Below are 57,671 nucleotides of genomic sequence, written 5' to 3'. Positions count from 1 at the left end.
CAGCGGGCCGGGACCGGCCGGGTCCCGGGAGAGGACACATGCCCCAGAGCACCCCGCCTGGTGGGGACACCGACCCCGAACCGGGTCTGGCGCGCCTGAACGCGCTCACCGCCGAGGACCTGCGCACCGAACTCGCGCAATGCCTCGACATCGGCCGTTGGGTGGAGGAAGTCGCCTCCGAGGCGCCCTTCCCCGACCGCGAGACCCTCTTGATCCGCGCGGACACCCACGCGCGCGCTATCACCGGCGAGGAAGTGGCAGGCGCGCTGGCCCGCCACCCGCGCATCGGCGAGAAGGCCGAAGGCAAGGGCACCGAGGCCAACTGGTCGCGGGGCGAACAGTCCGCCTTCGCCTCCGGCGCCGACGACGCCACCGCCAAGGTGCAGCGGGTCTTCGCCTTCGCGCAGAAGGAGTACGAGGACCGCTTCGGACAGATCTACCTCGTGTGCGCCAGCGGCCGCGGCCCCCGCGACCTGCTGGCCGACCTGGTCGAGCGCCTGTACAACGATCACGGCACCGAACTGGCGGTCGTCGGCGACGAGCTGCGCAAGATCGCCGGCCTGCGTCTGGTCAAACTCCTGGAGTCCGTATGAGCCACGTGACCACACACATCCTCGACGCCTCACTGGGCCGCCCCGCACGTGAGGTCCCCGTGCGGCTGGAGGCCGCCGCCGACCGGGAACGCACCTCCTGGAAGCCGGTCGCCGAGGGGCGCACCAACGACGACGGGCGCGTGCCCGACCTGGGCCCCGACCAGCTCACGGCCGGTTACTACCGGATCGTCTTCGACACCGGCGCCTACTTCGACGCGCTCGGCCAGCGCGCCTTCTACCCCGAGGTCACCGTCGTCTTCGACCTCGCCGAGGAGGACCGCCACTACCACGTGCCGATCCTGCTCAACCGCTACAGCTACACGACCTACCGGGGCTCCTAGGGGCTGCGCAGCGGACACCGCATCCCGGTCCCCCGCTCGGCTCCTGATCGCCCGGAGCCCCGGTACCACCCGTCCCACCAAGACGAAGGAACGATGCCCCGGCCCTGATCCCCCCGGACGAACCACCTGCCAACTTCGAGTGCGTGACAGGTCCTTCCGCACGACCACAGCGGTCCTCCCTCATACGCACGACGCATCGGCGCACGCGATGAAACGTATGCATACGGATGGAGACACCCTGATGGGCATCCGACTCGGAGACAACCAGTACGGCAAGGCCGAGGTCCACCTCGTCCACGTCAACCGCGACACCGACATCCACCACCTCAAGGACATCAACGTCACCTCGCAGCTGCGCGGCGACCTGGAGGATGTCCACATCGATGGTGACAACGCCAGGTGCCTGCCGACCGACACCCAGAAGAACACCGTCTACGCCAAGGCCCGCGAATGGGGCGGTGTCGGCGCGATCGAGGACTTCGCCCTGCGCCTGGCCCGGCACTTCGTGGACGAGCACGAGTACGTGTCCGGGGCCCGCGAAGAGGTCCAGGAGTACTCCTGGAGCCGCATCCAGACCTCCGGCGGACCGCACGACCACGCTTTCTCGCAGGACGGTTCCGAGACCCGCACCACCGTCGTCAACAAGGACGGCGACCGGGAGTGGGTGGTCTCCGGCTTCGAGGGGCTGACCGTGCTCAAGTCCACGGGCTCGGAGTTCCACGGCTACCCGAAGACCAAGTACACCACCCTGCCCGAGACCAACGACCGCATCCTGGCCACGGACGTGACCGCGCGCTGGCGCTACGTCGGGGTCGACCACGACTACGACAAGGCCTACACCGCCATCCGCGATCTGTGTTTGGAGACCTTCGCCGAAACCCACAGCCTGGCCCTGCAGCAGACGCTGTACGAGATGGGCAAGGCGGTGCTGGAGGCGCGCCCCGAGGTCGCCGAGATCCGCTTCTCGATGCCGAACAACCACCACTTCCTCGTGGACCTGGGCCCGTTCGGACTCGACAACCCCAACGAGGTGTTCTTCGCCGCCGACCGTCCCTACGGCAAGATCGAGGCCACGGTCGAGCGCGACGACGCCCCCGAAGCCGGCGATGCATGGAAGAACGTCCCCGGCTTCGTCTAGGGCCTGTGAGGCATCCACCGAACAGACCCTGGGTCACCGCTCGTAGAGGCCCCGGCCGGCTTCTGCGTCATCGCGTGTGAGGACGGGGCCCGCGCCCTCACGCGGCCCCGCTCCTCCCCCTGTCCCGGGAAACAGGGAGCTGCGCCCAGCCCGTCCCGTACGGCGGGCTTCCGGCCCACGGCGTGCCCGAGAGCGGCACGTCCCGGGCCGACGCGTCACAGCACGGGCCCCAGTGCCCGAAACCCGGTCGCCGCGCCGGCGGCCCCTCCACCGCAAAGGCTGGTATCTGGCCATGTCGAAAAGTCCGTCCGCGAAGGACCCGGCCACACCGAACGCCTCCCCCGAACGCCCCGAGGACGAGAAGCTGCCGCCTCGGCTGCTGTTCGTCTACGGGCTCCAACACATCCTGACCATGTACGCCGGTGCGGTCGCGCCGGCTCTCGTCATCGGCGCCGCCGCTGGGATCGCGAACGACCCTGCCGCCATGGGCATCCTCGTCAGCGGCGCGCTCCTGGTGGCGGGGATCGCCACACTCATGCAGTCCGTGGGACACCGCCGGATCGGCGCGCAGATGCCGATCGTGGTGGCCTGTTCCTTCGTCCCGGTCAGTGCGATCACGTCGCTGGCCGCGGGTGAGAACGGCGAGAACCTCCCGACGGCCTTCGGCGCCTCGATGGCCGCGGGGCTCTTCGCCCTGTGCCTGACTCCGTTCTTCGGCCAGCTCATCCGTTTCTTCCCGCCGGTGGTGACCGGAACGATCATCACCGTCATCGGGGTCAGCCTGATGCCGGTGGCCGCCGACTGGATCCTGGAGGACGACTCCGTCGAACCCTCCGCTCCGCTGAGCAACATGGCCCTGGCCGGGGTCACACTGGCGATCATCCTGCTGGGTTCGCGTGTGCTCCCGGGCATCTGGGGCCGCCTGTCGATCCTGTTCGGTCTGATCCTGGGCACCCTGCTGGCCCTCCCGTTCGGGATGGCCGACTTCTCCCGGGTCGGTGAGGCCGACACGGTCTTCGACCCGACGTCGCTGTTCTACTTCGGTGCCCCTCAGTTCGAGGTCACCGCGATCGCGACGATGTGCATCATCATGCTGGTGGTGCTGACCGAGGGCGCCTCGCACATCATCGCGGTCGGTGAGATCACCGGGTCGAAGGTGGACGCCAAGCGCATCTCGGCCGGTCTGCGGGCCGACGTGAGCGGGTCGATCCTGGGCCCGATCTTCGGCGCCACCCCCACGAGCTCCTTCGCGCAGAACATCGGCCTGTTGGCACTGACCGGCATCCGCAGCCGCTACGTGGTGGCCACGGGCGCGGGGATCCTGCTGGTGCTGGGCCTGTTCCCGGTACTGGGCGGGGTCATGGCCGCCATCCCCGGACCGGTGCTGGGCGGGGCCGGCCTGGTGCTGTTCGGCAGCGTGGCGGCCAGCGGCATCAAGACGCTGGCCAAGGTCGACCTCAACGACAACCTCAACCTGGTGCTGGTCTCCTCGGCCATCGGTGTGGCGATCGTGCCGCTGGCCTACCCCACCTTCTACGAGCAGCTGCCCGAGACGGTGGAGATGATCGCCCACTCCGGCATCATCGGTGCCGCACTGGTCGCGGTCGTGCTCAACATCTGCTTCAACGTGATCGGACGCCGCCCGCAACCGGGGGCGCCTGCCGAGATCGAGCAGGACGACATCGGCAGCGCCGGCCCGGGCGAGGCCAAGTACACCGACCATGCGGGGGCCGCCTACCACGATGGGGAGAGCGGCGAACACCCCAGCGGCCACCGGTAGACGTGGCCTGAGCGAGAACGGCGGACCGGGAGGGGCAGCGACCCCTCCCGGTTCCGTGTCGGCGCTCGGAACTGGTACTTCTGTGCGGGTGACCGACTGGGATCTTCGGAAGTTGCGGGTACTGCGGGCGCTGTCGGAACTGGGGACGGTGCGGGCCACCGCGGAGGCGCTGTGCATGACGCCCTCCGCGGTCTCCCAACAGCTCTCCTCCCTGTCTCACGAGGTGGGCACCCCTCTGTTGGAGTCGCAGGGCCGCGGGGTGCGCCTGACCGAGGCCGCCCGTGTGCTGCTGCGCCACACCGACACGGTGCTCGCCCAGCTGGAACGGGCCGAGGCCGAGCTGGAGGGGTTCACCCGCGGCGAGGCCGGGGGCGTGCGTGTGGGTGCTTTCGCCACCGCGATCCCGCGGCTGGTGGTTCCGGCCCTCAACACCCTGGCCGGGGAGCGCCCGGGGTTGTCCACACGGGTACATCAGGCCGACGCGGCCGAGGTCTACGAGCTGCTGGCCGCCGGGGAGATCGACATCGGACTGTCCTTGGCCGCCCAGGCCCCCGCCGGGCCGGACGGGCGCTACGACCGTTCCGAGCTCCTCGCCGACCCCTTGGACCTGGCTCTGCCCGCCGACCACCCTCGCGCGCGTTCGGAGCGGGCCCCGCGGCTGGCCGACCTGTCCGGGCAGGGCTGGATCTACGGGGCTTCGGGGCCCTGGCGCGAGATCACCCTGGCCGCGTGCGCACAGGCGGGGTTCGTGCCCGAGCATGCGCACGTGGCCTCGGACTGGCGGGCGATCCTGGACATGGTGGCCGCCGGAATGGGGTTGGCGTTGGTGCCGCGTCTGGCGGCGGCCGGCCACACACCCGGGGCGGTGCTGCGGGTGCCGGCCGGCGACCGGCCGCGGCGGCACGTCATCGCTGTGGTGCGGGCCGGGGCGGGCGAGCATCCGAGGATCGCGGCGGCGTTGGACGCACTGCGGCGGACGGCCGTGGGGCTCGACCAGGATAATGTTCAGTTTTCCTGAACATACTGATCAGAAACTATCGCTGGTGCTTATCGGTTTCCGTTGAGACTCTGGATGTGTCCCACCCACCGACACAACAGGAGCACCGTGAGCCCCACCCCCGGTTTCGATCCCCTCGCCTACAACGCCCAGCCCTACCCCGGCGGCGACCCCTTCGCCGACTACAAGGAGAGCAAGCTCGACCTGGACGGCCTGGTCGACCTGGCCGACCGCCGGCTCGGCGGCGCCGTCGTGGACGCCAACGACGAGTTCTTCGCCCACCGCGAGAACCTGCTCCGGACCGAAGCGGCCGTGTTCGATCCCCAGGCCTTCGGCCACAAGGGCAAGGTCATGGACGGCTGGGAGACCCGGCGCCGCCGTGGCACGGGCCCCGACCGGCCCCACCCCCTCCATCAGGACCACGACTGGGCACTGGTCCGCCTGGCCCTGCCCGGGATCGTGCGTGGCGTGAACGTGGACACCGCCCACTTCCGCGGCAACCACCCCACCGAGGTCGCCGTCGAGGCCGCCGTCGTGCCGGGCACGCCCACCACCGAGGAACTGCTGGCCGCCGAATGGACCGAGCTCGTGCCGCGCACCCCCGTGTACGGGCACGCCGCCAACGGTTTCGAGGTCACCTCCACCCGGCGCTGGACCCACCTGCGCCTCAAGCAGTTCCCCGACGGCGGTGTGGCCCGCCTGCGCGTGTACGGCGAGCCGGTCGCCGACCCGAAGTGGCTGGCCGCCCAGGGCTCCTTCGACGTGGCCGCCCTGCTCAACGGCGGCGCGGTCGAGGACGCCTCCGACCGCTTCTACTCCGCGCCGGAGAACATCATCGCCCCCGGCCGCTCGCACAAGATGGACGACGGCTGGGAGAACCGCCGGCGCCGCGACACCGGCCACGACTGGGTGCGGTTCCGGCTGACCGCCCAGACCGAAGTGCGGGCCCTGGAGATCGACACCGCCTACCTCAAGGGCAACGCCGCCGGATGGATCACCGTCCTGGCCCGCGACGCCCACGGCTCCGCCCCGGAGACATGGACCGAGATCCTGCCCCGCACCCGGCTCCAGCCCGACAGTGAACACCGTTTCGTCCTGGACGCCCCGGTCACCGCGACCCACGTGCGCACCGACGTCTTCCCCGACGGCGGGATCGCACGCCTGCACGTGTTCGGTTCTCCGACCGAGACCGGCTCCCGGCAGCTGCAGGAGCGCTGGGACCGGGCCCAGGGCTGAGCCCTGCCCCCGCACGGACGGAGGGGACGGGCGCCGGGTGTCCGTCCCCTCCCCCGCTCCGTCCGGGCCGGGATCAGGCGGGCCCGTCCTGGCGTTCGATCATGCGCCCGTCGGTGCTGCGCTCGTCCACCTCCACCCCGCGCAGGAAGGTCCGGCGCACCCGCCCGACCAGCTCGGCGCCCTCGTAGGCGCTCACCGGGTTGCGGTGGCCCAGGTCGGCGGCGCGCACGGGGAAGGCCTCGTCCGGGGCGAAGACGGCCAGGTCGGCGTCGGCGCCCTCCACCAGCGAGCCCTTGCCGTGCAGCCCGGCCACCCGGGCCGGACCGGAGGACATCCACGCCACGGCCTCCTCCAGAGTCACACCCCGGCTCCGGGCCTCGGTCCAGGTCGCCGACAGGCCCACCTGGAGACCGGAGACGCCGCCCCAGGCGGTACCGAAGTCACCGGTGTCCAGGTCCTTCAGCTCGGGGGTGCTGGGCGAGTGGTCGCTGACCACACAGTCGATGAGCCCCTCGCGCAGGGCCCGCCACAGCAGATCGCGATTGGCCTCGTCGCGGATGGGCGGGCAGCACTTGTACTGGGTGGCCCCCTCCGGGATGGCCTCGGCCGCCAGGGTGAGGTAGTGCGGGCAGGTCTCCACCGTCAGGGACACACCCTCGGCCCGGGCCTGGGCGATGAGCGGCAGGGCGGCGGCGCTGGACAGGTGCAGCACGTGGGCGCGCACCCCGGTACGGCGGGCCACGTCGATGACCCGTGCAATGGCCTCGTTCTCGGCGGTCTCGGGCCGGGAGGCCAGGAAATCGGCGTAGTCGCGGCCGGCGCAGTCGGGGGCGCGGTCGAGCACGTCGGGGTCCTCGGCGTGCACGATGAGGCGCCCGCCGAAGGCCGCGATGGCGTGCGCGGCGGTCTCCAGTTCACCGGGTGAGAGGTTGCCGAACTCCTCCACACCGGAGGGCGACAGGAAGGCCTTGAACCCGAAGACACCGCGTTCGTGCAGGCCCTCGAGTTCCCCGGTGAGACCGGGGGCGCTGTTCTCGGGCACGGCACCGCCCCAGAACCCCACGTCGATCGCGAGCTTGCCCCCGGCGGCGGTGCGCTTGGCGTCCAGCCCTTCCACGGTGGTGGTGGGCGGAACGCTGTTGAGGGGCATGTCGATCAGGGTCGTGACCCCGCCCCGGGCGGCGGCGCGGGTGGCGGTGGCGAAGCCCTCCCACTCGGTACGTCCGGGTTCGTTGACGTGCACGTGGCTGTCGACGAGGCCGGGGAGGAGCACCTCGTCCTCGGAGAGGGTGATCTCGTGGTCCACCGCGGCTGCGGGTGCGGCGCCGCGGGGCAGGATCTGCTGCACGGCGCCGCCGGCGACCACGACGGTGTGCGGGGCGATGCCCTGCGGGGTCAGGACCCGGTCGGCGTGGACGGCGAAGGTGGGGCTGGTCATGTGCGTGTGTGGGCGCCCGGCGAGTGGGGCGCCCGTCTCCTTCCTCGGTGCGGCCTGTGGGCAGGGGCGGCTCGGTCCCTACTGGCCCACGCGGCGTCGGGCCATGGACACCAGTGTGGCGGTGTCGGCTCCGGTGGCCGCCACGACCTCGGTCTCCTCCAGGGCACCGCAGCCCAGACCTGCCACGAGCACGGCGGCCAGGGCCTGGGCGGTGGCGGGTTCGTCGACGACGTTGCCCGAGGCCTGCCCCAGGTAGGCGCGCAGGCGCTCGGCCGCCGGGGCGAAGGCCTCCCGGTAGAAGACGCACGTGGCCAAGTGGCGGGTGAGGAGCTGGTGGGGATGCAGGTCCCAGCCCTGGTAGTAACCGCGTTCCAGGGAGCGGCGTACCAGGCCGGCGTGCAGGCCCCAGGCGGAGCGGACCTCGTCGGTGGTGCCGGTGGGCATGACGTTGCTGCCGCCGTCGGAGAGCCACACCCCGGTCCCGGCCGCCGCCACCTGCATGACGGCCTTGGCATGGTCGGCCGCAGGATGGGCCAGGCTCTGGTGCGCGGCGGGCACACCCATCGAGGCGCTGTAGTCGTAGGTGCCGTAGTGCAGGGCGGTGACCCGGCCGGCGCCGGCGCGGATCATGGGCGCCACCGCGGCGGTGCCGTCGTTGAGCATGACCGACTGGGGCGTCTCGATCTGCAGTTCGAAGCCCAGGCGCCCCTCGGGCAGGCCCAGGCGGCGTTCGAGCTGCTCGGTCAGCCAGACCATCGCCTCCACGTGCTCGACGGAGGTGATCTTGGGCAGCGTGATGATCAATCCGTCGGGCAGGGATCCGTGCCCTTCCAGCAAGGTCTGCAGGAACAGGGTGAGGCTGCGGACCCCCCGGTGCCGCCCTGCGGCCTCCATACCCTTCATCCGGGTCCCGAAGTAGGCGGGCGCCTGCCCCTTCGCCAGGTCGGTGACCAAGGCGTCGGCCGCCGCCAGGACGTGGGTGTCCTCGGTCTCGTCGCCGCGGTCGCCGTAGCCGTCCTCGAGGTCGACCCGCAGGTCCTCCACGGGGTCCTCGGCGAGTTTGGCGCGCACGCGGGGCAGCGCGTCGGCGACGGCGGCCTCGCTCAGCCCGGTGGCGGCGGCCAGGTCGGCCGGTTCGGGGGCGTGCTCGTCGAGCGCCGCCAGGGCCTGCCGGCCCCAGTCGGCGGCCAGGCCCGCGTGGAACCGGTCGGCGGGGACATAGACGCTGTGCACGGGTTGGCGGCCGGTTCGGGCGCCGGGGTAGTCGCTGTCCAGCCGGGTGTCGGCCTCGCTGAGTCGGGCATCGAGCCCGGCCGCGAGTGCGGCCACGCCCTCCAGGTCGTCCCTCGCCACGTGGCTGTCCTCCTGCGTCGGTGGGGGTACCCGGTCCTCGGTCGAGAACCGGCCACGTTTTCTACATGCGGATAATAACTTCTGCCATCCGGAACAACAAGGGCGATCGTGGGCCCATCCGGGCTACTGAATGCCCCTGCACCGCTTCCCGTGAGAAGCTGGTTTCATATAGCAGAATGATGACTGTGACCACCGCGGCCGACAGCACGGGAGCACGATCCTTGGCACCCTCACAGACCCCCCGGACGGACGTGTCCTCCGCCGTGGAGGACGCTCCCCGGCGCGCAGGCGGCGTGCAGTCCCTGGACCGCGCCTTCGCCCTGCTGGAGATCATGGCCGACGCGGGCGGCGAGGCCTCCCTCAGCCAGCTCGCCGACTCCTCCAGCCTGCCCCTGCCGACGATTCACCGCATCATCCGCACCCTCGTCGGCAACGGATACGTACGTCAACTGCCCTCGCGCCGGTACGCCCTGGGCCCCCGCCTCATCGGCCTGGGCGACAAGGCCTCCCGCATGCTCGGCACCTGGGCCCGCCCCCATCTGGCCCACCTGGTCGAGGAGCTCGGCGAGACCGCCAACCTGGCCATGCTCGACGGAGACAAGGTCATCTACGTCGCCCAGGTGCCCTCACCCCACGCCATGCGCATGTTCACCGAGGTGGGACGCCGGGTCCTGCCGCACTCCGCCGGTGTCGGCAAGGCCCTCCTGGCCCAGCTCACCGACGAGGAAGCCCTGGCCGCCATCACCCGCACCGGCATGCCCGCCGCCACCGACCGCACCATCACCGCCCCCGAGGACTTCGTCACCGAACTCGGCCGCATCCGTGACCGGGGCTTCGCCATCGACGACGGCGAACAGGAGATCGGCGTACGCTGCGTGGCCGTACCCGTCGAGGGCGCCCCCTCAGGCATGGCCGTCTCCGTGTCCGGCCCGGAGGCCCGCGTGAGCTGGGACTTCGTCGACCACGCCGCGCCCATCGTGCAGCGGTGCGCCGCCTCCCTGGCCACCGACCTCAACAACCAGAATTGACCCGCTCACCCAGCGGACCCGCACACAAGAGGACCCGGCCGGAGAGCACTCTCCCGCCGGGTCCTCTTCGCACACAGGGCCAACGCCTCAGGTCTGCTGGTCGAAACCGAGCCTGCGCAGCAGCTTCGGGTCGCGCTGCCAGTCCTTGGCCACCCGGACCCGCAGGTCCAGGAACGCCCGGCGCCCCAACAGACCCTCGATCTGCTTGCGTGCCCGCGAACCCACGTCGCGCAGGCGGGCCCCCTTCGTACCGATCACGATCGCCTTCTGGCTGGAGCGCTCCACGTACAACGACGCGTAGATGTCCACGAGCTCCTTGTCCTCACGCTCGCTCATCTCGTCCACCACCACGGCGATCGAGTGCGGCAGTTCGTCGCGCACCCCCTCCAGGGCGGCCTCCCGCACCAGCTCCGCCACGAGCATCTCCTCGGGCTCGTCGGTGAGGTCGCCGTCCGGGTACAGGGGCGGCCCCTCGGGAAGGTGCGTGCACATGACCTCGGCGACGGTGTCCAACTGGAACTCGCCTTCGGCCGAGACCGGGACGATGTCGGCCCAGTCCCCCAGCTCGCTGACGGCCAGCAGCTGCCTGCCCACCGCGTCCCGGTCCACCAAGTCGGTCTTGGTCACCACCGCCACCACAGGCGTGGAGGTCTGCTCCGCCAGCTCCTTGGCGATGTAGGTGTCGCCCCGCCCGATGGGCTCGTCCGCCGGGATGCAGAACACGATCACGTCCACCTCGACCAGGGTGGAACGCACCAGCGAGTCCAACCGCTCCCCCAACAGGGTGCGCGGCTTGTGCAGCCCGGGGGTGTCGACGACGATGAGCTGCGCCTCGGGCCGGTGCACGATACCGCGCACCGTACGCCGCGTGGTCTGCGGCCGGTTGCTGGTGATCGCCACCTTCTGCCCGACCAGCGCGTTCATCAGCGTCGACTTGCCCACGTTCGGGCGGCCGACGAAGCACGCGAACCCACTGCGGAACCCCTCCGGGTAGGAGGGCGTCTCCAGCGGCAGACGCAGCTTCTCGAGGTCGAGGTCGTTCATCAAAGCCTTCTCAGCGCTTGGCGATGGACGACGGCACCCCGTCCGGGGCGGCCACCACCGTCACCTGGGTCTTCAGGTCGTCCGCGACCGCGCGGTCGTCCTCGGTCAACTCCTCGGCGTCGGTCACCACGACCGCCGCCTCCAACGCGGAGGCCTCGCTGGAGACCGCCGCGGCCACCGCGGCCTGGAGCGCGCTCAGACGCAGCGAGCGCAGCTCCACCGTCGTGGCCACATAGGTGCGCCCCGTCTCGTCGCGCACGGCGGCGCCCTCGGGTGCAGCGTTACGGGCGCGGGAGGCCCGCGCCAGGGTGATGAGCTTGCCGTCCTCGGCGCCCAGCTCCGTCGTGTCCGTCACTGCTCCGTACTCCTCATGTCCGTCTCCTGTGGATGCTGTTCGGGCAGGCGCTCCACCATCACCGTCGTCATCCGGTTGCGGCGGCTGCTCTTGCCCTCCAGGGTCAACCTCAGACCAGCGTATTCGGCGCGGGCCCCACCGGCCGGGACACGCCCCAGCACGAACGCGACGAGCCCGCCGACCGTCTCCACATCGTCCACGTCCAGGTCGATGTCGGGGTAGAGCTCGGCCAACTCGCCCAACGGCAGCCGGGCCGTCACACGCACGCGGTCACTGTCCAGGCGCACCACCGGAGGGATCTCGTGGTCGTACTCGTCGGTGATCTCGCCGACGATCTCCTCCACGATGTCCTCCAGCGTCACCAGGCCCGCCGTACCGCCGTACTCGTCGATGGCAACCGCGAGATGGTTGCGCTGCCCCTGCATCTGGCGCAGCAGCTCGTCGATGGGTTTGGTGTCGGGCACGTAATGGGCCGGCCGCAGCACGTCGGCGGCCGTCAGCGGCGACGCGTCCGCCGCGCCCGCCCGCCAACGGTCGCTTATGCGCTCGATCAGGTCCTTGAGGTAGACGATGCCGACCACGTCGTCCTCGTCCGCACCCGTCACCGGGATGCGCGAGTAACCACTGGTCAGGGCGGTGGTGAGCACCTCGTCGACGGGGGTGTCGTGTCCGGTGAAGACGATGTCGGGGCGCGGCACCATGACCTCGCGCACCGACGTGTCGTCGAGCTTGAAGACCGAGTGGATCATCTCGCGTTCCTCGGGGTCGATCACCTCCCCCTTCTCCGCGAGGTCCACCAGCCGGCGCAGCTCCACCTCCGTGCTGAAGGGCCCGTCCCGGTCACCCTTGCCGCGCGGGGTCAACGCACGGCCGGCGCCCACCAGCAGCTGCGCGAGCGGGCCCAACACGACCTGTGCCGGATGCACCACGGCGGCGCTGACCCGGGCGATCGGACCGGCGAACTGACGGCCCAGGATGCGCGGGGCGATCGCGATGAGCACCGACTCGAACACGATCATCGCCACGGCCGTCAGCACGATCGCCGGCCAGCCCAGGCCCAGCAGGAACACCATGCCGACCACGGTGGCCAGCACAGCGCACACCTCGCACACCACGCGCAGGAACAGCAGCACGTTGAGGTGACGGGTCGGGTCCTCGGCCACCCGTGACCAGGAACGGGAGGTCGGGGTGGTGCGCACGGTGTTGGCGGCCCCGGGCGCGCCCATCGACAGAACACGGGTCACGGCGGCCTCGGCCGAGACCAGGAACCCGGCCACGGCGGTGAGAACGAGGGCGGCGGCGAAGGCCGAGACCCACTCGACCGGTTCGCCCGTCGTCAGCGGGGCGAGGTCGCTCCAGGAATCCGGGTTCACCGCGACCTCTCATCCCCGGTGGGACCCGCAGCCTCGCTCTCGGCCCAGGACTGCAGGATCTCGGCCTGCAGACCGAACATCTCCTTGTGTTCCTCGGGCTCGGCATGGTCGAACCCGAGCAGGTGCAGAATACCGTGCGTGCACAGCAGGTCGATCTCGGCGCGAGTACCGTGCCCGGCGGTCTCGCCCTGGCGTTGGGCCACCTGGGGGCAGATGATGACGTCGCCCAGGACACCGGGCTCACTGGTGCGGCCCGGGCCGCCGGGACGCAGCTCGTCCATGGGGAAGGACAGCACGTCGGTGGGGCCGGGCTCATCCATCCACCGCACGTGCAGATCGGTCATGGGCCCTTCGTCGACCAGGACGACGGACAGCTCGGCGAGCGGGTGCACCCGCATCGCGTCGAGCACGTGGCGGGTCAGACGGGAGAGACGCTCCTCGTCGACGCCGGCGACGCCGGATTCGTTGGCGACCTCGATGGTCATCGATTCAGTGACTGCCTTACTTGGACGTGGTCGTGATCGAGTGGCGTTGGCAGGGCGCTGCGCGAGCCGGTGACCGCCGGGGCAGTCGCCGACTCGCGGCGCCGTGTCTCAGGAGGCTCCCCCGTGCGCCCGGGGAGTACCTGACTAGTCTGCCCGGTCCTCGGACTCGCTCGGCTCGCCGTCGGCGGGCCCGGAGGTCTCGGCCGGGCCCCGGCTCGGGGTCCGGTCCTGTCCGCGCGCTCCGCCGCGGCCCCGGCGCTCACCCTGACGTACGGCCTGTTCGGCGTCGTAGCGTCCGTAGGCGTCGACGATCTGGCCGACCAGCTTGTGCCGGACGACGTCCTCGCTGCCCAGCCGGCAGAACGCGATGTCGTCGATGTCACCCAGGATGCGCTCGATGGTGCGCAGGCCGCTGGTCTGTCCGCCGGGCAGGTCGACCTGGGTGACGTCACCGGTGACCACGATCTTGGACCCGAAACCCAGCCGCGTCAGAAACATCTTCATCTGCTCCGGCGAGGTGTTCTGCGCCTCGTCCAGGATGATGAAGGAGTCGTTCAACGACCTGCCGCGCATGAACGCCAGGGGCGCGACCTCGATCGTCCCGGCGGCCATCAGTTTGGGGATGGACTCGGGATCGAGCATGTCGTGCAGGGCGTCGTAGAGCGGACGCAGGTACGGGTCGATCTTGTCGTACAGGCTGCCCGGCAGGTAGCCGAGGCGTTCGCCGGCCTCGACCGCGGGACGGGTCAGGATGATCCGGTTGACCTCTTTGTCCTGCAGTGCCTTGACCGCCTTGGCCATCGCCAGGTAGGTCTTGCCGGTTCCCGCGGGACCGATGCCGAAGACCACCGTGTTCCTGTCGATGACGTCGACGTAGCGCTTCTGGTTGGCGGTCTTGGGGCGGATCGTCTTACCGCGGTTGGACAAGATGTTGGTGGTCAGCACGTCCGCAGGGCGCTCGCCGCCGGCACCGAGCATGTGGATCATGCGCTCGATGGTGTCGGGGGTGACGTGGGTACCGCTCTGCGCGAGCTCGATCAGCTCCTCGACGAGGCGGACCACGACTGCGGTCTCCTCGGGGGTGCCACTGATCGTGAACTCGTTGCCGCGCACGTGGATGTCGCTGTCGAAGGAGCGCTCCAGGGTACGCAGGAGCTCGTCGCCCGAGCCCAACAGACTGACCATCGTGTGCTCGTCGGGCACCACGACCTTGACCTGAGTCTCGTGCCGCGGCTGCGTGTCGGTTGTCTCGGCCATGGTGAGGCCTTGCGGCCGCTGTCCCTACCCTTCGGTTCCGGCCCCACCCCGGTGCGGGTGGGTACGTGTGTGCGTGGCCCGGTGTCCTCGATTCTACCAAGGGCACCAGGGCCGATTCGATCCTCTTCTCCCGGCTGTGGACGGCGCCGTCCTACCCGGGGGGCCAGTTGAGACCGCGGCCGCCCAGGACGTGGGCGTGCAGGTGGAAGACGGTCTGGCCCGCGCCGCTGCCGGTGTTGAACACCAGACGGTAACCGGTGCTGTCGACACCCTCCGTCTTGGCCACCTCGTGCGCCTCCTGCGCCAGCTCGTCGACCAGGCCGGTTCCGGCCGAGGCCGCCGAGGCCGCGTCCGGGTGGTGCTCGCGCGGGATCACCAGCACGTGTGTGGGGGCCTGCGGGTTGATGTCGCGAAAGGCGACGGTGCGCTCGCCCTCGCGTACGATCTCCGCGGGCACCTCACCCTTGACGATCTTGCAGAAGAGACACTCGTTCTCGGACATGGGGAACCTCCGTTTCCTCAGGGGCGGTCCGGCCCCATCATGCCGCAGCCCGGCCCCGTTCGCCCCCCGAGCTGTCGGGACCCCGGGGTCGTGGGTGTGTCGGCTTTCGGCGCGGTAGGCTTCTCGTCCGTGCGCGTCGGGCCCCTGTTCCCCTGCCCCTTCCACGCGTGTTCGGATGTCAACGGACGGAATCGCACGACGACTTGGGAAAGAAGAGGTATGCCCTTTCGTAAACCCCGCGACAAGGGTGTGCGTCGAACCGATGTGACGACAGAAACCATGGTGGCCGGAACCACCACGGCCCCGCTCTCAGTGGAGTGGGACGCCGATCACGCGGTGACGGAGCTCTACCGGGAGCACTATCGCCCGCTCGTGCGGCTCGCCTCACTCCTGGTCCGCGACCACGCAACCGCGGAGGAGGTCGTGCAGGACGCGTTCGTGTCCATGCACGGTGCCTGGCGACGCCTACGGGATCCGAACAAGGCCCTGTCCTATCTCCGCCAGGCGGTCGTGAACAAGGCCCGGTCGGTCCTGCGCCACAGGGCGGTCGTGGAGAAACACGCTCCCAAGGCCCTGCCCGACGCCCCCAGCGCCGAAGTCGGCGCCATGAACATGCTGGAGCGCGAAGCCGTGATCCGTGCCCTGCGCAAGCTCCCCACCCGCCAGCGCGAAGCGATCGCGCTGCGCTACTACGGCGACCTGTCGGAGGCACAGATCGCGGACGCGATGAACATCAGCCGAGGCGCGGTCAAGAGCCACACCTCACGCGGGATCACCGCACTCCGCTCTGTTCTGGAGCAGACCACATGACCAGCCCACACGACAACGAAGACGAGTTCGAGGCACAGCTGCGTCAGCTCCTCAAGGCCGAGGCCGACTCCGTCCGGCCCTCCGCCGAGGGGCTCAACCTGATCCGTGAGAGAACCGAGAAGGGGCACGCGGTGTCCTGGTTCGGCCTGCCGTGGCTGCGTCCCGCACTCGCGGTCGCCGGCGCGGTCATGATCGCCGCTTCGGTGATCATGTCCAGTCCGCAGGTGCGCGACCAGGTCCTGGACATCGTCCCGGCCGGCGCGGGCCGCGAAGACACTCCGCCCGTGGACAGCGACGGAACCGACAACGGTGGCGAGGCCGCCGCGCCGGAGACCTCCGCGGATACGGACGGCGGCACCACACAGCCGGAGGGCGAACCCGCGCAGACGCCCGAACCCAGGCCCTCCCCCGAGGATCCCCCGACCGCCTCCGAGGAGGAGGACTACGAGGCCACGTCCTCGTGCCCGCCCGAGGACGAGCCCAGCTCCGAGCCCACTCAGGGCGCGGAGGAGGACCGGCCGGGCACCGGCGGGGCCGAGCAGGACTGCGAGCCCTCCGACGAGCCCAGCGTGCCGGACGAGACCGACGAGCCCGACCCCGACGACGGTGACGAAGGCGAGGGCGAGGACAACGGCCAGGAGGGGCCCGGGGACCCCGAGAGCGAGGGTCCCGAGAGCCTCCAATGACACTGTGCGGCGGGGGCGGCCGACGGGTCTCTCCCCGCCCCGCGCGCCGGGCCGGTGTTCACCAGCGGCCGGTACGCGCCTGCAGGACCGACAGTGCGGCCACCCCGGCGGTGGAGGTACGCAGGACCGAGGGCCCCAGGAGCGCGCGCACGGCGCCGGCCCCGTCGAAGGCTTCCAGTTCGGCGTCGGAGAAACCGCCCTCCGGGCCGACCACGAGCACGATGTGGGCCTCGGTGTCCGCGGGCAGTTCCGCGGTGGCCAGGGTCCGGTCCGCGTCCTCGTGCAGGACCACCGCGAGAGTGGCGTCGCCGAGCAGGTCGGCGACGGTTCTCCGGTCGGCCAGGTCGGTGACCTCGGGCACCCGTGACCGTCGGGCCTGTTTGGCGGCTTCACGGGCGGTGTTGCGCCACTTGTCGAGCGACTTCTGTACGCGCGGGCCCTTCCACCGGGTCACGCAGCGTTCGGCTGCCCAAGGGACGACGGTGTCCACGCCGGCCTCGGTCGTCATCTCCACGGCCAGCTCACCGCGGTCGCCCTTGGGCAGGGCTTGGACGAGGGTCATCCGGGGCCGGGGTTCGGGGTCGGTGTGCACCTCGCCGATGCGGCAGTCGATGCTGTCCTTGCCCACACCCACGACGGTGGCGCGGGCCCGCAGGCCCGCGCCGTCGGAGAGGTCGACGACCTCCCCTTCGCGGATACGCCGCACCATGGCCGCGTGACGGCCCTCGGGCCCGGCCACGGTGGTCGTGGTGTCCGGGCCCGGGGTGAGGTCGGCGGTACCGACGAGGAAGACCGGCGGTGTCACTTCGCGCCGAAGGCGTCGCGGATCTTGGAGAAGAACCCGCCGTGCCCCGGGCTGAACTTGCCGGGTGTCTTGTCCTCACCACGCAGTTCGGCGAACTTGCGCAGCATGGACTCCTGCTCCTCGTCCAGCTTGCTCGGCGTCTCGACGTCCACGCGGATGCGCAGGTCGCCGCGGCCGCTGCCCTCCAGGCGGGTAACGCCCTTGCCAGGCAGGGTGATGACGTGCCCGGAGTTGGTTCCCGGGCGCAGGTCGATGTTCTCGGTCCCGTCGAGCGTGTCGAAATCGAAGGAGGCGCCCAGCGCTGCGGCCGTCATGGGGACGGTGATGGTGCAGTGCAGGTCGTCGCCGCGCCGCTCGAAGGTGGGGTGCGGCTTCTGGACGATCTCCACGATCACGTCACCGCGCGGGCCGCCGTTGGGGCCGACCTCGCCCTCACCGGCGAGCTGGATGCGCACACCGTCGTCGACGCCGGCGGGGATCTTGACCTTGCGGGTGACCTTCTCGCGCACCCGGCCCTCGCCCGCGCAGTCGGCGCAGGGGTCGGTGATGACCGACCCCTGCCCGGAGCACTGCGGGCAGGGGCGGGAGGTCATGACCTGGCCCAGGAAGGACCGGGTGACCTGCGAGACCTCTCCCTGGCCATGACACATCTCGCACGTGGTGCGGTGTGAGCCGGTCGCGGTCCCCTCCCCCTGGCAGGTGTCGCACAGGATCGCCGTGGGGAAGGTGATCTCCTTGGTGACGCCGAAAGCGGTCTCGACCAGGTCGAGCTCGACACGGATCTTGATGCTGCGACCGCGGCGGACGCGCTCGCGCGGACCGCGTCCGCCTCCGGGCTGACCACCGCCGAAGAACGCGTTCATGATGTCGTCGAACGCGAACCCGCCGGCGCCTCCGAAGCCCCCGGCACCGCCGCCGCCACCGGCGGCCGCGAAGGGGTCCTGGCCCGCGTCGAACATCCGACGCTTGCTCTCGTCGGAGAGGACCTCGTAGGCCTGGGTCACTTCCTTGAAGCGCTCCTGCGTGGCAGGGTCCGGGTTGATGTCTGGGTGCAGCTCTCGGGCGAGCCGTCGGTACGCCTTCTTGATCTCATCCTTGGACGCGTCTCGACGCACTCCGAGAGTCTGGTAATAATCTCTGGCCACTGGGTTACTGTCCTGCCAAAATCTGTCCGACATACCGAGCCACCGCGCGGACCGCCCCCATCGTCCCGGGGTAGTCCATACGGGTAGGTCCCACCACACCGATCTTGGCCAGCGACTGGTTTCCCACACCGTAGTCGGCCGACACGACGGAGGTGGATCGAAGACCCTCGTGGAAATTCTCCTCGCCGATGCTCACGGTGAGCATCGAGGGATCCTTCGCCTCACCCAACAAACGGATGAGGACCATATTCTCTTCCAAGGCCTCGAGAACGTCCCTGAAACTGGCGGCGAAGTCGACCGCGGCGAGGTTGGCGGTGCCAGCCAGCACGATCTTCTCCTCATGCCGATCGACCAGGCTCTCCAGCAGGACGGAGAGAACCGACACAGCGATACCGCGGTGTTCCGGCGGAACCTGTGCGGGCAGGCCGTCGAGCATTTCCGGGACGTCACTGAGGTAGCACCCCGCGATGGCTCTGTTGAGCATGGCACGCAGGTCGCCGACCGCATGCTCGCTGACGGCCTCCAGACCGTCGATGACACGTTGTTCGACCCGGCCCGTGTCGGTGATGACGACCATCATGATCCGCTGGTTCCCGAGAGGGACCAGTTCCACGTGCTGGACCGACGAACGTGTCAGCGAAGGATACTGCACGATCGCGACCTGGCGGGTGAGTTGTGCGAGCAGACGCACGGTACGCGCGACGATCTCGTCCAGATCGACGGCACCGCCGAGGAAGGACTCGATCGCGCGGCGTTCCGGCGCGGAGAGCGGCTTGACCGAGGAGAGCCGGTCGACGAAGAAGCGGTAGCCCTTGTCCGTGGGTACCCGGCCGGCACTGGTGTGCGGCTGGGCGATGTACCCGTCCTCCTCCAAGGCCACCATGTCGTTGCGGATGGTCGCTGATGAGACACCGAGCGGGTGCCGGTCGGCCAGAGCCCTGGACCCGACCGGTTCGTTGGTGTTGACGAAATCCTCGACGACGGCACGCAGGACTGCGAGCTTGCGCTCGTTCAGCAACTCGCCACCTCCTGGCACTCCTTGGTCCACAGTGCTAATTCTATGCCCGATCGCAAACCCGAGCGCTGACTCGGGGGTGAGATTGCCCGGTCTCGAGCCGTGCGGGGCCTGTCGGAACGGGCCGGGCCCTGTACGTGAGGGGGGAACGGTCAACGGCTAGACTGCACCACCGTGGCAAGCGAGGGAACCGGCCGCTACGGCCGTGACGTGCTGGCGGGCGACTGGCGCAGGCCGCGCAAGGGCGCGGTCCGCGACGTCGAGATGGAACGCGGACTCGTGGTCGAGGACGCCGACGAGGCCTTCTGTGGTGCGGTGGTCTCCTGGGACAAGGCCACGGTCACCCTCGAGGACCGCGGGGGCAAGCTGCGGGTCTTCGACCTGGGGCCGGCGGCCTTCCTGCTGGAGGGACGTCCCGTGACCCTGGTGCGCCCGGCGCCGGAAGCATCGGGCGGGCCGCTGCGCAGCGCCTCGGGTTCGGTGGCGGTCACCGGCGCCCGCGCGCGTGTGGCGCGCGAGAGCCGTATCTACGTCGAGGGCGCCCACGACGCGGAACTGGTGGAGAAGGTCTGGGGCCACGACCTGCGTGTGGAGGGAGTGGCCGTGGAGTTCCTGGAGGGAGTGGACGCCCTTCCGGAGATCGTCGCGGAGTTCTGCCCCGGCCCCGGCCGCCGGCTGGGCGTACTCGTCGACCACCTGGTTCCCGGATCCAAGGAGAGCCGGATCGCCGCACGGGTCACGGGCGCGGACGTCCTGGTCACCGGGCACCCCTACGTCGACGTGTGGCAGGCCGTGCGGCCCGGCACGGTCGGTATCGGGGCATGGCCGCAGGTGCCGCGCGGCCTTCCCTGGAAGGAAGGGGTCGTGGACGCCCTGGGATGGCGGTGCGGCACGGGCGAGGCGTGGGGACGGATCCTCGGGTCGGTCCGTACCTATGCTGATCTGGAGCCTGCCCTGCTGGGGCGGGTCGAAGAACTCATCGACTTCGTGACGGGACCCCATCCAGAGGAACCGTAGGATTTCAGGCAGCGTCACAGGACTGGTGCGCCGTCCGTGTCCTCCGGTCCCGGGCCCCTCGGTCGTCGGTACTGCCCGGTAGGACCATCAGCGCCCCCAACCAGCGGAGTCAAGGAACAGCATGAGCGAGACCCCGACGAACCCCCCGTCCCCGGACGACGATCCCCAGGAGGGGCAGCAGTCCGGCGCACAGTCGCCGTACACGCCGCAGCCCTCGGGTGAGCAGCAGCCGGTTCAGGGCGCACAACCCGGTCATGCTCCCCAGCAGCCGGAGCCGGAGCAAGAGCAGCCGGCGCCCGGTCAGGCCCCGGGGGCCCGGTCCCCGTACGCGCCCGAGCACGGTCAGCCGCAGCCGGGACAGGCTCAGCAGCCGCCTTCGGGCGGACAACCCGGCTACGCCGCCCCGCCCGCCTACGGGCAGCCCTCGGGCGGACAGCCCGGCCACGGCGCTCCCCAGCAGCCCGGCTACGGGCAGCCGGGACACCCGGGCCAGCCCCCTCAGCCGGGACAGCCCGGACAGCCTCCCCACCCGGGATACGGCCCGCCCCAGCCCGGATACGGCCAACAGCCGCCTTCGGGCGGACAACCCGGCCACGGCGCCCCCCAACAGCCCGGCTACGGGCAGCCGGGACACCCGGGCCAGCCCCCTCAGCCGGGACAGCCCGGACAGCCTCCCCACCCGGGATACGGCCCGCCCCAGCCCGGATACGGCCAACAGCCGCCTTCGGGCGGACAACCCGGCTACGCCGCCCCGCCCGCCTACGGACAGCCCTCGGGCGGACAACCCGGCCACGGCGCTCCCCAACAGCCCGGCTACGGGCAGCCGGGACACCCGGGCCAGCCCCCTCAGCCGGGACAGCCCGGACAGCCTCCCCACCCGGGATACGGCCCGCCCCAGCCCGGATACGGCCAACAGCCGCCCCACCCGGGACAGCCCGGACCCTACGGCGGCCCCGAGCAGGGTGTCTATGGTCAGCCCGGCGCCCCGGCCCAACAGCAGGTCCCGGGCGGCGGCAACGACGTCCTGGTGGGCATGCTGGCGCACCTGTCCGGTTTCATCCTGGCCTGCGTGGGATGGCTTCCTCCGCTGGCGATCTACTTCGCCAAGCGCAAGCAATCGGCGTTCGTCCGCCACCACTCCTCCGAGGCGGCCAACTTCCAGTTCACGCTGCTCATCCCCTACGTCATCGCGGCGGCGGCCTTCATCGCCCTGGGGATCTTCTTCCCGACGCTGTCCTGGATCGGTTCGGCGCTGTTCGCGCTGATCTGGATCGTCGCGATCGTCTTCGGTGTTCTGGCCGCCACCAGAGCGAACAGGGGCCAGTGGTACCGCTACCCGCTGAGCATCCGCCTTCTCAAGTGACCCCCGCCCCTGGCGCTCTGAGCCCGCCCGGGGGCACGTTGTACCCGCAACAGGACGACTGAGGTATCCACATGTCCAATCCGAACCCTCCCTCGGGCCACGGCGGCCAGGGATGGCAGAACAACGGCGGTATGCCTCCCCAGGGCGGCCAGGGCGGTTACCCGCCTCCGCCCGCCCAGGCACCCGGTGGCTACCCGCCCCCGCACCCGGGAGGACAGCCGCCGCAGAACAGCGGCTACGGCCCTCCGCCTCCCGCACCCGGTGGCTACCCCGGCGGCCAGGGCATGCCCCCCGGCGGTCACCAGCAGGGCAACATGCCGGCCCCCTACGACCAGGGACCCGGCATGCCCCCGCCCCACCAGGGCCAGGCGTGGGGTGCCCCCTACGGCCAGGGCGGCGGCATGTACGGCCACGGCCACCCGACCCCGCCCGAGTGCAGCTCGGCCAAGGCCATCCACATCGGTGCGATCTTCGGCCCGATCGTCGCTCTCATCATGTACCTGATGAAGAAGGACGAGTCGCCCTACGTGCGGTACCACGCCGCGCAGGCGCTCAACTTCCAGGTCCTGATGATGATCGGCTACTTCATCAGCGGTGTGCTGATGTTCGTCCTGGTGGGGCTCCTGACGTGGCTGGCTCTGCTGGTCACCGCGATCATCCTGGAAATCATTGCTGCCGGAGCGGCCGGCCGCGGTGAGTGGTACCGCTACCCGTTCAACGTCGGCTGGATCAGCTGAGGGACGGGCGCACACATGCCGGAGGGGGCCGCCGCGGCGGCCCCCTCCGCCGTGTCCGGGTCAGGTGAGCTCGCGGACGACGGCGTCGGCGAGCAGGCGGCCGCGGCGGGTCAGAACGGCACGGCCGCCGCGGTGCGCGTCGGCATCGAGCAGGCCCTTGACGACGGCGTGTCCGGCGGCGGCGCGGCCGTGGGTGTCGAGAAGGTCGAGCGGGCACCCTTCGGCCACACGCAGTTCCAGGAGGATGCGTTCGAAACGGCGGTCCTCCGCGCTGAGGACCTCACGTGCGTGGCCGGGGCTGTCTCCGGNGGGTGCCGCCGACGTGGCTGTGGGCGCCCGGACCCACGCCCCACCAGTGGCCGCCGGTCCAGTACAGGTGGTTGTGCTCGCTGCGCCCGTGCGGGCCGCGGGCCCAGTTGGAGACCTCGTAGGCGCGGTACCCGGCGGCCGTGAGGGCGTCGTCGGCCATGAGATAGCGGTCGGCCATGGTGTCCTCGTCCGGTTCGGAGAGTTCACCGCGGCGGACGCGTACAGCCAGGCGGGTGCCCTCCTCGACGATGAGGGAGTAGGCCGAGACGTGGTCGGGGCCGGCGGCGATCGCGGCGTCCAGGGAGGCCGCCCAGTCCTCGTCGGTCTCGCCCGGGGTCCCGTAGATGAGGTCGAGGTTGACGTGGTCGAACCCGGCCTCGCGGGCCCAGGCCACGCACTGCTCGGGCCGACCGGGGGTGTGGCCCCGCTCGAGGACCTTCAGCACGTGTTCGCGGGCGCTCTGCATGCCGAAGGAGACCCGGGTGAACCCTGCCTCGCGCAGGCGGGCGAGGTAGTCGGGGTCGACCGTCTCGGGGTTGGCCTCGGTGGTGAGTTCGGCGTCGGGGCGCAGACCGAACCGGTCGCGGATACGGGTGACGATGCGGCCGAGGTCCTCGGCCGGCAGGAGCGTGGGTGTGCCCCCGCCCACGAAGACGGTACTGACCTGGGGACGCTCACCGGTCAGGACCCGGTCGGCCAGGTCGATCTCGGCGATGGCCTGGTCCGCGTAGGTCTCCCGTGAGGACTTGGCGGTGCCGTCGCGGGAAACGAGCTCCTCGGCGGTGTAGGTGTTGAAGTCGCAGTACCCGCAACGGGTGACGCAGAACGGTACGTGGACGTAGAACCCGAGGGGACTCCGGCCGAGCTCGGCCAGTGCCTCCTCGGGCAGGGCGCCGGTGGACGGTACGGCTTCGCCGTCGAGGGCTACGGAAGGCATGTTCCCAGTGTCGCCGACGCGACGGCGTGCCCCGGCCCACCCCGGCGCACCTGCTCATCCACAGCGGGTCGGCGTGGGCTTGACGAACCTACGGCACCGTAGCTTACGGTGGCGTAGGTAACAATGGCGCACCAGTCACGAGATGGCGGAAGAGATGACGGACACCCCCCCTTCGCCCGCTGACCCTCCGGAGAAGGAGACGAGGAGCGCTTCCGGCGGCTTGCGCGAGAGCGACCTCGATCCGGAGACCCGCAGCAAGACGGATCGCGTCACGGTCTTCATGTACGCGCTCATCCCGCTGCTCGCCGTGGCCGCTGCGGTCCCCTTCGCCTGGGGATGGGCGCTCACCTGGGTGGACGTGGCCATCGGCACCGCCTACTTCCTGCTCGGCGGCCTGGGTGTCACGGTCGGTTTCCACCGCTACTTCACGCACGGTTCCTTCCGCGCGAAGCGGCCGCTGAAGATCGCGCTGGCGATCGCCGGAACGGTGGCCTTCCAGGGAAGTGTCATCAAGTGGGTGGCCGACCACCGTCGCCACCACAAGTACGCCGACGCCGAGGGCGACCCGCACTCGCCGTGGCGTTTCGGCGACGACTGGAAGTCGGTCGCCAAGGGCCTCTACTACGCCCACATCGGTTGGCTGTACCTGGACGACCGCAAGACCTCGCTCAAACGGTTCGCGCCCGACCTGCTCAAGGACAAGGACATCGTGGCGATCGACCGCTGGGCGGTACCGATCTTCGCGGTCTCCCTGTTCTCCCCGGCCCTCATCGGCGGCCTGATCACCATGTCCTGGTGGGGCGCGCTGACCGCCTTCTTCTGGGGCGGGCTGGTCCGCCTCGCGTTCCAGCAACACGTGACGTGGTCGGTCAACTCCATCTGCCACACCATCGGCGAGGAGAACTTCGAGGTCCGCGACCGCTCCCGCAACGTGTGGTGGCTGGCCGTTCCCTCCTTCGGTGAGTCCTGGCACAACCTGCACCACGCCGACCCCACCTGCGCCCGGCACGGTGTGCTCAAGGGCCAGATCGACATCTCCGCCCGCACCATCTGGGCCTTCGAGAAGCTCGGCTGGGCCACCAAGGTCCGCTGGCCCGACGCCGAGCGGCTGAACGCCAAGAGGGTCGATCCACAGCCCTAGATCATTGATGTGGGCCGGGTCTTCCGGTGTGCAGGGGTGCCTGGTGTGCTGGGGTGGGATCGGGCCTCACCGAACGACACGTCTAGACGCGGGTGGCTGCGCGTTCGGCCTGGACGCCCCACGCTTCGGACACACCCGGTAGGGCGGCCAGTCTGCGCAAGGTGTCGAGGTCCCCGGCGCGGGAGGCACGGAACCCGGCCAGGACGGTGAGCCCGTGGTCGGGCCGGTGCTCGATGGTGACCGTGTCACCGGGGGCGATGTGGCCCGGTTCGAGCACGCGCATGTAGAGGCCGGTGCGGCCTTCCTCGGTGAAGCGGCGCACCCACTGCCGTTCCTGGAGCCAGCCCTGGAACACCCCGCACGGGGTCCGGGGCAGCGCTACTTCGAGCAGGACGGGCCCGACTCTCCAGCGTTCGCCGACGACACCGGCGAGGAGGTCGAGTCCGGCGGTGGTGAGGTTCTCACCGAAGCTCCCGTTGGGGAGGGGGCGCCCCAGACGGCTCTCCCACAGGTCCAGGTCCTCGCGGGCGTAGGCGTAGACGGCCTTGTCACGGCCGCCGTGGTTCTCGGTGTCGGCTTGTTCGTCACCGTCGAGGCCCAGCGGGCCGGCGTGCGCGCCGCCCTCCACCGGGGTCTTGTCGATGGCGGTGCGTTTCATGCGTCCGGCCCAGTCGGCATCGAACGCGCGGCCGGTCTGCACGGAGAGGATGCGGGCCTCGGTGTCCATAGGGGAACTCTAGAACAGGCCCTGTCTCCCCGGGCAAAGGGTTTTCACGCAGCGGGCCGCCACGGGCCCCGGGTACCGCTCCGGCCCGGGCCGGAGCGGTGGGCCACGGGTCCTGCCCGTGTGCGCTCACACGGGACGGGGCTCGGCCTCGGCTGCGGGGACCGTACGGGAGGGCGACGCCGCGGTGGAACCGCGCACCACGAGCTCGGGGGCGAACATGTACTCCGCACGAGAAGCGGCGTGGCCGGCGATCTCGTCGCACAGGGTGCGCACGGCGGCCAGGGCCATGGCACTGACGGGCTGGCGGACGGTGGTGAGCGGGGGGTCGGTGAAGGCGATGAGCTGGGAGTCGTCGTAGCCGACCACGGAGAACTCCTGGGGCACGCGCAGTCCGCGCCTGCGGGCCGCGCGGATCGCGCCGAGGGCCATCATGTCGGAGCCGCAGACCATGGCGGTCACCCCGCGTTCGATGAGGATGCTCGCGGCCGCGTCTCCCCCTTCGACGCCGAACAGGGAGAGCTCGACGAGGTCGTCGCCGTCCAGTCCGTGGGAGACCAGGGCCTGGTGGTATCCCTCGAGCTTGCGGCGCACGGGAACGTAACGTTCGGGGCCGCTGGTGAAGCCGATGCGGGTGTGGCCCATGGCAACGAGGTGGTCGACGGCCTGGCGCCCGGCCTCGCGGTCGTCGCAGGAGACGAACGCGGCGGGCAGGTCCTCGGAGTAGCCGTTGACCAGCACGATGGGCAGGCGCCGGGAGACGAGGGTCTCGTAGCGTTCGCGCGAGGCGGTGGTGTCGGCGTGGCGGCCGGAGACGAAGATGATGCCCGAGACGTTGCGCTCGAGCAGCAGTTCGACGTACTCGTCCTCGGTTATACCGCCGGGGGTCTGGGTGCACAGCACGGGGGTGAAGCCGCGTTGGGCCAGGGCGCTCTCGGCGGCCTGGGCGAACATCGGGAAGACGGGGTTGCCGAGTTCGGGCACGACCATGCCGACCAGCCCGGCCGACCGCTGCCTCAGCCGGGCCGGCCGTTCGTAGCCGAGCACGTCGAGCGCCGTGAGGACGGCCTTGCGTGTCTCGCCGCCGACCCCTGGTTTGTCGTTGAGCACCCGCGAGACGGTCGCCTCGCTGACGCCTGCGTGCCGCGCGATGTCGGCCAATCTTGGACCCATGGTCCCGACTTTAGTCGAGATGACTGTCACACGACAGAAAGTTGACGGTAATCTTGCGCAAGAACTTGCACAGATCTCAGGAAGGACCTCCATGGAGTCGCACTGGTGGCGCGAGGCGGCCATCTACCAGATTTACGTCCGCAGCTTCGCCGACTCCGACGGCGACGGCGAGGGCGACCTCGCGGGCATCTGCCAGAAACTGCCGCACTTGGCGGAACTGGGAGTCGACGCGATCTGGCTGACACCCTTCTACGTCTCTCCCCTGGCCGACGGGGGCTACGACGTCGCCGACTACCGCGACGTCGACCCGCGTTTCGGCACCCTGGAGGACTTCGACACCCTCCTCGCGAGCGCCCACGAGCTCGGTATCCGCGTGATCATCGACGTGGTACCCAATCACACCTCCTCCGCCCACCGCTGGTTCCGTGAAGCGGTGGCGGCCGAGCCGGGCAGCCCCGAGCGGTCGCGGTACCTCTTCCGGGACGGCCGCGGCCCGGACGGCTCCGAGCCGCCCAACAACTGGACCTCGATCTTCGGCGGCCCGGCCTGGACACGGCTCAAGAGCTCCGACGGCGTCCCGGAGCAGTGGTACCTGCACCTGTTCGATTCCGAGCAGCCCGACCTGGACTGGACCAACCCCGAGGTCCACGAGGAGTTCGAGGACGTCCTGCGCTTCTGGCTGGACCGGGGCGTGGACGGCTTCCGCATCGACGTCGCGCACGGCATGGTCAAGGCCCCGGAACTGCCCGACGTGGCCGAGGGCACCGAGGCGGGGATGCTCGACGGGCAGCACGAGCTGCCCTACTTCGACCAGGACGGGGTGCATGAGATCTACCGGCGCTGGCGCCGGATCACCGACTCCTACGAGGGCGACCGGGCGCTGGTGGCCGAGGCCTGGGTCGAGGACGCCGACCGGATCGCGCGGTACCTGCGCCCGGACGAGCTGCACCAGGCGTTCAACTTCGAGTACCTGACCGCCGCTTGGGACGCTACGCGCCTGCGGGAGGTCGTGGACACCTCGCTGGCGGCCAACGGCGCGGTCGGGGCGGCCACGACCTGGGTGCTGTCCAACCACGACGTGGTGCGGCACGTGACCCGTTTCGGCGGGGGCGAGCAGGGACTGCGCCGGGCGCGGGCGGGCACGCTGTTCATGCTGGCGCTGCCGGGGTCGGCCTACCTGTACCAGGGTGAGGAGCTGGGCCTTCCGGAGGTGACCGACCTTCCGGAGGAGGCCCTGCAGGATCCCACGTGGGAGCGTTCGGGCCGCACCGACCGCGGCCGGGACGGGTGCCGGGTTCCGCTGCCGTGGGAGGGCGGGAGCTCCCCGTTCGGTTTCGGCCCGGAGGGAACCACACCGTGGTTGCCGATGCCCGAGGCCTACGGTCCGCTCTCACGCGAGTCCCAGCGCGGCGTGGAGGGCTCGACCCTGGAGATGTACACGCGCGCTCTGCGGCTGCGGGGCGAGCTGGCGGCCCTGGGCGACGGGACGATGGAGTGGTTGGAGTCCCCCGAGGGGGTCCTGTACTTCGACCGCGGTTCGGGGATCCGCTGTGCGGTGAACACGACCGGGGCCGCGGTGGAGCTGCCGGAGAGCGGCGAGGTCCTGGTGGCCAGCGGTCCGGGTGTCTTCGCTGGTGAACGGCTGACACTGCCGGGCGAGACGGCGGTGTGGCTGCGCGTCTGAGCCCTCCGTTCGTCCTGGGGCCGGGACCGTGTGCTCCGGCCCCGGGGCGCCTTCTACAGGCCCGGGGACCGCTCGGCCCCGCCTTCCCCTCCCCAGTCACCTCTTCCCCATCCCCTTGCTTTCCTGACGGAGGCCGAGGGCCGGTGCGGCCCGCCCGTGCAGAACCGGGTACGGGCCTTGCTCCTTCCGGCCGTCCGCCGAGCGATGGTGTGACTCTTCGAGGGTTCGATCACAAATCTTCCCGACCGAACGTCACACAGGCCTCACCCAGGGGTGATCATCACGGGGTTGTTCCCGTCATGTTTCCACATCTTTACCGGAAGCCCCTGCAAGGCATTTCAACCGCTGCAAATTATTGCTAACGTCACATCACCACGCATGCCCCGACGGTCCCTTCTCACCGGCGAACCGCATGCGCCCCCTTGCAGGCCCCCGGAAGGAAAACACATGAGAATGCGAAGCGTCCCGGCCCTGGCCGGTATCGCCGCCCTCAGCCTGATGGCCACCGCGTGCGGCGGTGGGGACGGCAGCGACGAGGGTGACGGCAGCCAGGAGGGCACCCTCGTCATCTGGTCCGACCCCGAGCGCTCCGATGCCATCCAGGCGGCGGCCGAGGAGTTCGCCGAGACCAACGGCATCGAGGTCGACGTACAGAACGTCTCCTTCGACGACATCCAGGGCGACGTCGTCAACGCCCACCAGGCAGGCAACGCACCGGACCTGTTCCTCGGTGCCCACGACTGGGTCGGCAACCTCATGCGCAACGGGGCCGTGCAGCCGATCGAGCTGCCCTCCGACCGAGCCGAGGAGCTGGACGAGACCGCGATCGAGGCCATGTCCCTGGACGGGCAGCTGCTGGGCGTGCCCTACGCGCAGGAGAACATCTTCCTCATGCGCAACACCGAGCTGGCCCCCGATGCCCCTGAGACCTTCGAGGAGCTCGTCGAGACCGGCACCGGTCTCAAGGACGAGGGCGAGGTCGGCGAGGTGCTGGCCATGGCCGTCGACCAGGAGGGCGACCCCTTCCGCATGAACCCCTTCATGCGTTCGGCCGGCGGTTACCTCTTCGGGCAGGACGACAACGGCGAGTGGAACCCCGACGACCTCGGTGTGAACTCCGACGAGACCCTCGAGGCCATGGAGCAGATCGCCGAATACGGCGAGGAGGGCGAGGGGGTGCTGCGCCGCAGCATCGACGTCGAGAACGACGCTCCCCTCTTCTTCGACGGTGACACCGCCTTCTTCGTCGCCGGCCCCTGGAACCTGGCCGACGCCGAAGCCTCCGACATCGACTTCGAGATCAGCGCGATCCCCGGCTTCGAGGACGGCGAACCCGCCAGCCCCTACCTCGGCTACCAGTCCTTCTTCGTCTCCGAGGGCGGGGCCAACAGTGCTCTGGCCGAGGAGTTCGTGGTCAACCACGTCACCGACCCCGAGTTCGTCCTCGACCTGTACGAGGCCGACCCGCGCACCCCCGTGCAGTCCGAGGCCCTGGAATCGGTCTCCGAGGACGACCCGAACATCGCCGCGGTCGCCGACGCCGCCGAGAACGGCGTCGCGATGCCCAACATCCCCGAGATGGGCGAGACGTGGGAGCCCCTCGGTGTGGCCCAGGCCCAGATCATCGGCGGCGAGGACGCGCGTGAGGCTCTGGAGAGCGCCCACGAGCAGATCGCCGAGCGGATCGGCCAGTAAGGATGGCCGCCGACAACCCCCGGCCCGCGGGCACTCCGACCGACGGAAGGCCCGCGCGCCGGCCCCTTCCCGGGGGGCGTTTCGCCGCACGCGGGTCACTCACCGGCACGTTGGTCAAGGTCGCCCTCCTCGGTCTGTTCACCGCTCTGGGAATCTGGGCGGTCCTGCCGCTGTACGTGGCGGGCAATTGGTGGGGCATCGCCCTGACCGTGGCGGTGGTCGCCCTCGTCTACTGGGTCTACCTGTCAGGGCGCACGGTCCCGGCCAAGTACCTGGTGCCGGGTGTGGTCCTGCTGATGGCCTTCCAGATCCTCCCGGTCCTGTACACGATGAGTACGTCGCTGACCAACATGAGCGACGGCCACCGCGGCACCAAGGAGCAGGCTGTTCGCTCCATCGAGGCCTTCTCCGTGGTGCGCACCGACGGCTCCGAGGAGTACACCCTCACCGTCGCCACCAAGGGCGATCCGGAGACCGGTGACCTCGTCTTCCTCCTCACCGACGAGGAGCGCCAGGCCTACGCCGGTGACGCCGACGGGCTCGAAGAGCTCACCGGCGCCACCGTCGAAGACACGGGCAAGGTCTCCGAGGCTTTCGGGTACACCCTCCTGTCACCCAACGAGGTCAATGCCCGCAGCGACGAGCTCCAGGAGTTCGCCGTGCCCACCGGCGAGGGGAGCGGGATCCGCTCCAGCGGCCTCAGCAGCGCTTTCGAGGGCAGTGCCCTGCGGGTCTACGACGCCGACTGCGACTGCGTGGAGGACAGAGAGACCGGAACGGTCTACACCGCCGACGACGACCGCGGCGCCTTCTACGACGAGGACGGCGAGCGCCTGGCCCAGGGCTGGCAGGTCGGTGTCGGGTTCGACAACTTCCTACGGTTCCTGGTCGATCCGACCTTCGCCACGGCCTTCTTCGGGACCCTGGTGTGGAACATCGCCTTCGCCGCCTCGGTCACCTTCCTGGTGTTCGTGTTGGGCCTGGCGGTGGCCATGACCCTGCACGCCCCGCGCCTGCGCGGCAAGACCGCCTACCGGATCCTCGTGGTGCTGCCCTATGCCATGAGTTCCCTGGCGATGTATCTGCTGTGGCGGGACATGTTCAACGCCGACTTCGGCCTGTTCAACCGCATGCTCGGGTTGGAGGTGGACTGGCTCGGCGATCCATGGGCCGCCCGGGCCGCGGTGATCCTGGCCAACGTGTGGCTGGGATACCCGTACATGTTCCTGGTGGCCACAGGCGCGCTCCAGGCGATCCCGCGCGAACTCTCGCAGGCGGCCCGCCTGGACGGGGCCGGGCCGTGGCAGGCCTTCCGGTACGTGACCCTGCCGCTACTGATGGTGGCGATGACCCCGATCCTCATCTCCACCTTCGCCTTCAACTTCAACAACTTCAACGCGGTGTGGCTGCTGACCCAAGGCGGGCCGTTCACGTCCGACGGAACCATGGCCGGGGGCGCCACCGACCTGCTCATCACCTACACCTACCGCCTGGCCTTCAGCGAGGCCACGGCCCAGTACGGGTACGCGGCGGCGATGTCGGTGATGATCTTCGTCATCGTCTCGGTGATGTCGGTGATCAGCCTGCGCCGCAGCAAGGCACTGCAGGAGGTGGACCGATGACGGCCGACACCGTCGACACAGCCGTTCGGCCCGTACACCACCGCACGACCGGGACCCGGTTCGCCCTGTGGGCGCGCCGGCTGGGCTGGCGCCACGCGGTCATGCTGGTCGTCGTGGCGTTCGCGGTCTTCCCGGTGCTGTTCGTGGTCTCGGCGGCCCTCAACCCGGTCGGAACGCTCAGCAGCTCACAACTGTGGCCGACCGGGGCGAGCCTCGACAACGCCCGCGCCCTGTTCGACAACACCCCGTTCGCGACCTGGTACACGAACTCGCTGTTCTTCGCCGTCACCAACGCCGCCGTGACGGTGCTGCTGTCGGCGCTGGCCGCGTACGCCTTCAGCCGGATGCGGTTCAAAGGGCGGCGCGTGGGGCTCATCGGGCTCCTGGTGATCCAGATGTTCCCGCAGTTCCTGGCCATCGTGGCGATCTACCTGATGTTCTCCGACCTCGGGGAGCTCTACCCGGCGATCGGTTTCGACACCCGGTGGGGACTGCTGCTGGTGTACCTGGGCGGCGCGCTGAGCATCAACACCTGGCTCATGAAGGGTTTCTTCGACACGGTCCCCGAGGAACTCGACGAGTCGGCGCAGATGGACGGGGCCACACACGCACAGGTGTTCTTCCGGATCATGTTGCCGCTGGTGACCCCGGTACTGGCGATCGTGGCGCTGCTGGTGTTCATCAACACCATCAACGAGTTCCTGCTGGCTAGTGTGTTCCTGCGGGACACCGAGGCCCAGACGCTGGGTCTGGGCCTGTACCAACTCGTGGACTCGCAGCGCAACGCCAACTTCGGGATGTTCGCGGTCGGGGCGATCATGTTGTCGCTGCCCACGCTCGCGGTCTTCTGGTTCCTGCAGCGATACATCTCCGACGGACTGACCTCCGGGGCGGTCAAGGGCTGAGGGACCCTGACCCGCGGGCCGGCCGGGTGGGGCCGGCCGGCCCGCGACGCACTACTTCTTCTTCTTCTTGTCGTCCTTGTTGTCGTCGCCGCTGCCCTCGGTGGACAGCGCGGAGATGAAGGCCTCCTGGGGCACCTCGACCCGGCCGACCATCTTCATGCGCTTCTTGCCCTCCTTCTGCTTCTCCAGCAGCTTGCGCTTACGGCTGATGTCACCGCCGTAGCACTTGGAGAGCACGTCCTTGCGGATCGCGCGGATGTTCTCGCGGGCGATGATCCGCGAACCGATGGCGGCCTGGATGGGGACCTCGAACTGCTGGCGCGGGATGAGCTCGCGCAGCTTCTTGGTCATCTCCACGCCGTAGGCGTAGGACTTCTCCTTGTGCACGATCGCGGAGAAGGCGTCCACGGCCTCACCTTGCAGAAGGATGTCGACCTTGACCAGATCGGACTCGACCTCGTCGGTGGGCTCGTAGTCCAAGGAGGCATAACCCTTGGTGCGGGACTTGAGCTGGTCGAAGAAGTCGAACACGATCTCGGCCAGCGGCAGGGTGTAACGCATCTCCACGCGGTCCTCGGACAGGTAGTCCATACCGTGCAGCGTGCCGCGCCGGTCCTGGCACAGCTCCATGATGGGGCCGATGAACTCCGACGGGGTGAGCATCGTGCCCTTGACGACCGGCTCGTAGATCTTGTCGATCTTGCCCCCGGGGAACTCGCTGGGGTTGGTGACGATGTGTTCCTCACCGTCCTCCATGTCGACCCGGTAGACCACGTTGGGGGCGGTGGAGATGAGGTCGAGATCGTACTCGCGCTCCAGGCGGGCGCGGGTGATCTCCAGGTGGAGCAGGCCCAGGAAACCGCAGCGGAAACCGAAACCCAGGGCGACGGAGGTCTCCGGCTCGAACTCCAGAGAGGCATCGTTGAGCTGGAGCTTCTCGAGGGCGTCGCGCAGGATCGGGTAGTCGGTCCCGTCGATCGGGTACAGGCCCGAGAACACCATCGGTTTGGGTTCCCGGTAACCCTCCAGCATCTGCTCGGCGGGCTTGTGGAAGGCGGTGATGGTGTCACCGACCTTCGACTGGCGCACGTCCTTCACACCGGTGATGATGTAGCCGACCTCGCCCACGCCCAGGCCGTCGGACTTGCGCGGCTCGGGTGAGCTCACGCCGATCTCCAGGATCTCGTGGGAGGCCTTGGTCGACATCATCTGGATGCGCTCGCGCGCGCGCAGCCGCCCGTCGACCACACGCACGTAGGTGACCACACCGCGGTAGGTGTCGTAGACCGAGTCGAAGATCATCGCGCGCGCCGGGGCTTCGGCGTCACCGACCGGGGCCGGGAACTGGGTGACGATCTCGTTGAGAAGATCCTCGACACCGTCACCGGTCTTGGCGCTGACCTTGAGCACGTCGGAGGGGTCGCAGCCGATGATCCCGGCCAGCTCCTCGGCATACTTCTGCGGCTGGGCGGCCGGCAGGTCGATCTTGTTGAGCACCGGGATGATGACGAGGTCGTTCTCCAACGCCATGTACAGGTTGGCCAGGGTCTGGGCCTCGATACCCTGCGCGGCGTCCACGAGCAGGATCGCGCCCTCGCAGGCGGCCAGCGAACGGGAGACCTCGTAGGTGAAGTCGACGTGCCCGGGGGTGTCGATGAGGTCGAGCGTGTACTCGTGGTCGTCCAGAGCGGTGAACGGGATGCGCACGGCCTGCGACTTGATGGTGATGCCGCGCTCGCGTTCGATGTCCATGCGGTCCAGGTACTGGGCGCGCATCTGGCGTTCCTTGACGACCCCGGTCATCTGGAGCATCCGGTCGGCCAGCGTCGACTTGCCATGGTCGATGTGCGCGATGATGCAGAAGTTGCGGATCCGCGCAGGATCGGTCCAGTTCGGCTGTGCCACCGTGCTCCGTTCAACAGGTTGGGTGCTGGTCGTACGCGCCCGGTGCGGGCACCGACCCGCCGCGGTCGGCGGCGTCTGACATCATCCCACGGCGAGGGCCTGCGACCGGTCTGCGAGCGGTCGGGCCCGTGGGCGCGGGAGGTACTGTCCAGATTATGTCAGCTTCCGGACCCTCACGCCGGTGCGGTCGGCGGTCCCGAGGGACGGACGGGGCAGGCAGGGGCCCGAGCGGGCCGAGCGGTGGGCCGTGGAAGGAGCGATCGGGTGAAGTGGGTGTTGACGCGGTTGCTCGCCGGAGCGGCCGCTGTGGCCGTTCTGGCGGTGGCGGCGAGCGCGCTCCTTGCCCACCAGTACTCGGGTGAACCGGACACGTCGGTGGGCGGCACCGGCGCGGACGCGGCCTGGGTGGGTTCCTGGGAGGACACCGGCACCCTCGCGGCCCTGCTGGAGACCGGCGGGATCGACACCCTGTACGTGCACGCCGGGCGGATCGCCGGGGACGGGTCGGTCGCGCCCGTGGAGGAGACCGCCTCGCTGCTGTCCTGGCTCGAGGAACACCACCCCGACGTACGGGCCCTGGCGTGGCTCCGACACACCGCGGACGGTTCCTCCCTGGTGGAGGACCGGTTCGGGAGCGAGGAGCGCGCGGAGCTGGCGCCGGCCGCCGCTGAACTGGCCGGTGGCGGTTTCGACGGCGTGCATCTGGACGTGAGCCCAGTGACGGTCAACGACCCCTCCTACCCGACGCTCGTGGAGGAGATCCGCGAAGAGCTCGGCGAGGATCCCGTGCTGTCGGTGCGGGCCCACCACGTGGAGCTGGTGCCGGGCGGGCGGGTGCCCTCGTTCGTGTTCGGCGGCGGGGAGAAGTACTGGTCCAAGGGCTACCTGGAGCGTGTCGCCGAGCAGGCCGACGACGTCGTACTGCCCGGGGTGGACGCGGCGATGCCCACGGAGTCGATGTACGGCGGTTTCATGGCCCGCCAGGTCACGCAGACACTGGACGCGCTGGAGCGGCAGGAGGACCTCACCGTGCGGTTCGGTGTCCCGGTCCACACGAGCGAGGCATGGGCACCGGTACACGAGAACGAGGACGCGCTGACAGCGCTGCGGGCGGTGCGCCTGGGGTTGGGCGACGCCGGGACCGGCGCGGACACCACGATCGGTGTGGCGCTGCACGTGGCCGACGAGGCCGACGGCGAGGACCTGGGCGCCTACACCTCGGAGTGGCTCGGCAACGGCTGAGGCCGGGCGGGGCCGGGCCGGCGCGAAGGCCGGGCGCGGACCTGTAGCGGCCGGTGGAGGGGCGCATGGGACCGCGGACAGAGGGAGCGTGCGTTCCGGGGACGGAAAGTGTGCGGGACGCCGCTCCACCGGATGCACGAACCAGTGCGCGCGTGTTGCATACTGGAGGTCCGTGTCTCGGATTTCCACAATCGGTTTCGAGCCCTGTGGACTCACACACCCCGCGCCGGCGCCCACGCACGCCACTCACGGAACGGCTGCACGCGAGTAGGACGGCCTGTTCGACCGGCGCACAGCAACAGAGCAACTGGAGCACGTTTTCGCATGGCGAACATCAAGTCGCAGAAGAAGCGCATTCTGCAGAACGAGAAGGCTCGTGTCCGCAACCAGGCGGTGCGCTCTTCCCTGAAGACCGCCATCCGCCGGTTCCGTGAGGCCGCCGAGGCCGGGAACGTCGAGCAGGCCACCGTCGCCCAGCGCAGCGCCGCCCGCTCGCTGGACAAGGCCGTCAGCAAGGGCGTCATCCACAAGAACCAGGCCGCGAACCGCAAGAGCGCGATCGCCAAGCGCCTGGACGAGCTGCAGGCCGCCTGAGACCTCGGTTCTCCGAAGCCCGGTCCCGTTCTCGACGGGACCGGGCTTTTTGTGTGCGGGGGTTGTCCACAGCCCGAGATCACCCGGTGACACACGGCAAGCACCTCTCTAACGTTGAGGTATGAGCCCTCGTTCCCGCCGGCACGAACGCCTCCACACACTGGGCCCGGCACCCGCCGACGGCCCGCGCCCGTTGCACGAGTCCCCTGCGGCCCAGCGCCTGCGCTCCCGGATCCCGCGCCCGCCGTCGGCCGGCTCCCCCGTGCCGGCCGCGCCCTACGCGGTGGACGGGACGGGCACGGAGTACCGGCCGCACCTCCCCCGCGACGCGGCCTCCCCCGCACGGGGCGGGGACGGCGCCGGCCCCATGCCGGGGCACTTCCCTGCGCGTGGCCGGGGACAAGGGCTCGAGGCCGGGGAGCCCGCCGCCTCCGGCCCTCGCTCCCGGGAGGAGCACACACCGTTGACCGAGCTGTTGGAGGAGTCCGACACCGAACGCCTGCCTCCGCCCTCCGGGGCGCGCCGGACCCGGGCCGGTACCGGCGGCCTCCCGGGCACGGGAAGCACACCCGGCGACGCACATGGCTCCCCCACCGCGCACGGCGCACGCGATGCAGGACCACCGCGCGTGCGCATGCCTCGCCCGCGTACCGGTTCCGGTGCGGATCCCGGAACGGCTCCGGGAACGCGCGTCCACGGGGGAGGCCCCCGCGCCCGCACACACACGTCCGCGCTGCAACACCCTCCAGGACCTCCCGCGCGCCTGGACCCCCCGCCCCTCTCCGGCACCGACGACGACCTGCTCGACGGGACCGGCACCACCCGCCTGCGGCCGCGTCGCACCCCGGGCCCCCACACCCCGGGCCCCGCAAGACCCGACCGCGAAACGGGACCCGCAGCGCCCGCCCGGGGCACGGGGACGAACGGTGGGGTCACCGCCGGCTCCGGGTACGGCGTCACCGGGGAGCCGCCGATCAGTGCCGAGGTCCTGCGCAACCACCAGGGCCCCGCCCCCACCGGCCCCTCCTCCCGATCCGGCGAGAGCATCCGTCCTTCACCGCCCTCCCACACCGACGAGGACCTCTCCGGGTCCGATGACACCGTGCGCCTGCGCATGCGCTCCGTGGGCCACGCCCTCCCGTCCCCCGAGGGCGGGGCCTCCCCGCGCGGCACCACACCACCCGCGGCCCCGGTCCCCGGCCGCCCGACGTCCGGCGCCGCCCCGCACGGACCCGCGACCCGCAGGTGGGTGGGGCACCGGCCCTTGGGCGAACAACCGCGCGAGTACCACCGACCGTCCTGGCCCGCGGCCCCTCCCTCCGGTGAGCGGCGCAGTACCGCCTCCGCCGGCTGGCCCGACCGCGATCCGGCGGACACGGCGCCCCTCCCCGACCCCGCGCCGGGCACAGCACCGGAGGGGCGCTCCCCCCGACCGCAGGACTCCCCGTGGCTGGACCCCGACGACGAAGAGATCCTCAAGGAACGCAGGCCGCCGTCCGGCTACGTGGAGTTCGACACCGACGACGGCGCCGAGGCCGACGCCCCGCTGAACCGCCTGGCCCGGTGGTGGGGGCCGAACGCGACCCTGTCCAAACGGGCGGTCATCGCGCTCTTCGTCCTGGGCGCGGCCGCGGTCGTGGCCGCGCTGCTGTTCCTGCGCCGGGAGCCGGAGGAGATCGACGTCCCGGAGATGGTGCCCCAGGCCGCCCCCGACAGCGGGGACGGCGGCGACGAGAGCTCGGGGGAGGAGACCGAACCGGTCGCGGAGGAGGACGTGGTCGTGCACGTGGGGGGCGACGTCGAGGACCCGGGCCTGTACACGCTCCCACCCGGTGCACGGGTCCTGGACGCGGTCGAGGAGGCCGGCGGCGCCCTGCCCGACGCCGACCTGGACCTGGTCAACCTGGCCCGGCCCGTGGCCGACGGCGAACGGATCCTGCTCGGTGCGGAAGCCGTCGCCGAGGGCGCGGAGGGGCCGGAGGGACAGCGGGTCAGCCTGAATCAGGCCGACGGGTCCGCGCTGGAGACGTTGCCGGGCATCGGTGAGGCCAAGGCCGACGCGATCCTGGAGCACCGCGAGTCCCTGGGGGGATCGTTCTCCAGCGTGGAGGACCTGATGGACGTCAGCGGGATCGGGCAGAGCACCTTCGACAACCTGGAGGATCAGGTGGCGCTCTGAGCTGGATCCCGCCCCCTGCTCCGTAGATTCACGTACGCACACCGCGCACCGGACCGGGCTCCGCCCGTCCCACCCTCCACGCGTACCGGCCCGAGCGCCCCCGCTCCGGGGGCCGAACCGACGCGCACGGAAAGGACCTGAACGCGGTGGTGAGCTGGCTGGGCACCGACGGTTTCGCCCTGGGGCGCCCTCCCGACCTGCGCTTGGCGGCCCCCGCGGTGGCGACCTGGCTGACCGCTCTCGGTGCGCTCGCGGTCGCTCCGTGGATCTCGTGGGTCTTCGCCGCGGTCGTGGCCGGGCTCGCGCTCGGTGTGCTCCTCGTGGCCCGTGCGCCCACGGAGGCGGTGGCGCTCGGGCTGGCCGCGACCTTGGGGTGTTCGGCCACGGCCGCGGCGGTCACCGGCCTCCACGTGCACCGGGTGGCGCACAGCGCCGCGACCGCCGCCACCGAACGCCCGGGTGAGGTCGAGTTCGTCGCCCAGGTGCGCACCGATCCCCGAGCCCGGTCGGGGCACCCCCGCCCGGGCCGCGCCGAATGGGTCATCACCGCTTGGAACCTGGAGTCCCGCGGGCGCGCACCCGTGGTGCTGCTGGCCTCCGGTGCGGAGTGGGGCACGCTGCTGCCGGGCCAGCGGGTCCGGGCACGGGGCGCGTTCCTGGGCGAGGAGGACCCGATGACGGCGGCGCTCGTGGCGGTGCGCGGCCCTCCGGAAGGGATCGGTCCGGCCTCCGGCACGCAGGGGTTCGCCGGCGGGGTGCGTGGGAACCTTCGGGAAGCGGCCGAGGTCCTGCCCCAACCGGAACGCGGGCTCCTTCCGGCGCTCATCGTGGGTGACGTCTCCGAGGTCGAACCGCGGACCACGGAAGACTTCCGGGCCACGGGCATGAGCCACTTGCTGACCGTCAGCGGGGCCAACCTGGCCGTCCTGACCGGGTTCGTTCTGGCCGTGTCCCGGCTGGCCCGCGCTCCGACCTGGTGCTCGGTGGTGGGCGGGGCGGTGATGATCTGGCTGTTCGTTCTGGTGTGCCGCCCCGAACCGAGCGTGGTCCGCGCCGCGTCCATGGGGTCGATCGCCTTGCTCGCGCTGGCGACCGGACGTGCGCACGCCGGGCTCGGAGCGTTGAGCGCGACCGTGGTGGGGGTGTTGTTCGTCGCCCCGGACCTGGCTTCCTCCTACGGGTTCGCGTTGTCGGTACTGGCCACCGCCGGGATCCTGCTGTGGGTCCCGGCGTGGTCGCGGGCGTGGTCGCGCCGCATCCCGCGTCCCCTCGCGGAGGCGTGTGCGGTGGCGCTGGCCGCCCAACTGGCGGTCTCGCCCGTGCTCGTGCTGCTGTCGGGCGAGGTCTCGTGGGTGGCGGTGCCCGCGAACGTGCTCGCCTCGCCGGTGGTGGCGGCGGTGACCGTGCTCGGCGCGCTGGTGGCCGCGCTCGCCTCACTGGGTGCGGCGCCGTTCCTCGCGGGGGCACCCTGGCTCACGGGGATGTGGGATCCGGCCGTGGGCGCCCTGGTGCGGCTTCCGGGACTCGGCGTCTCGTGGATCGCCGTGGTCGCCGAGCACGGGGCCCGAGTCCCGTACGGGGCGTTCCCGTGGCGCGGGGACGTGGCCGGCGCCTTGGCGTTGGCGGTGCTGTTGGCGCTGTTGCTGTTGGCACGGTCCCGGCGGTGGCTTCGGGTGGTGGCCGCCGGTGTGGTCGCGGTGCTGGTGCTGGCCCTGGCGGCGCGGTGCCTGCCGGGCGGGTGGCCGCCGGCGGGATGGGCGGTGGTGGCGTGTGACGTGGGACAGGGTGACGCTTTCGTGCTGTCGGTGGGGGCCGGCTCGGCGATGGTCTTCGACACCGGCATGGAACCGGAAGCGGTCGACGACTGCCTGACCGGTCTCGGCGTCTCGACGGTGCCTCTGTTGATACTCAGCCACGACCACGCCGACCACGTGGACGGGACCTCCGGGGTACTGCGGCACCGGACGGTACCCACCGCGCTGGTGCCCTCGGACTTCACGGGCACGCCCGTGGGCCGGGAGCTCTCGGACGGGGACGTGCGCACATGGGTCGGCGAACGCGGCACGGAAGTGCGCGTGGGGCCCTGGAACCTGCGGGTGCTGTGGCCCGATCCCGCCTTCGACGGGTCGGTCAACGACCGTTCCCTGGTGGTGCGGGCCGATGGTCCCGTGTCAGTGCTGTTGACCGGCGATGTCGAGGAGGAAGCACAGGAACGGCTGCTCTCGCTCCCCGGAGCCGACCTGCTCTCGGTGGGTGTGCTGACCACCCCGCACCACGGAGGTGGTACGCAGGTTCCGGATTTCCTGGCCGCGACCTCACCGGACGTGACGCTCACGTCGGTGGGCGCGGACAACCCTTACGGCCATCCGGCACCGTTCACATCGCGGTTGTTGGAGGGGATCGCTCCGGTGAACCTACGCACCGACCGCGACGGGCCTGTCGCGGTGCTGCCCGGTGGGGGCACCGGACCGCCCCGCGGTGTGGTCCTCGGCCCCGACGTCTGACACCCCGGCGCACAGAAGCCAGAGCACCCGCACGAAGGGCTCAGCCACAAGACACGTGCACGGCGCAGACCCTCCCCCGCCACAAGAAACCCAGACGCTCCACCACACGAAGGGCCCGGCCCCTCGCATGGGTGGGCAGATCCGACACCTGCGGCCGCCCCCTTCGGGCGGCCGTGGCGGACGGAACCGTCCGTGGTCCGTGGCATGCTCGGGGTATGCCTGCACCGCCCCTGCTCACGGTCATCGTCGGTGACGAGGAGCTCCTCGTGGACCGCGCCGTCGCCGCCGTCGTCGCCTCTGCCCGCGAGACCGAACCCGACGCGGACATCCACGACCTCGTGCCCTCCCAGGTGGGGCCCACCACCTTGGTGGAGGTCACCTCCCCTTCCCTGTTCGGCGACAGCCGGGTGGTGGTGCTGCGCTCCTCGCATGACCTCACCAAGGACCTCGCCACGACGGTGACCGACTACCTCGCGAACCCGGCCGACGACGTCACGATGGTCCTCACCCACGCGGGCGGCAACAAGGGCAAGGCGCTGCTGCAGACCGCGTTGAAGGCGGGTGCGCACCGGGTCGACTGCAAGGGGCCCTCCAAGCCGGCCGAGCGTGTGGCCTTCGTCAAGAAGGAGTTCTCCTCGGCGGGACGCCAGATCACTGCGGACGCAGCGCAGGCGCTGGTCGACTCGGTCGGCAGCGAGTTGCGCGAGATCGCGGCGGCCTGCACCCAGTTGGTGGCCGACACCGAAGGCCGGGTCGACGCCGAGACCGTGGCCCGGTACCACTCCGGCAAGGCCGAGGCGTCGGGGTTCACCGTCGCCGACCGCGCGGTGGAGGGCCGCCTCCCCGAAGCGTTGGAGCAGTTGCGTTGGTCCCTGGCGGTGGGCACGGCGCCGGTACTCATCAACAGTGCGCTGGCGGGTGCGGTGCGCGGCATCGCGGTCCTCGCGCAGCCCCCGCGCGGGGTGGGTGAGGCGGATCTGGCCAAGCGGGCCAAGGTTCCGCCGTGGAAGCTGCGTACGCTCCGCCAGCAGGCGCGCGGGTGGAACGCGGCCGGTGTCGCTCGGGCGATGGAGGTCGTGGCGGAGACGGACGCGCTCATCAAGGGCGCGGGCCGCGACCCCGAGTACGCGTTGGAGCGTGCGGTGATCGAGATCGCGCACGCCCGTGGCGGTGCCCGGCGCTGATCCCCGGCACCGGCCCGACGGCCGAGCCGGCGTTCACCGGATCGTGCGGCCGCCCTGCCACACACGCAGTGTCTGCAAGCCCATCGACCACCCGAACGCGCCTTCGTGGTCGGCGTCCCACTGCACGAGGTCGGCCAGGCACCCGGGCGCCAGCACACCCCGGTCGGTGAGCCCCAGAGCGTGCGCGCTCCCGAGGGTGGCGGCTGTGAGCGCTTCCTGCACGGTCATCTCGAACATGGAGATCGCCAGCGACATCACGAGCGGCATCGACGTCGCCCCTGTCTGACCGGGGTTGTGGTCGGTGCCCAGGCCGACGGGCACCCCGTGGTCGAGCAGGGTGCGCACCGGCGGCATCCGGTGTTCGCGCAACGACGTGGTGGGGCAGGCAACGATGGGGGTGCGGGTACCGGTGAGGGCGAGGATGTCCTGGTCGTCGGTCTCGTGGAGCAGGTCGACGGAGGAGCATCCCATTTCCGTGGCCATGCGCACCGCGCCGTGGCGAGGCCGTGAACAGGCGTGCAGCGTGGTGCGCAGGCCCACCGACTGTCCGACGCCGAGGAGCATGTGTGCGTCCTCGGTGGTGAACTGCTGGTTGTCGCAGTAGATGTCGACACCGTCGGCACCGGCCGTCGAGGCGTCGGAGAGCCAGGAGGCGGCCGCGGCGACGTACTCCTTGGGGCGGCCGAAGAACTCGGGCGGTACCCCGTGCGCGGGGAAGAAGGTCACGTGGATGCGCGGCATCCCCGGTTCCTCCTCCAGGGAGCGCAGCAGGCGCACGTCGGCGAGTTCACCGTCGCGGGTCAGGTGGTACCCGGTCTTGGCCTCCACCGTGGTGGCCCCGGTCAGTACCCAATGGCGCAGGCGTTCCCGGACGGCGTTGCACAAGGTCCAGGGGTCGGTGCCGCGGGTGATGGTGACGGTCGTGGACACGCCCCCGCCGGCGGCGAAGATGTCGCCACGGGAGGCGCCATTGGCCCGCATACTCACTTCGGCGTACCTGTCGCCAGCGTAGACGGGGTGGCAGTGGGCGTCGATGAGGCCGGGGGTGACGAGCCCGCCCCCGATGTTGAAGACCTCGTCGACGTCGGTGAGGTCCTCGACGACACCGGGTACCTGCTGCGGGAGTTCGGCGGCGGGGCCGACCCAGGCGATGCGGTCCTCGTTGAGCAGGATCGCCGCCTTGGTGAGCATCTCCGTTCCGGTCCAGAGCCGTCCGATGTTGGTGAGGAGGATGACCGACATGTGTTCTCCGCGCTCAGGCCCGGGCACCGGTGATTCGGCAGGCTGCGGGCAGAGCGCGGGCGGGCATGGCGACCTCTGTATCTGGAAAACGGTCCGGTGGGGCCGGTGTCAGTGGGCCTCGGCTCGGGGAGACTCATCGGGCCACTGCCGACCGGTGCCAAAACCGTAGACCATTCTCCGAGCCCGTGTACACCTCCCCGCGGGCCGAAAAGCGAGCGTTCCGGGACATCTCTCGCACAAAATCATGGCGGGGAAGAACACGCACATGCCCGTTGACCTGGGTCGAGCACACGAGCGGACCCGGGGAGGTGTTCTTCCCCGGGCCCGTGCACGTGCATTCCGCCTCAGGCGGTGCTGGGTGTGTACTCGTCGAGCCTGGCGGCCAGGAGTTCGGGCACGAACGCGTGGATGTCGGTGCCGTCCTGGGTGTGCTCCTCCTTGAGGACCCGCCCCTCCTCGTAGGCCTTGGCGACGAGGTCGCCCCGTGAGTAGGGCACGAGCGCCCGGATCTCGTGGGCGAGTTCGGGCAGCGACTCGGCCAACCGCGTGACCAGTTCGGACACGCCCTGACCGGTGCGTGCGGAGACCTCGACGACGTCGGGGTAGCGCGTGCGCAGAGCCTTGAGCGTGTCGGGGTCGGCGGCGTCGACCTTGTTGACCACGACGAGTTCGGGCACGTCGGTCGCGCCGATGTCTGCGAAGACCTCGTGTACGGCCCGGACCTGTTCCTCGGGGTCGGGGTGCGAACCGTCGACCACGTGGACGACCAGGTCGGAGTCGGAGACCTCCTCCAGGGTGGAGCGGAACGCCTCCACCAGCTGGTGCGGCAGATGCCGGACGAATCCGACGGTGTCGCTGAGCGTGAACGCCCGGCCGTCGGGGGTATGCGCCTGGCGCACGGTTGGGTCGAGGGTGGCGAACAGTGCGTTCTCCACCAGGACCCCGGCCCCGGTGAGCCGGTTGAGCAGGCTGGACTTTCCGGCGTTGGTGTACCCGGCGATGGCCACCGAGGGCACTTGGCGGCTACGGCGCACGTCGCGCTTGACGTCGCGGGCCGTACGCATGTGGGCGAGCCGGCGGCGCAGTTTGGCGATCTTGTCGTTGATGCGCCGACGGTCGGTCTCGATCTTCGTCTCACCGGGACCGCGCAGACCCACACCGCCGTTGCCGCCGCCACCGGCACCACCTGCCTGGCGGGACAGGGCGTGGCCCCAGCCGCGGAGCCTGGGCAGCAGATAATTGAGCTGGGCCAGTTCGATCTGTGCCTTGCCCTCGCTGCTGCGCGCGTGCTGGGCGAAGATGTCGAGGATCAGTGCGGTGCGGTCGATGACCTTGACCTGGACGACGTCCTCGAGCTGGATGAGCTGGCCCGGGGTGAGCTCACCGTCGCAGATGACGGTGTCGGCCCCGGTCGAGGCGACGACGTCGGCGAGCTCGGCCGCCTTGCCCTTACCGATGTAGGTGGCGGGGTCGGGCTTGGAGCGGCGCTGGGTGAGTCCTTCGAGGACGGCCGCGCCGGCGGTCTCCGCCAGGGCCGCGAGCTCTGTGAGTGAGCTGTCGGCGTCGGTCTGGGTCCCGTTCCCGCCGGTCCAGACACCGATGAGAACGACACGTTCCAGGCGCAGGCTGCGGTTCTCGACCTCGGTGACATCGGTGAGCTCGGTCGACAGCCCCTGGACGCGTCGGAGCGCATTGCGCTCGGCCAGCTCCATCTCACCCTGGCCGGGGACGGCCGTGTGGTCGTCGTAGCGTTCGCCGCCGGTCTGCGTGGTCGGCGCCTCTGTCGCGTTGACCCCGTCCCCGACGGTGATCGCCTCGCGGACGGCGTCCTCGTGGGCCTCGTGGCCGGTGAGGGCGCTTCCGCGGGTGTCAGTTGTATTCATATCCCTCCAGATGGGTCAACGTCACCACCGCCGGGATTCTTCCGGCTCACCTGACCACGCGGTGGTACCTCGATGATCTCACCCGAGCCGTCTCGAAGCACACAGATTTTTGCGGGGGCGGGTGACGCGTAACACCTTCTCTGCTACGGCACGTGAGACGATCAGCCCACGTCGTTGACCAAAGAACACCAAAAGTTCACGCAGAACTTCCACTGGGATTCACGTAAGCAGAAAATTCACCCTCTTCCGACTCCCACGCGACGTTGACCCCGTGGCGCGACCCCCGATATCTTGACTTCCACATATCAAAAGTTTTTTTCGGATTGTGGAAGGTTTGTCATGGGCGCCACGCAAGGGGTCGAGGTCACCGGCCCCCGCAACGACCGGTACGACGAGATCCTCACCGAGGACGCTCTGGCCCTCGTCGCCGAACTCCACCGCTCCTTCGAGCCGCGCCGCCAGGAGCTGCTGCAGGCCCGCAAGGAACGCCAGGACCGCATCTCCGCCGGGGAGGACCTCGGTTTCCTCCCCGAGACCGAGCACATCCGCGAGGACGACAGCTGGAAGGTCGCCGATCCCGCCCCGGGCATCGCCGACCGCCGCGTGGAGATCACCGGTCCGACCGACCGCAAGATGACGATCAACGCGCTCAACTCCGGCGCGAAGGTGTGGCTGGCCGACTTCGAGGACGCCAACACCCCGCTGTGGGAGAACATGGTCGAGGGCCACCTCAACCTGCGGGACGCCCTCGACCGCAAGGTGGACTTCACCTCGCCCCAGGGCAAGACCTACGCGCTCAAGGACGACGAGGAGCTCGCCACCATCGTCGTGCGCCCGCGCGGCTGGCACCTGGACGAGAAGCACATCCTGGTCGACGGCGAGCGCGTCAGCGGCGGCATCGTCGACTTCGCGTTCTACCTCTTCCACAGCGCGAAGCGCCAGATCGCCAAGGGCAAGGGCCCCTACTTCTACCTGCCGAAGATGGAGAGCCACCTGGAGGCCCGCCTCTGGAACGACATCTTCGTCCTGGCCCAGGAGCGCCTCGGCATCCCGCGCGGCACCATCCGCGCCACCTGCCTCATCGAGACCATCCCGGCCGCGTTCGAGATGGAGGAGATCCTCTACGAACTGCGTGAGCACTCGGCCGGCCTCAACGCGGGCCGCTGGGACTACCTGTTCAGCATCATCAAGGTGCACCGCACCCGCGGCCGCAAGTTCCTGCTGCCCGAGCGCAACGCCGTCGGCATGACCGCACCGATGATGCGGGCCTACACCGAGCTGCTGGTCAAGACCTGCCACAAGCGCGGCGCGCACGCCATCGGCGGCATGGCGGCCTTCATCCCGTCCCGCAGGGACGAAGAGGTCAACAAGAACGCCTTCGCCAAGGTCCGCGACGACAAGTCCCGCGAGTCGAACGACGGCTTCGACGGTTCCTGGGTCGCCCACCCGGACCTGGTGCCGGTCGCCAAGGAGATCTTCGACGGTGTTCTCGGGGAGAACCCCAACCAGATCTCCAAGCAGCGCCCGGACGTGAACGTCACCGCCGAGGACCTTCTCGCGGTCGACCGGACCCCGGGCGGCATCAGTTCCACCGGGTTGCGCGCCAACATCAACGTCGCCCTGCAGTATCTGGCGACGTGGATGGGAGGCAACGGCGCGGTGGCGATCCACAACCTCATGGAGGACGCCGCGACCGCCGAGATCTCGCGTTCGCAGATCTGGCAGTGGCTGCACAACGACGTCACCCTCGACGACGGCCCGCAGGTCACCGCCGACCTGGTGCGTACGATCATCGACGAGGAGCTCGTCACGATCCGTGAGGCGCTGGGCGATCTCTTCGACGAGAAGCTCTACCAGCAGGCCAAGGAGCTCTTCTCCGAGGTCGCGCTGGCCGACGAGTACGTCGACTTCCTGACCCTGCCCGCCTACGAGCGCATGCCGTAGGCGGCCGTGCCGGCCCCGCGTGCCCCCGTCGGCGGCGGCGTCGGCGGGGGCACGCCCCTGCCGGGCACGCTCACCACCCCGCCCGCGAGAAGATTTCCAGGGAACGGAAAGCTCTTTCCGCGGAAGCACAGGAACCCCTTGCCCCGAGGGGCTCCTGCGCCCTACGGTCCAAACAGGCCCCATGCCGGGTGATCCACCTCACCCGCGCCTGACCGACGCGGGAGGCTCCCCATGTCCCTGGCCGAGAACGAGACCGCGGTGGCCCTGTCCGCCCTCGTCCCCGAGTTGCGCACGATCTGCGGCGAGAACGGGGTCCTGACCGACCACTCGCAGCGGCGCACCTACGAGAACGACGGTCTCGCCCACCACCGCGAGGTCCCCGGGGTCGTGGTCCTGCCGACCTCCGCCGAGCAAGTGGCCGCGGTGGTACGTCTGTGCCACGAACGCGGCGTCCCCTTCGTCCCACGCGGAGCGGGTACCGGGCTGTCCGCGGGCGCGCTCCCCCGCGCCGAGGGGGTCCTGCTCGTGACTTCCCGCATGCGCCGCATCCTCGAGATCGACATCGCCAACGAGTGCGCGGTCGTCGAACCGGGCGTGGCCAACCTCGACATCACCCGCGCGGCCGCCCCGCACGGCTACTACTACGCACCGGACCCCTCGAGCCAACAGGTGTGCTCGGTGGGCGGCAACGTCGCAGAGAACTCCGGCGGCGCCCACTGCCTCAAGTACGGATTCACCGTCAACCACGTGCGCGGCCTCGACGTGGTCACCCCCGCAGGCGACCTGGTCCGTCTCGGGGGCAAGGCCGCCGACGCACCCGGTTACGACCTGATCGGCACGTTCGTGGGCTCGGAGGGCACCCTGGGCGTGGCCACCCGGGTCGTGGTGAACCTGACCCGCTCCCCGGAGAAGACGGTGACGCTGCTGTCGGCCTTCCAGAGCATGGACGCAGGCGGGCACGCGGTCAGTTCGATCATCGGCGAGGGCGTACTCCCCTCCGCGATCGAGATGATGGACGCCCTGGCCATCGAGGCGGCCGAGGCGGCGGTCGCCTGCGACTACCCCGCCGGGGCGGCCGCGGTACTCGTCGTGGAGCTGGACGGCCCCACGGAGGAGGTCGACGCCCAGGTCGAGCAGGTCGAGCGATTGTGCGCGGAAGCCGGTTCCTTCGAGACCCGCACCGCCAGCGGCGCCCAGGAACGCGCCCTCATCTGGAAGGGCCGCAAGTCCGCGTTCGCGGCGGTGGGACGCATCAGCCCCTCCTACATCGTCCAGGACGGTGTCGTGCCGCGCACGGCCCTGCCGGAGGTCCTGCGCCGCATCACCGAGCTGTCGGCCGAGTCGGGCATCCGGGTCGCCAACGTCTTCCACGCCGGGGACGGCAACCTGCATCCCCTCGTGCTCTTCGACGACGCCGAACCCGGCGCGTGGGACCGGGCCGAGGAGGTCTCCGCGCAGATCCTGGACCTGTGCGTGGAGCACGGCGGTTCCATCACCGGAGAGCACGGGGTGGGTGTGGACAAGGCCTGCAAGATGCCCCGCATGTACGGCCCCGACGACCTGGAGACCTTCGACCTCTTCCGCCGGTCCCTGGACCCGGAGGGCACCGCCAACCCCGACAAGCTCCTTCCCACCCCGCGCCTGTGCGGTGAACAGCCGGGCGTACGCCACGAGGTGCACCCGCTGGTGGCCTCCGGGCAGGCCGAACAGTTCTGACCCCCGCCGGACGGACGACCACGGAACGGAACATGACCATGGCTGGATCTTCCCGGGCCCCGATCCCGGTCGTGCGGGCCGGCGCACCCGAGGACGCGGTCGGTGACCTGGTGCCCACGAAGGTCACCGAACCGTCGAACACCGAGGAACTCTCCCTCGCCCTGGCCGGGGCCACGCGCGAGGGCGAGACCGTGGCCGTGCGCGGCGGCGGAACCGCCCAGGACTGGGGGCCCGCCCCACGCGCCCTCGACCTACTGGTCGACACCGGGAAGCTGTCCTGGATCGACCACGACCCCGGCGACCTGGTCGTGGAGGCCGGCGCGGGCACCCCCGTGGCGGACCTGTACGCCCACCTGGCCGGGGAGGGCCAGCGGCTGTCCTACGATCCCGTCCGCACCGGCGGAACCGTCGGCGGGACGGTCGCCACCGGCGCGAGCGGGCCGCGCCGCCTGCTCCACGGGGCCCTGCGCGACCTGGTCATCGGGATGACGGTCGTACGCCCGGACGGTGTCGTGGCCCGCAGCGGGGGCCGGGTCGTCAAGAACGTGGCCGGCTACGACCTGGCCAAACTCCACACCGGCGGGTACGGAACGCTCGGTGCCATCGCCTCGGTGGCCTTCCGGCTGCAGCCCGAACCGCCCGCGCTGTGTCTGGTGGAGTCCGAGTACGCGTCCGGGGAGGAGGCCGACCGGGCCTTGGCGGCGGTCCGGGAGAGCGCGATCGTGCCCTCGGCGGTGGAGGTCCGTGCCGGCCCCGGCTCCGCCCTGACGCTGCAGGTGGTCCTGGAGGGGACGCACGAGGGACTGCGTCCCCGGACCGAAGAGGCCGTCCAGGCTCTGGGCGCACACGCGCACGTGAGCCGGTACCTGCCGTCCGGGTGGGGGCACCGGCCCTCGAAGGGGCCCCTGGCGTGGCTGTCGCTGCCGCCCGCGGAGTCGGTGGAGGCGGCAGCCCGGCTGGGCCACCGCGTGCGCGTGGGCGGGTGTGCTCCACGGGGCGCGCTCCACCTGTCCTGGCCGGAGGGGACCCCGCCCGAGGAGATCGCATCGGTGCTGGAGGAAGTCCGCGCACAGCCCGAGTGGACGGCCCAGCTGGTGCGCGCTTGCCCCGACTCGGCCACGACGGTGGACCGGTGGGGCCAGATCCCCGGCCTGCCGCTGATGCGCGCCGTCAAGGACGCCTTCGACCCCGACCACCGGTTCGCCCCCGGGCGCGGCGCCGGCGGGATCTGAACCCCAGAGCGAGCAGGGAGCCCTCCATGACCGAGCCGATCACCGGCGACAGCAACCAACGTTTCAGCGAGCTCCTCGACGACTGCGTGCACTGCGGGTTCTGCTTGCCCACGTGCCCCACGCACGTGCTGTGGGGACAGGAGATGGACTCCCCGCGGGGCCGTATCCACCTCATGGAGCAGATGCACTCCGAGGACGTGCTCAGCGATGCAGCGGTCAGCCACTTCGACAACTGTCTGGGCTGCCTGGCGTGTGTGTCGGCGTGCCCGTCGGGGGTGGCCTACGACGCACTCATCGACCACACGCGCCACCGGGTGGAGGAACAGCACGAACGCCCGGTCGGTGAGCGGGCGCTGCGGGGTGCGGTCTTCTCCGTGTTCCCCTACCGCGACCGGTTGCGCATGATGCGTGGTCCTCTGCGTGCCTACCAGGCCACCCGCGCCGGGCGGATGCTGCGCAAGAGCGGGGTGCTGGACCGGATCTCCCCCGCTCTCGCCACCATGGAGCGCATCGCCCCGCCGCTGTCGTCGCCACCCCCTCCCCTGCCGGAGTTCGTTCCGGCGGTGGGTCGGCGCCGGGCCCGTGTGGGCATGCTCGTGGGGTGTGTGCAGGGGGCGTTCTTCCCGGAGGTCAACACCGCAACGGCCCGCGTCCTGGCCTTGGAGGGCTGCGACGTGGTGATCCCGCGTTCCCAGGGTTGCTGCGGGGCGCTGTCCGGCCACTCGGGACGCCTGGAGGAGTCGGCCGGGTTCACCCGCGCGCTCGTGGAGGTCTTCGAGCGCGCCGATGTGGAGCGGATCGTGGTGAACTCGGCCGGTTGCGGGTCGAGCATGAAACACATGGACCGCACCCTGGAGGAGGCCGGTGCGGCCCCCGCGTGGGTGCACCGGGCCCGGGCCGCGTCGGAGAAGGTCGTCGACCTCACCGAGTTCCTGGCCGAGTTGGGGCCGCAGGCCGAGCGCCACCCGGTACCGGTGCACGTGGCCTACCACGACGCCTGCCACCTCTCCCACGGCCAAGGGGTCACCTCGGCGCCGCGGGAGCTGCTGTCCCAGATCCCGGAGATGCGGGTCTCCGATCTGCCCAACAAGGAGATCTGCTGCGGCTCGGCCGGGGTCTACAACGTCTTCAACCCCGAACCCGCGGCCGAGTTGGGTGAGCGCAAGGGCCAGGACGCGGCGGCCACCGGTGCCGAGCTGTTGGTCTCGGGCAACCCGGGATGCTCGATGCAGATCGGTTCGGCCCTGGACCGGGCCGGAGCCCCGATGCCGGTGTCCCACACCGCCCGTGTGCTGGACGTGTCCCTGCGCGGTCTGGATTCCGGTGTGCTCCTGGGCCGCTCGTAGACGCGGGGCCGCGGCCCGGGGACGCGCGGTGTGGAGAGCCGGTCAGGCCAGGTAGGTCTCTCCCTCGGCCACGATGACGGCAGGGCCGCGCAGCCGGGCGCCGGAGGCGTCGAGCAGGACGGTGCACTCCCCGCCCGGCACACGCACCTTCCAGGTCGCGCCCTCGCCCGCGGGGGTGGCGGCGGACGCGGCGGCCACGATGCCGGTCCCGCACGAGCGGGTCTCACCGGAACCGCGTTCGAAGACGCGCATCTGCAGGACACCGGGTTCGACGTGGCCGTAGACCTCGACGTTGGCGCCCTCGGGGAAGGCCTCGGGATCCAGCACGGGCGGTTCGCTCAGGTCCACGCGGGCGACCGGGCCGGACACCTCGCACGCCAGGTGCGGGTTGCCGACCGAGATCTGCGCACCGTGCACCACCTGGCGGGCCAACTTCGCCGACGAGGAACCCTGCATCTCCACCCGGCCCATGTCTATGGTGATCTGGCCGTCCTCCTCGACCGTGACCTCCTTGGCCCCGTCGCGGGTGCCGATCTCGAACCGGTCTCCGGAGAGCAGGCCGGCGTGCAGCAGGTACCGGGCGAAGACCCGTATCCCGTTGCCGCACATCTCGGCCACCGAACCGTCGGCGTTGCGGTAGTCCATGAACCACTCCGGACGCTCACCCGTACGCGCCGCCGGCAACAGCGCCTCGCCCCGGGCACTGGTACGCACCACACGCAGGATGCCGTCCCCGCCCAGGCCCGCGCGTCGGTCGCACAGCAGCCGGACGGTCTCCTCCGTGAGTTCCAGCTCCCCGTCCGGGTCGGGGAGGATCACGAAGTCGTTCTCTGTTCCGTGGCCCTTGGCGAATCGCATACCCCCAATACTAGGGCGCGCTCCGAGGGCACATGCCCTGCGGAACGGCCGCAGGTACCGGCATCAGTGCCCCGACAGCGCAAGTGTGGACGTCCGGGCAACGAGGAGGGTGCCGGCACGACTACGCTGGGGCCATGATCAAGGTGATCGCGGTCGTCGGGCCGACCGCTGTGGGCAAATCGGATCTGGCCGTCGAGCTGGCGCTGCGGCTGGAAGAACGCGTCGGTCGGCGCGGAGAGGTGATCAACGCCGACTCCATGCAGCTCTACCGGGGCATGGACGTCGGAACCGCCAAGGTCTCCGAGGGGGAACGGCGCGGAGTGGCCCACCACCTCCTGGACGTGTGGGAGGTCGATGAACCCGCCGACGTGGCCAGCTACCAGGACATGGCGCGCGAGCGCGTCGATGAGCTCACCGACCAGGACGTCCTGCCGATCCTGGTGGGCGGCTCGGGCCTGTACGTGCGCTCGGTGCTGGACCACATGAACTTCCCGGGCACGGACCCGGACGTGCGCGCCCGGTTGGAGACGGAGCTGAACGAGGTCGGCCCCGGGGTGCTGCACGCGCGCCTGGCCGACGTGGACCCGGCCGCGGCGAAAGCGATCCTTCCGGGCAACGGGCGCCGCATCGTGCGCGCCCTGGAGGTCGTGGAGCTGACCGGGGAGCCGTTCACCGCGAACCTGCCCGACCACTCCTCCTACTACCCGTGCCTGCAGCTGGGGGTCACGGCCCCGCGCGAGCAACTGGACCAGCGTATCGATCTGCGTGTGGACCGCATGTGGGAGAAGGGGCTGTTGGAGGAGGTCCGCGAGCTCGACAAGATCGGCCTGCGCGAGGGCCGGACCGCTTCACGCGCGCTGGGGTACTCCCAGGCCCTGGCTCAGTTGGACGGGCAGATGTCGGAGTCCGAGGCGCGGGCTGCCACCGCACAGGCCACCCGCAAGTTCGCGCGGCGCCAGGAGTCGTGGTTCCGCCGCGACCCGCGGGTGACGTGGCTGCCGCACGATGCCGAGGACCTCGTCGAACGGGCCCTGCACCACGTGGAGAAAGCGCTTTCGGGCGCGGAGGACAAGCCCTCGGGCGAGGCGCTGGTGGACGTGTCCACGTGGCTGCCGACCGGGCGGCTCGGGGTGGACTGAGACCTCCGCCCCGGCGGATCGGAGCGCCGCGTCCCTGCGGGGGTGCGGCGCTCCGTCGTGTCCGGACCCGGCCCCGCCGTCCCCGCCCTCTTGCCCACGGGTCCAGCATCGGCTTATCGTGACTTCGTGACCAGTTTTCTTAGTTGGTCACACAGTCACGGAGAGGGCGTGCGGGGATATGGTCGTCGCCATCATTCATGACGGTGGCCGCAGGGCCTCCGCACGTCCCCGATCCACAGGAGCACCACGTGGTCCAGTCCGCCCGTTCCCGACGTTCACCGCAGGCCCGTGCCGAACGCGCCGACCGCATCCTCGACGCCGCGGCCGACCTCATGGTCGCGCTGGGGCCGGGCAAGATCACCATCGAGGACGTCGCACGCCGGGCCGGGATCGGCAAAGGAACGGTCTACCTGCACTTCCCCACCAAGGAAGTGCTGTACCTGGTGGTGCTCATGCGCGCCCAGTCCGAAGCCGCGGCCTGGATCGTGGAGCGCATGGGGACCGACCCCGTCGAGATCCTGCCGAGCAGGGTGGGCGCCACCGCACTCGAGGGGCTGTCGAACTCCCCGATCCTGCGGGAGGTGTTCATGGCCAACACCGGGATGCTCGGCACGCTCACCGAGACCGCGGTCGCCGAGGGCGGGGAACTGATCGACCGGCGCCTGCACGACCTCGAGGCCTACTTCCACCTGCTGCGCGAGCACGGACTGGTGCGCGCCGACCTGCCCCCCGACGAGCTCTTCCACATCTTCGGCACGACCCTGACCGGATTCCTCCTCTACCCGCCCCTGCTCGAGAACCAAGGGCGCCACGTGCCCGACCGGGAGCGCCGCACACAGTTGGCCACCGACGCCCTGCACCGCTCCCTGGGCGAGAGCGGTGACCCCGACGCCCTGCGTACCGCCTGGCCCCAGGTCGTGGCCCTGTTCGACCACACGGTCCAGCGGGTCCGTGCCGAGATCGACCGCTACCGAACCGTCCGACGCGAATGACCCTGGAGGGGCCATGACCGCCATCCGGCCACAGACCACGCACGAGCCCGTCGACCTGCGCGACCCCGAGTTCGCCGAGGAGCCGTTCCGCACGATCGAACGCATCCGTTCGGCGGGCCGGGCCGTCCGGGGCCGCTTCCTCGACGGCTCCGAAGTCCTGTTCGTCACCGGGGACGAGGAGGTGCGTTCGGTCCTCGGCGACCGCCGGTTCGTCACCGACCCCGCACACGTCCCGGGAGGGGACACCGAGAACAGGCGCTCCGAGGCGCTGCGCATGCTGGGGGTGCGCTCGGACCTGGTCTCCTACCTGACCGACACCATTCTCGACAAGGACGGCGTCGACCACGTGCGCCTGCGCAAACTCGTCTCGCGTACCTTCACCGTCCGCAGGGTCGACGAACTGCGTCCACGTATCCGCCGCGCCGCCGAGGAACTGCTGGCGGCCCTTCCCGAGCACGCCGACGACGACGGCACCGTCGACCTGCTCGGCCATTTCGCCTACCCGCTGCCGATCACGGTCATCGGCGACCTGGTGGGAGTACCCGTCGAGGACCGGGCACGCTGGCGGGAATGGAGCGACCAGCTCGTCGGCTTCGACCGGGCCGACCCCGCACAACTCAACGACGCCATGGCCGCGGCCGTCGACCACGCCCGGCACATGATCGCCGAACGCCGCGCGACCGAGCACGAGGACTTGCTGGGTGCTCTGGTCCGCACCCGTGACGAGGACGGCGACCGCCTCACCGAGAGTGAACTCATCACCCTGGTCTTCACGCTGATCATCGCCGGCTACGAGACCACGGCCCACCTCATCGGCAACGGCACCCGGGCCCTGCTCGACCACCCCGAACAGTGGGAGATGCTCCGCTCCGACCGCGGCCTCATGCCCGCCGCGATCCACGAGATGCTGCGCCACGGAGGTACGGCGCTGCTCACACGTCCGCGCTACGCCACCGAGGCGATCGAGCTCGGCGACCGGGAGATCGCCCCCGGTTCCGCCGTCATCGCCGTCATCGGCGGAGCCAACCGCGACCAGGACGCGCACGAGGACCCCTACCGCTTCGACATCACCAGGCACCGCGGAAGGCCCGGTGAAGCACACCAGGCCTTCAGTCATGGCATGCACTACTGCCTGGGCGCGGCCCTGGCGCGCACAGAAGGCGACGTGGCCTTCGACGCCCTGCTGTCGACCTACCCGGATCTGTCCCTGGTGCCCGGCCGCCCGCCACAGCGGCAGACCGTTCCGGGGACCCTGCGGCTGACGGAACTGCCCGTGCGCCTGGGGACCTGACCCGACGGCCCGCGTCCGCCGGGCGTAGACACGAGCGGGGCCGGCCCCGCGGAAGGGACCGGCCCCGCTCCTCGCGGCCCGCGGACGAGATCATCGCCCGCGGCCGGACACGATCACTGGATCTCGCAGCAGCCGCCCACGGACGCGGCGGGCTCCTCCTCCGGCTTGCCGATCGAGGGCATACCCAGCAGGACATCGGGGGCGCTCTGCTGCACCGGGCGGCCGTTGCGGGCGTCCCAGGCATCGCCCGCACGGGTACGGCGCAGCCCCCGGACACCGGAGTCGGCGACCAGGTGGTGCGGGGCGGCGTAGGTGACCTCGACCGTGACGGTGTCGCCCGGACGCGGTTCCTCGTCGCCCTCGTTCAAGGAGAAGTGGACGAGGCGGTTGTCGGGGGCACGGCCCGACAGGCGGCGGCGCTCACCGCTCTTGCGCCCCTCGGCCTCGGAGACCAGCAGCTCGACCTCACGCCCGACGACCTTCCGGTTCTCCTCCAAGGAGATCTGGTCCTGCAGGTCCACCAGGCGCTGGTAACGCTCCTTGACCACGTCTGCGGAGACCTGGCCCTCCATGGAGGCGGCGGGGGTACCCGGACGCTTGGAGTACTGGAAGGTGAAGGCCTGCGAGAAGCGGGCCTCCCGCACCACGTGCAGGGTCTCCTCGAAGTCCTCCTCGGTCTCGCCGGGAAAGCCCACGATGATGTCGGTGCTGATCGCGGCGTGCGGCATCGCCGCGCGCACCTTCTCCACGATGCTCAGGAAACGCTCCTGGCGGTAGGAGCGGCGCATGTCCTTGAGCACCTTGCTGGAACCCGACTGCAACGGCATGTGCAGCTGCGGCATCACGTTGGGGGTCTCGGCCATGGCCTCGATGACGTCGTCGGTGAAGTCACGCGGATGAGGGGAGGTGAACCGGACCCGCTCCAACCCCTCGACCTCCCCGCAGGCACGCAGAAGCTTGGAGAAAGCCTGGCGGTCACCGAAAGCACTGCCGTAGGCGTTGACGTTCTGGCCCAGCAGCGTCACCTCGGTGACACCCTCCTCGACCAGGGCACGCACCTCGGCGAGAATGTCGCCGGGCCGGCGGTCCTGCTCCTTACCGCGCAGCGCGGGAACGATGCAGAACGTGCAGGTGTTGTTGCACCCCACCGAGATCGACACCCACGCCGCGTAAGCGGACTCGCGGCGGCTGGGCAGAGTCGACGGAAAATGCTCCAACGACTCGGCGATCTCGACCTTCGCCTCCTTCTCGACGCGGGAACGCTCGAGAAGAGCAGGCAGAGAACCGATGTTGTGCGTGCCGAAGACCACGTCCACCCAAGGGGCGCGGCGCACGATCTCACCACGGTCCTTCTGCGCCAAGCAGCCGCCCACGGCGATCTGCATCCCGGGGTTGCGGTCCTTGACCGGCCGCAAGTGCCCGAGGTTGCCGTAGAGGCGGTTGTCGGCGTTCTCCCGAACCGCACAGGTGTTGAAGACGACGATGTCGGCGGTGGTGTCCTCGGCTGCGCGCGCGAACCCCGCGTCCTCCAGCAGACCGGAGAGGCGCTCGGAGTCGTGGACGTTCATCTGGCAGCCGTAGGTCCGCACTTGATAGGTACGACTCTGGCTCACGACCCCAGGCTATCGGCTGTGTCGGCCCCTCGGTCCAGCTGTGGGCACACGAACGGCCCCGCACCCGGCTCGGGTTCTAGCGGTCCCCGCAACACCCTGGAGTTCAGGGAGTTGCGGGG

The 57,671-nt window shown here is 70.4% G+C and carries 47 protein-coding genes and 1 pseudogene; 29 read left to right on the top strand and 19 right to left on the bottom strand.

The genetic code is table 11. The annotated features are described in order from the left end of the window. The first annotated feature begins 38 nt into the window (after nt 1–38). The 6 genes from D473_RS0120395 to alc all read left to right on the top strand — a co-directional run bounded on the left by D473_RS0120395 (nt 39) and on the right by alc (nt 6,085). Nucleotides 39–593, top strand: coding sequence for a 2-oxo-4-hydroxy-4-carboxy-5-ureidoimidazoline decarboxylase (locus tag D473_RS0120395; protein ID WP_017610899.1), 555 nt, complete (start codon nt 39–41; stop codon nt 591–593). Next, a complete protein-coding gene (gene uraH, locus D473_RS0120390; protein ID WP_017610898.1) occupies nt 590–934 on the top strand; it encodes a hydroxyisourate hydrolase in 345 nt (114 codons plus the stop codon). The genes D473_RS0120395 and uraH overlap by 4 nt, the downstream gene beginning before the upstream one ends. Before the next feature lie 241 nt (nt 935–1,175). Further along, nucleotides 1,176–2,072, top strand: coding sequence for a factor-independent urate hydroxylase (gene pucL / locus D473_RS0120385; protein WP_017610897.1), 897 nt, complete (start codon nt 1,176–1,178; stop codon nt 2,070–2,072). A gap of 292 nt (nt 2,073–2,364) precedes the next feature. Further along, nucleotides 2,365–3,852 carry a nucleobase:cation symporter-2 family protein gene (locus tag D473_RS0120380; protein WP_017610896.1) on the top strand — a complete coding sequence of 496 codons (1,488 nt, stop codon included), beginning with the start codon at nt 2,365–2,367 and terminating at the stop codon, nt 3,850–3,852. A gap of 88 nt (nt 3,853–3,940) precedes the next feature. Then, nucleotides 3,941–4,870 (top strand): LysR family transcriptional regulator, encoded by a 930-nt coding sequence (locus D473_RS0120375; RefSeq protein WP_033353732.1) that lies wholly within the window; start codon nt 3,941–3,943, stop codon nt 4,868–4,870. Nucleotides 4,871–4,957: 87 nt separating this feature from the next. After that, a complete protein-coding gene (alc, locus tag D473_RS0120370) occupies nt 4,958–6,085 on the top strand; it encodes an allantoicase (protein ID WP_017610894.1) in 1,128 nt (375 codons plus the stop codon). A 73-nt stretch (nt 6,086–6,158) separates the two neighbouring features. On the opposite strand, the gene allB is transcribed toward alc, so the two are convergent. Further along, a complete protein-coding gene (gene allB / locus D473_RS0120365) occupies nt 6,159–7,523 on the bottom strand; it encodes an allantoinase AllB (protein ID WP_017610893.1) in 1,365 nt (454 codons plus the stop codon). Between the two features lie 78 nt (nt 7,524–7,601). Continuing rightward, complete coding sequence (locus tag D473_RS0120360; protein WP_017610892.1) at nt 7,602–8,876, bottom strand: DUF6986 family protein; 1,275 nt, start codon at nt 8,874–8,876, stop codon at nt 7,602–7,604. Nucleotides 8,877–9,169: 293 nt separating this feature from the next. Here D473_RS0120360 and D473_RS0120355 point away from each other — a divergent pair, with 293 nt between their 5' ends. Next, nucleotides 9,170–9,904 (top strand): IclR family transcriptional regulator, encoded by a 735-nt coding sequence (locus D473_RS0120355; RefSeq protein ID WP_033353729.1) that lies wholly within the window; start codon nt 9,170–9,172, stop codon nt 9,902–9,904. Between the two features lie 87 nt (nt 9,905–9,991). Here the strand turns inward: D473_RS0120355 and era are convergent, their stop codons facing one another. The 6 genes from era to D473_RS0120325 form a co-directional block, all read right to left on the bottom strand. Then, on the bottom strand, nt 9,992–10,948 hold the full coding sequence (era, locus tag D473_RS0120350; RefSeq protein ID WP_017610890.1) for a GTPase Era: 957 nt from the start codon (nt 10,946–10,948) through the stop codon (nt 9,992–9,994). 10 nt (nt 10,949–10,958) lie between these two features. After that, entirely contained in the window at nt 10,959–11,303 is a 345-nt protein-coding gene (locus D473_RS0120345; protein WP_017610889.1) for a hypothetical protein, read from the bottom strand. Continuing rightward, nucleotides 11,300–12,676 carry a hemolysin family protein gene (locus D473_RS0120340; protein ID WP_017610888.1) on the bottom strand — a complete coding sequence of 459 codons (1,377 nt, stop codon included), beginning with the start codon at nt 12,674–12,676 and terminating at the stop codon, nt 11,300–11,302. The genes D473_RS0120345 and D473_RS0120340 overlap by 4 nt, the downstream gene beginning before the upstream one ends. Next, the gene (gene ybeY / locus D473_RS0120335; protein ID WP_017610887.1) at nt 12,673–13,161 is read right to left on the bottom strand and encodes an rRNA maturation RNase YbeY; all 489 of its coding nucleotides are present in this window, start codon (nt 13,159–13,161) and stop codon (nt 12,673–12,675) included. The genes D473_RS0120340 and ybeY overlap by 4 nt, the downstream gene beginning before the upstream one ends. A gap of 144 nt (nt 13,162–13,305) precedes the next feature. Continuing rightward, complete coding sequence (locus D473_RS0120330) at nt 13,306–14,418, bottom strand: PhoH family protein (protein ID WP_017610886.1); 1,113 nt, start codon at nt 14,416–14,418, stop codon at nt 13,306–13,308. 151 nt (nt 14,419–14,569) lie between these two features. Continuing rightward, complete coding sequence (locus D473_RS0120325) at nt 14,570–14,920, bottom strand: histidine triad nucleotide-binding protein (RefSeq protein WP_017610885.1); 351 nt, start codon at nt 14,918–14,920, stop codon at nt 14,570–14,572. Nucleotides 14,921–15,199: 279 nt separating this feature from the next. Between D473_RS0120325 and D473_RS0120320 the strand changes: the two genes are divergently transcribed. Continuing rightward, the gene (locus D473_RS0120320; protein ID WP_017610884.1) at nt 15,200–15,730 is read left to right on the top strand and encodes a SigE family RNA polymerase sigma factor; all 531 of its coding nucleotides are present in this window, start codon (nt 15,200–15,202) and stop codon (nt 15,728–15,730) included. After that, on the top strand, nt 15,727–16,416 hold the full coding sequence (locus D473_RS0120315) for a hypothetical protein (RefSeq protein ID WP_017610883.1): 690 nt from the start codon (nt 15,727–15,729) through the stop codon (nt 16,414–16,416). The genes D473_RS0120320 and D473_RS0120315 overlap by 4 nt, the downstream gene beginning before the upstream one ends. Before the next feature lie 58 nt (nt 16,417–16,474). Here the strand turns inward: D473_RS0120315 and D473_RS0120310 are convergent, their stop codons facing one another. From D473_RS0120310 to hrcA, 3 genes are read right to left on the bottom strand one after another with little or no spacing between them, the layout of a single operon-like run. Continuing rightward, the gene (locus tag D473_RS0120310; RefSeq protein WP_017610882.1) at nt 16,475–17,221 is read right to left on the bottom strand and encodes a 16S rRNA (uracil(1498)-N(3))-methyltransferase; all 747 of its coding nucleotides are present in this window, start codon (nt 17,219–17,221) and stop codon (nt 16,475–16,477) included. Further along, nucleotides 17,218–18,366 (bottom strand): molecular chaperone DnaJ, encoded by a 1,149-nt coding sequence (gene dnaJ / locus D473_RS0120305; protein ID WP_026127144.1) that lies wholly within the window; start codon nt 18,364–18,366, stop codon nt 17,218–17,220. The genes D473_RS0120310 and dnaJ overlap by 4 nt, the downstream gene beginning before the upstream one ends. Before the next feature lie 4 nt (nt 18,367–18,370). After that, on the bottom strand, nt 18,371–19,384 hold the full coding sequence (gene hrcA / locus D473_RS0120300) for a heat-inducible transcriptional repressor HrcA (protein WP_017610880.1): 1,014 nt from the start codon (nt 19,382–19,384) through the stop codon (nt 18,371–18,373). 171 nt (nt 19,385–19,555) lie between these two features. On the opposite strand from hrcA, the gene D473_RS0120295 reads away from it, so the two are divergent. The 3 genes from D473_RS0120295 to D473_RS0120280 all read left to right on the top strand — a co-directional run bounded on the left by D473_RS0120295 (nt 19,556) and on the right by D473_RS0120280 (nt 22,498). Beyond that, nucleotides 19,556–20,398: a DUF3097 domain-containing protein gene (locus D473_RS0120295; RefSeq protein ID WP_017610879.1), complete on the top strand. Its 843-nt coding sequence runs from the start codon at nt 19,556–19,558 to the stop codon at nt 20,396–20,398. 1,033 nt (nt 20,399–21,431) lie between these two features. Continuing rightward, nucleotides 21,432–21,761 (top strand): DUF4870 domain-containing protein, encoded by a 330-nt coding sequence (locus tag D473_RS28585; RefSeq protein ID WP_017610878.1) that lies wholly within the window; start codon nt 21,432–21,434, stop codon nt 21,759–21,761. 71 nt (nt 21,762–21,832) lie between these two features. After that, the gene (locus D473_RS0120280) at nt 21,833–22,498 is read left to right on the top strand and encodes a DUF4870 domain-containing protein (protein WP_017610877.1); all 666 of its coding nucleotides are present in this window, start codon (nt 21,833–21,835) and stop codon (nt 22,496–22,498) included. A 60-nt stretch (nt 22,499–22,558) separates the two neighbouring features. Here D473_RS0120280 and hemW read toward each other — a convergent pair. Then, nucleotides 22,559–23,744 (bottom strand): annotated as a pseudogene (hemW, locus tag D473_RS25870) (radical SAM family heme chaperone HemW). Nucleotides 23,745–23,898: 154 nt separating this feature from the next. On the opposite strand from hemW, the gene D473_RS0120270 reads away from it, so the two are divergent. After that, nucleotides 23,899–24,885: an acyl-CoA desaturase gene (locus D473_RS0120270; RefSeq protein WP_017610876.1), complete on the top strand. Its 987-nt coding sequence runs from the start codon at nt 23,899–23,901 to the stop codon at nt 24,883–24,885. 82 nt (nt 24,886–24,967) lie between these two features. Here D473_RS0120270 and D473_RS0120265 read toward each other — a convergent pair whose 3' ends face one another. After that, entirely contained in the window at nt 24,968–25,612 is a 645-nt protein-coding gene (locus D473_RS0120265) for an MOSC domain-containing protein (protein WP_017610875.1), read from the bottom strand. A gap of 126 nt (nt 25,613–25,738) precedes the next feature. Beyond that, complete coding sequence (locus tag D473_RS0120260; RefSeq protein WP_026127142.1) at nt 25,739–26,782, bottom strand: LacI family DNA-binding transcriptional regulator; 1,044 nt, start codon at nt 26,780–26,782, stop codon at nt 25,739–25,741. Between the two features lie 91 nt (nt 26,783–26,873). On the opposite strand from D473_RS0120260, the gene D473_RS0120255 reads away from it, so the two are divergent. The 4 genes from D473_RS0120255 (at nt 26,874) to D473_RS0120240 (ending at nt 32,688) form a co-directional block, all read left to right on the top strand. Further along, the gene (locus tag D473_RS0120255) at nt 26,874–28,466 is read left to right on the top strand and encodes a glycoside hydrolase family 13 protein (RefSeq protein WP_017610873.1); all 1,593 of its coding nucleotides are present in this window, start codon (nt 26,874–26,876) and stop codon (nt 28,464–28,466) included. Nucleotides 28,467–28,919: 453 nt separating this feature from the next. Continuing rightward, entirely contained in the window at nt 28,920–30,161 is a 1,242-nt protein-coding gene (locus D473_RS0120250) for a sugar ABC transporter substrate-binding protein (protein WP_017610872.1), read from the top strand. A 2-nt stretch (nt 30,162–30,163) separates the two neighbouring features. Continuing rightward, nucleotides 30,164–31,783 carry an ABC transporter permease subunit gene (locus D473_RS0120245; RefSeq protein WP_017610871.1) on the top strand — a complete coding sequence of 540 codons (1,620 nt, stop codon included), beginning with the start codon at nt 30,164–30,166 and terminating at the stop codon, nt 31,781–31,783. Further along, nucleotides 31,780–32,688, top strand: a complete 909-nt coding sequence (locus tag D473_RS0120240) for a sugar ABC transporter permease (protein WP_017610870.1) — start codon at nt 31,780–31,782, stop codon at nt 32,686–32,688. The genes D473_RS0120245 and D473_RS0120240 overlap by 4 nt, the downstream gene beginning before the upstream one ends. A 51-nt stretch (nt 32,689–32,739) precedes the next feature. Here the strand turns inward: D473_RS0120240 and lepA are convergent, their stop codons facing one another. After that, nucleotides 32,740–34,593, bottom strand: coding sequence for a translation elongation factor 4 (gene lepA, locus D473_RS0120235; RefSeq protein WP_017610869.1), 1,854 nt, complete (start codon nt 34,591–34,593; stop codon nt 32,740–32,742). A gap of 264 nt (nt 34,594–34,857) precedes the next feature. Between lepA and D473_RS0120230 the strand changes: the two genes are divergently transcribed. The 5 genes from D473_RS0120230 to holA all read left to right on the top strand — a co-directional run bounded on the left by D473_RS0120230 (nt 34,858) and on the right by holA (nt 42,296). Further along, complete coding sequence (locus tag D473_RS0120230) at nt 34,858–35,835, top strand: hypothetical protein (RefSeq protein ID WP_017610868.1); 978 nt, start codon at nt 34,858–34,860, stop codon at nt 35,833–35,835. Between the two features lie 324 nt (nt 35,836–36,159). Next, nucleotides 36,160–36,429, top strand: coding sequence for a 30S ribosomal protein S20 (gene rpsT, locus D473_RS0120225; RefSeq protein ID WP_017610867.1), 270 nt, complete (start codon nt 36,160–36,162; stop codon nt 36,427–36,429). Nucleotides 36,430–36,550: 121 nt separating this feature from the next. Next, a complete protein-coding gene (locus D473_RS0120220; protein ID WP_241474838.1) occupies nt 36,551–38,608 on the top strand; it encodes a ComEA family DNA-binding protein in 2,058 nt (685 codons plus the stop codon). Nucleotides 38,609–38,754: 146 nt separating this feature from the next. Further along, nucleotides 38,755–41,112 carry a ComEC/Rec2 family competence protein gene (locus D473_RS0120215; RefSeq protein WP_017610865.1) on the top strand — a complete coding sequence of 786 codons (2,358 nt, stop codon included), beginning with the start codon at nt 38,755–38,757 and terminating at the stop codon, nt 41,110–41,112. Between the two features lie 215 nt (nt 41,113–41,327). Then, complete coding sequence (holA, locus tag D473_RS0120210) at nt 41,328–42,296, top strand: DNA polymerase III subunit delta (protein WP_017610864.1); 969 nt, start codon at nt 41,328–41,330, stop codon at nt 42,294–42,296. 33 nt (nt 42,297–42,329) lie between these two features. Here the strand turns inward: holA and D473_RS0120205 are convergent, their stop codons facing one another. Both D473_RS0120205 and hflX read right to left on the bottom strand, forming a co-directional pair. Beyond that, nucleotides 42,330–43,538, bottom strand: coding sequence for an amidohydrolase family protein (locus D473_RS0120205; RefSeq protein WP_017610863.1), 1,209 nt, complete (start codon nt 43,536–43,538; stop codon nt 42,330–42,332). A 344-nt stretch (nt 43,539–43,882) separates the two neighbouring features. Continuing rightward, entirely contained in the window at nt 43,883–45,421 is a 1,539-nt protein-coding gene (gene hflX / locus D473_RS0120200; RefSeq protein ID WP_017610862.1) for a GTPase HflX, read from the bottom strand. Between the two features lie 339 nt (nt 45,422–45,760). Between hflX and aceB the strand changes: the two genes are divergently transcribed. The 4 genes from aceB (at nt 45,761) to D473_RS0120180 (ending at nt 51,659) form a co-directional block, all read left to right on the top strand. Then, nucleotides 45,761–47,365 carry a malate synthase A gene (gene aceB / locus D473_RS0120195; RefSeq protein WP_017610861.1) on the top strand — a complete coding sequence of 535 codons (1,605 nt, stop codon included), beginning with the start codon at nt 45,761–45,763 and terminating at the stop codon, nt 47,363–47,365. Nucleotides 47,366–47,596: 231 nt separating this feature from the next. Next, nucleotides 47,597–49,081: an FAD-linked oxidase C-terminal domain-containing protein gene (locus tag D473_RS0120190; RefSeq protein ID WP_017610860.1), complete on the top strand. Its 1,485-nt coding sequence runs from the start codon at nt 47,597–47,599 to the stop codon at nt 49,079–49,081. A gap of 32 nt (nt 49,082–49,113) precedes the next feature. Beyond that, nucleotides 49,114–50,313, top strand: a complete 1,200-nt coding sequence (locus tag D473_RS0120185) for an FAD-binding oxidoreductase (RefSeq protein WP_017610859.1) — start codon at nt 49,114–49,116, stop codon at nt 50,311–50,313. Between the two features lie 26 nt (nt 50,314–50,339). Continuing rightward, a complete protein-coding gene (locus tag D473_RS0120180) occupies nt 50,340–51,659 on the top strand; it encodes a (Fe-S)-binding protein (RefSeq protein WP_017610858.1) in 1,320 nt (439 codons plus the stop codon). Nucleotides 51,660–51,701: 42 nt separating this feature from the next. On the opposite strand, the gene dapF is transcribed toward D473_RS0120180, so the two are convergent. Continuing rightward, entirely contained in the window at nt 51,702–52,517 is an 816-nt protein-coding gene (gene dapF / locus D473_RS0120175; protein ID WP_017610857.1) for a diaminopimelate epimerase, read from the bottom strand. 134 nt (nt 52,518–52,651) lie between these two features. On the opposite strand from dapF, the gene miaA reads away from it, so the two are divergent. From miaA to D473_RS0120160, 3 genes are all read left to right on the top strand, one after another. Beyond that, nucleotides 52,652–53,656 carry a tRNA (adenosine(37)-N6)-dimethylallyltransferase MiaA gene (gene miaA, locus D473_RS0120170; protein ID WP_017610856.1) on the top strand — a complete coding sequence of 335 codons (1,005 nt, stop codon included), beginning with the start codon at nt 52,652–52,654 and terminating at the stop codon, nt 53,654–53,656. A gap of 248 nt (nt 53,657–53,904) precedes the next feature. Beyond that, a complete protein-coding gene (locus tag D473_RS0120165) occupies nt 53,905–54,648 on the top strand; it encodes a TetR/AcrR family transcriptional regulator (RefSeq protein WP_033353725.1) in 744 nt (247 codons plus the stop codon). Between the two features lie 13 nt (nt 54,649–54,661). Next, nucleotides 54,662–55,939, top strand: a complete 1,278-nt coding sequence (locus tag D473_RS0120160; RefSeq protein WP_017610854.1) for a cytochrome P450 family protein — start codon at nt 54,662–54,664, stop codon at nt 55,937–55,939. Between the two features lie 113 nt (nt 55,940–56,052). Here the strand turns inward: D473_RS0120160 and miaB are convergent, their stop codons facing one another. After that, the gene (gene miaB, locus D473_RS0120155) at nt 56,053–57,528 is read right to left on the bottom strand and encodes a tRNA (N6-isopentenyl adenosine(37)-C2)-methylthiotransferase MiaB (RefSeq protein WP_017610853.1); all 1,476 of its coding nucleotides are present in this window, start codon (nt 57,526–57,528) and stop codon (nt 56,053–56,055) included. Nucleotides 57,529–57,671 lie beyond the last annotated feature (143 nt).

This window comes from Nocardiopsis xinjiangensis YIM 90004, from assembly GCF_000341145.1.
GTDB lineage: Bacteria > Actinomycetota > Actinomycetes > Streptosporangiales > Streptosporangiaceae > Nocardiopsis > Nocardiopsis xinjiangensis.
The sequence above is the reverse complement of the archived record's forward strand: the minus strand, read 5'-3'. Positions and strand labels throughout refer to the sequence as shown.

Bases quoted from the DNA above. Each gene is read 5' to 3' on its own strand.
- D473_RS28585 (WP_017610878.1), top strand. From the start codon at position 21,432: ATGCTGGCGCACCTGTCCGGTTTCATCCTGGCCTGCGTGGGATGGCTT.
- D473_RS0120240 (WP_017610870.1), top strand. From the start codon at position 31,780: ATGACGGCCGACACCGTCGACACAGCCGTTCGGCCCGTACACCACCGC.
- miaA (WP_017610856.1), top strand. From the start codon at position 52,652: ATGATCAAGGTGATCGCGGTCGTCGGGCCGACCGCTGTGGGCAAATCG.
- D473_RS0120280 (WP_017610877.1), top strand. From the start codon at position 21,833: ATGTCCAATCCGAACCCTCCCTCGGGCCACGGCGGCCAGGGATGGCAG.
- D473_RS0120220 (WP_241474838.1), top strand. From the start codon at position 36,551: ATGAGCCCTCGTTCCCGCCGGCACGAACGCCTCCACACACTGGGCCCG.
- D473_RS0120325 (WP_017610885.1), bottom strand. From the start codon at position 14,920: ATGTCCGAGAACGAGTGTCTCTTCTGCAAGATCGTCAAGGGTGAGGTG.
- D473_RS0120245 (WP_017610871.1), top strand. From the start codon at position 30,164: ATGGCCGCCGACAACCCCCGGCCCGCGGGCACTCCGACCGACGGAAGG.
- D473_RS0120250 (WP_017610872.1), top strand. From the start codon at position 28,920: ATGCGAAGCGTCCCGGCCCTGGCCGGTATCGCCGCCCTCAGCCTGATG.
- allB (WP_017610893.1), bottom strand. From the start codon at position 7,523: ATGACCAGCCCCACCTTCGCCGTCCACGCCGACCGGGTCCTGACCCCG.
- rpsT (WP_017610867.1), top strand. From the start codon at position 36,160: ATGGCGAACATCAAGTCGCAGAAGAAGCGCATTCTGCAGAACGAGAAG.
- aceB (WP_017610861.1), top strand. From the start codon at position 45,761: ATGGGCGCCACGCAAGGGGTCGAGGTCACCGGCCCCCGCAACGACCGG.
- D473_RS0120260 (WP_026127142.1), bottom strand. From the start codon at position 26,782: ATGGGTCCAAGATTGGCCGACATCGCGCGGCACGCAGGCGTCAGCGAG.
- pucL (WP_017610897.1), top strand. From the start codon at position 1,176: ATGGGCATCCGACTCGGAGACAACCAGTACGGCAAGGCCGAGGTCCAC.
- D473_RS0120265 (WP_017610875.1), bottom strand. From the start codon at position 25,612: ATGGACACCGAGGCCCGCATCCTCTCCGTGCAGACCGGCCGCGCGTTC.
- D473_RS0120160 (WP_017610854.1), top strand. From the start codon at position 54,662: ATGACCGCCATCCGGCCACAGACCACGCACGAGCCCGTCGACCTGCGC.
- uraH (WP_017610898.1), top strand. From the start codon at position 590: ATGAGCCACGTGACCACACACATCCTCGACGCCTCACTGGGCCGCCCC.
- D473_RS0120320 (WP_017610884.1), top strand. From the start codon at position 15,200: ATGGTGGCCGGAACCACCACGGCCCCGCTCTCAGTGGAGTGGGACGCC.
- D473_RS0120185 (WP_017610859.1), top strand. From the start codon at position 49,114: ATGACCATGGCTGGATCTTCCCGGGCCCCGATCCCGGTCGTGCGGGCC.
- hflX (WP_017610862.1), bottom strand. From the start codon at position 45,421: ATGAATACAACTGACACCCGCGGAAGCGCCCTCACCGGCCACGAGGCC.
- D473_RS0120395 (WP_017610899.1), top strand. From the start codon at position 39: ATGCCCCAGAGCACCCCGCCTGGTGGGGACACCGACCCCGAACCGGGT.
- D473_RS0120330 (WP_017610886.1), bottom strand. From the start codon at position 14,418: ATGGCCGAGACAACCGACACGCAGCCGCGGCACGAGACTCAGGTCAAG.
- D473_RS0120255 (WP_017610873.1), top strand. From the start codon at position 26,874: ATGGAGTCGCACTGGTGGCGCGAGGCGGCCATCTACCAGATTTACGTC.
- holA (WP_017610864.1), top strand. From the start codon at position 41,328: ATGCCTGCACCGCCCCTGCTCACGGTCATCGTCGGTGACGAGGAGCTC.
- ybeY (WP_017610887.1), bottom strand. From the start codon at position 13,161: ATGACCATCGAGGTCGCCAACGAATCCGGCGTCGCCGGCGTCGACGAG.
- D473_RS0120315 (WP_017610883.1), top strand. From the start codon at position 15,727: ATGACCAGCCCACACGACAACGAAGACGAGTTCGAGGCACAGCTGCGT.
- era (WP_017610890.1), bottom strand. From the start codon at position 10,948: ATGAACGACCTCGACCTCGAGAAGCTGCGTCTGCCGCTGGAGACGCCC.
- D473_RS0120270 (WP_017610876.1), top strand. From the start codon at position 23,899: ATGACGGACACCCCCCCTTCGCCCGCTGACCCTCCGGAGAAGGAGACG.
- dapF (WP_017610857.1), bottom strand. From the start codon at position 52,517: ATGCGATTCGCCAAGGGCCACGGAACAGAGAACGACTTCGTGATCCTC.
- D473_RS0120205 (WP_017610863.1), bottom strand. From the start codon at position 43,538: ATGTCGGTCATCCTCCTCACCAACATCGGACGGCTCTGGACCGGAACG.
- D473_RS0120190 (WP_017610860.1), top strand. From the start codon at position 47,597: ATGTCCCTGGCCGAGAACGAGACCGCGGTGGCCCTGTCCGCCCTCGTC.
- D473_RS0120180 (WP_017610858.1), top strand. From the start codon at position 50,340: ATGACCGAGCCGATCACCGGCGACAGCAACCAACGTTTCAGCGAGCTC.
- D473_RS0120380 (WP_017610896.1), top strand. From the start codon at position 2,365: ATGTCGAAAAGTCCGTCCGCGAAGGACCCGGCCACACCGAACGCCTCC.